This is a genomic window from Janthinobacterium sp. SUN206, from assembly GCF_030587305.1.
Taxonomy (GTDB): Bacteria; Pseudomonadota; Gammaproteobacteria; order Burkholderiales; family Burkholderiaceae_D; genus Janthinobacterium; species Janthinobacterium kumbetense.
This window is the reverse complement of sequence record NZ_JAPWIB010000001.1, coordinates 1,648,409-1,706,079: the sequence shown is the minus strand read 5'-3', so window position 1 is coordinate 1,706,079 and position 57,671 is coordinate 1,648,409. Positions and strand designations below refer to the sequence as shown.

The window sequence follows — 57,671 nt, the reverse complement described above, 5'->3', positions numbered from 1 at the left end:
CATGCCGGCGGCCAGATAGCGTTGCCGGTCATGTTCGCTGGCGTTGGCCGTCAGCGCGAGGATGGGGATGTGCGCGTCGGGAATGGGGAATTCGGCGTTGCCGCCGTCGCGGATCAGGCGCGCCGCCTGTTCGCCATCCATCAGCGGCATGCGGCCATCCATCAGCACGCAATCGTAGGCGCCCGCACCCAGCGCGCGCAGCGCCTGCTCGCCGTTTTCCACGATGGTGACCTCATGCCCCATGCTTTCGAGCAGGGTGCCGATGATGATCTGGTTGGTGCGCACGTCTTCGGCACACAGGATGCGCAGGCGGCAGGCGTGGCGCGCGTGGCGTGCCGGCCGGCGCGCGTCGGCCGCCGGCGCGCTGCCTGGCGTCAGCGGCAAGGTGAAATGGAAGCGCGAGCCGATGCCGATGCGGCTTTCCACGCCGATCGTGCCGTTCATCAGTTCGACCAGCTCCTTGCAGATGGCCAGGCCAAGGCCCGTGCCGCCGTAGCGCCGCGTGGTGGAGTGGTCGGCCTGCTCGAATTTCTGGAACAGGCGCGGCAAGGTGTCCGCGTCGATGCCGGGGCCCGTGTCGCTGATGATGAATTCGATCTCGCTGCGGCCGTCGCGGCGCGGCGGCGTGCGGGCGCGCCGCACTTCCAGCAGCACTTCGCCATTCGCCGTGAATTTCAGCGCATTGCCCAGCAGGTTGATGAGGATTTGCCGCAGGCGCGTGGGGTCGGCGCGCACGTAGCGCGGCAAGTCCAGCGCCAGTTCGCGGCGCAGCAGCAGGCTCTTGGCGTCGGCCTGGCCCTGCACGATGCCGGCCGCGTCGCCGATCAGCGCCAGCAAGTCGAAGTCCACGGTTTCCAGGGTCAGCTTGCCCGCGTCGATCTTCGAGAAATCGAGGATGTCATTGAGAATGGTCAACAGCGACACGCCATTGTGCAGGCCTATGCGCAGGTATTCCTGCGTGCGGCCTTTGACGGACTGGTCGCGCAGGGCGAATTTCAGCATGCCGATCACGCCGGCCAGCGGCGTGCGGATGTCGTGGCTCATGGCGGACAGAAAATCGATGCGGTGGCGGCTGACCACTTCCGCGTGTTCCTTGGCTTTCAGCAGGGCGTCGTTGCTGAGGGTGAGCGCCAGGGTGCGCTCCTGCACGCGCTGTTCCAGGTTGTTGCGCAGCAGGCGGATCTGGTCGGCCAGGGCAAAGGCCAGCAGCAAGCCGTCGAGCGTGCCGCCGAGCAGGGTCACCAGCTGGGCGTTGGCCACCATGGCCGGCATCAGGCCCAGGTTGGCCGGCAGGATCAGGAAGCCGGGCAGCATCAGGGCGACGAAGGCCAGCACGAAGAAGCGCGCCGGCTGGTAGCCGCGGCACCAGACGACGATGCCGCAGACGAGCGCCAGCAGCATCCAGATGCTGATGACGATGGTGGCCAGCGTGTGCGCATACGACAGGGCGAAGAAGCAGCTGGGCAGCAGCAGCAGGGGCAGCACCAGGTTGACCTTGCTGATGCGGTGCAGCAGGGGCGAGTAGTCGCGCAGGCGCAGGAAATGCGTGTAGAACAGGGTGCTGAAGACGGGCAGCAGGAAAAACGGCACGTAATGCAGCTGCAGCAGGCGCCAGTCGAACAGGTCGGCAAAGACGTGGAAGGTCATGGCCCAGGCCAGACCATAGGTCAGCACGTACAGCGCGTAATAGGCCGAGGCTTTTTCCAGGGTGATGGAAAAGATGAAGAAATTGAACAGGCCCAGCGCCAGCAGGGCGCCGATCGACGCCACCATCAGGAAGTTTTCCTTGCCCACCAGCTTGCGGTAATCCTGCTGCGTCTGCACGCCGAACAGCGGCGCGCGCGCGTAGTAGGGGCTGGAAAAGCGGATCAGGATGTCATACGTGGCGCCCGGCGCCAGTTGCACGTTCCTGCCGTAGTGCAACAAATATTCGTGCGGACGCTGGTAGCCCGTCAGCAAGGTCTGCGGCGCCGTCTGCGGCCCGGGGCCATACACGTACACGTCGACCAGGTCGATCAGGGTGTCGTTCGGGTCGATGACCCAGGCCGTTTCGCCGCTGTCGTTGCGCACCTGCGCGTGCAGCCAGTAGGCGCCGCCGAACAGGTCGACCTGGCTGGCCGGGCGCTGGTGCGCCAGCCAGGCGGGCAGGGCGGCCGCATCGGCGGGCGCGGCGTCATTTCCGGCGAGAAACAGTTGCCCACCGTTGCCCAGGTGCTGGATGCCTTGCTTGCTCAGGGGCAAGGGCGCCGCCTGCGCCCCACCCGCCAGGCCCAGCAGGCCGATCAGCAGGCCGAACAGGAGCGGCCAGCCGCATAGCCAGGCGCAGACGCGGGAGCTGGAAGCGCGGTGGCGGGAAAGGGGCGGGTGGGCTGGCATCGATGGGTTTGGTGATGGTCGCGCGGGAAGCGGCGGCAACGCCGTTTGCTGTGGAGTGCCCATTTTAATCGACTCTTGCTGGCATACGGGCAATTTCATGTCCTGCCGGCATGACGCCCGCTCCGGTATCATGGCGCCTTTGCCCGCGAGATATTCATGCTCAGTCCCGACCAGTTCCTGGCCTTCCTGGCCGCCGCCGTCCTCATTACCGCCAGTCCCGGCCCCGACAACCTGATGGTGCTGGGCGTGGGCATGTCGCGCGGGCGCCGCCAGGGCATGGCGTTCGGCCTGGGCTGCGCCCTTGGCTGCCTCACGCACACCGTGCTGGCGACCATCGGCGTATCGGCCCTGCTGGCCGCCTCGCCCACGGCCTTTGCCGTGCTGAAAGTGGCCGGCGGGCTATACCTGGTGTGGCTGGGCATCGGCGCCTTGCGCAGCCGCGGCGGCGCCAAGGTCGATGGCGCGGCGGCCTTGCCGGACGAATCGCTGCTGCGCCTGTTCGGCAAGGGTTTGTTTGCCAACAGTATCAATCCGAAAGTCGTGCTGTTTTTCCTCTCGTTCCTGCCGCAGTTCATCGTCGCGGGCCAGGGCAATGCCAGCTGGCAAACGGCGCAGCTGGGCCTCGTCTTCACGGCACAGGCTTGTGTGCTGTTCGGCCTGCTCGGCTATTTTTCCGGCGCCGTGGGACACTGGCTGAACCGCCGCCCGCGCGCCGGCCTGTGGCTCGACCGCGTGGCCGGCACCATCTTCATCGGCCTGGGCTTGCGCCTGATCTTGGCGCGCTGAGTTCTTGCCTGGCGGTAATGCGAAACGCCAGTTCCATCTGATCCTGCACGGCCATGGCGCCGCCCAGGACGGCGAAGGGCACGATGCCGAAGTCGCTCTGTTTCAAGAGCAGGCTGCCGCTGGCCTGCAGCTGGCGGCTATCGGCCGTTTCCTCAATCCGCACCGGCAGCTGCAGCGTGCGCGTCACGCCATGCAGGGTGATGTCGGCCTCGAGCACTTCCTTGTCGCCCGTGCGGCGCGCCTCGATGTTCACCCACGGATAGCGTTCCGCCTCGAGCACGCGCACCAGCATGTTGTGGCGCGTGCCCGCGATGGCGTCGGCCGACGGCGTCGTCGTCAAGCCGGCCGCCTGGCGCAGGCCGGCTTCATCCACACTCATCTCGTCGAGCCGGAAGCGGAAGTGCGCGCGTCCCGGCGCGGGCGCCACCACGCCCTGCAGGCTGCGGCTGGCCACCACGTGGTCATGCCCGAGCCGCGCCAGCGCGCCGCCGCGGCGCACGGTGATGGTCAGCAGGGATTCCTGCGGGGCGATGTGCAGGATGCGCACGCCCGGCTGTTGCCAGGGCGGCGCCTGCATGGCCGGCACCGCTGCCGGCGCGGCCGGGAGCGAGGCGGCGGGCGGCGGGGTGAACGGGCTGCAGGCCGCAAGCAAGGCGCAGGCGCAGGCCAGCAGCAGGCGGCGATAGGCGTGGGGCATCAATGAGGACTCCTGGCAAAGGGATGGCGGTGGCGCAGGGCGCGATGGGGCGATAGTAAGCGATCCGGGCACCGGTGCGATAGCCGCGACGCATGCGCCCCCGTTTTGCAAGACCAATTCCTTCAGTCGCATGCCAGCTCTTGCAGGGAAATGGACGTAAATGCAATGGAATTGGTATTAACAGCAGGCGCCAGAAAATGAATGTGCGGCAGTGCAAAATCGAATGGCGGAATTGCCGCGCATGCCGGGAAAAGGCATATTCGAATTAATGCTGTTAATTAGCATTAATAGTTTCTTTTGAAAAACAAACTACGCGTTTGATAGTTTCGCATGATTATGTAAATGATAATTTAAATATAATGTCGAGCTAATCAGTATGCGGTAAAAATAGAATGTCGGCGTGTCTACACGATGAATTCGATGAATGTGTTGTGAAATATCAACGAGATAATTTAATTTCATTGTTGGAAACAAAAAAACCACTGTTGTCGTACGCTTGAAGTGTTACTTGTTCATATAATCATGACAAATAAATGTCATTTTTATATTTGTCTGCATCTTGCAGCGGTACATTTCTTAGCGAACAACATGATCAAAACACACCAGGAAACGGCAGGCCGTTCCGGCCGCCACGCAGCTTTTTCGTCCGCCGGGCGCTATCTGGGGATGCTGGCCGCGCTTGTCGGCCGCGCCCGCCTGCCTCATTTTTCCAAGTGTCATGTTGCGCCGCTGGCGCTCGCTTCCCTGCTGCTGGGCGCCGCCGCGCCCGCCGCCGCACAGGTGTTATGGGAGGATTACCGCGGCATCGAGCGGGTGCCGGCCAATCCGCCCGCGCCCAATTACAACAACGGCTTCAACGCGGGCAGCACGGGCCGGCTCGCCAGTCTGGCGGCGCTGGCCGCCAATCCCGCCGCCAACGCGGCGCGCACGGGGACGTCGGCGCAGCTGGACTGGGCCAATGGCACGACCGCCAATCCCGGGCAGCTATGCAACTTCGATACGCAGCAAACGTCGGCCGCCTGCCGGGCCTGGATCATGGGCCGCGTGATGTACACGCTGGTGGTATTTCCCCAGGCGGGCAATTACAAATTCAGCGTCGCGCACGATGACGATGTGAAGGTGGATTTCTCGACCCAATATTCGACCAATTACCGCAATACCGTGTACAACGTGGCCGTGGGCAGCGTGGCCGAATATTCGAATAATGAAACGGATTTCCAGAATTTGGCCGGCAATTTCAATAGCGCCACGCCCGGCGGCTGTTATCTGGCCCGCGTCCTGTGGAATAACGTGGGCGGTATCAATTATTTGCACATGCGCTGGACGCGTCCTGACAATGTGACGGAAATTATTCCTGCTGCGCAATTGCGCGATCCCGGCCTGGCCAGTTCCTATGCCGACTGTACCAATAGCAAGACGGACCTGGCCGTCAGCAAGGTGGGCCCGGCGCAGTTTTCCGTCGGCAAGCCCCTGAGCTACACCATGAAGGTGTGGAACCGCGGCCCGGCCCTCAGCACGGGCGCCACCTTCAGCGACGTGCTGCCGGCCAGCCTGAGCAACGTCAGCTGGACCTGCGCCGCCAGCGGCAGCGCTTCCTGCGGCACGAAAACCTCGGGTGCGGGCAGCAACAACGTGAGCATTACCATGGGCAACCTGCCCGTGAATGGCGCCGTCAGCGACCCTGCCGCGGGTGCCTACCTGACGGTGACGATCACGGCCACGCCGGGCGACGCCGCCAGCATCGTGAATACGGCCAATGTGACCGTTTCGCCCAACGAAACGGATAGCGATCTGAGCAACAACAGCAGCAGCACCACGGCCACGGTCAGGACGAATACCTTGACGGTGCTCAAGGTGCTGGCGCCGGTCGGCGACAGCGGCCTGTTCATCATGAATGCCAATGGCACGGCAGGCGTGCAGGGCGGCAACGGCGCCACGGCCAGCGCCGTGGTGCGCGTGGGCAACCTCGTCACGTTTGCGGAAACCGGGGGCACGGCCACCGTGCTGGCCCAGTACCAGAGCAGCTACAGTTGCGTGCGCACGGATACGGCGGCCGTCATTTCCAGCGGCGCGGCCAACGCGGGCAATTTCACCATGCCCGAGGCGCCCGTCACGTGTACCATCAGCAACCGCCGCCTGCAGGCGGACATGCAAGCCGTCACGACGGTGCCGGCCGGTCCCTACAATGCCGGTTCGCCCGTGACGGTGACGGGCGTGTGCACGAACAACGGCCCCGACAGCGCGGCCGCGCCCACCTGTGTGATGAGCGGCTTGCCCGCCGGCGCCACGGCCAGCTGCAGCGCGCCCGTGTCGCCGTTCATTCCCGGCTCGCGCATCAATTGCAGTTCCACCTTCAACCTGCCCGCCAGCGGCAGCCTGACGATCACCACCACGGCCGGCGCGAGCACGCTGGACCCCATCCCCGCGAACAACGTCGACAGCGACAGCCTGGGCATCGTCAGCCCGCTCGTGCGCGTGCAAAAAAGCGTCGACAAGACCAGCGCCTTCATCGGCGACACGGTGCAGTGGACCTTGACGGCGAACAATACCGGCACGGGCGCCACCACGGCCATCCTGACCCTGAGCGATACCTTGCCAGCCAACCTGGCCGGCATCGTCGTCACGCCCACGGCGCCCGCCACCTGCGCGCCGCTGGCCGGCAATACGCTCAGCTGCAGCGTGCCGGCCGGCCTGGCGCCGGGCGCCAGCGCCGTGGTCAGCCTCACTGGCGTGCCGACGGCGGCCGGCAATTTCATCAACAGCGTGGCGCCGTCCGGCGGCAATGGCGCCAGCTGCGCCACGGCGGGCGCCTGCCAGACCACCACCGTGGTCAGCAAGGCGCTGGTGGACGTCACCACCACCCTGAACGGCTTTCCCGGCTCGACGAATGCGGGCGATGCCATCAGCGGCACGGTCACCTACCGCAACATGGGACCGGGCGCGGCGGAAAACGTCACATACACGCTGCAATTGCTGCCTGGCTTGACGGGCGTGTCCGTCGGCGGCGTGACGGGCGTGTACAACGCGGGCACGGGTTTCATCGTCCTGTCGGGCCTGCCGCCGAACCTGGCGGCCGGGCAGGGCGTCACCTTCAATCTCAGCTATACGCAGCCACCCACGAACAGTTCGTTTGTCACCAGCGTGATCGGCACCTCTTCGGTCGAAGTGGCCAACGATTTGCCGAATACGGCCACCGTGATGGTGCCGGGGCCGAACGTGCGCGTCACCAAGGTGGCCGACAAGCTGACGGCCAACGTGGGCGAAAACATCACGTGGACGATTACGGCCAGCAATACGGGCAATATCGCCAACCAGGGCGTCGTGAGCCTGGCCGATCTGCTGCCGCCCAACCTGGTGGTGACGAACGTGGTGGCGGCACCCGGGGTGACCTGCCCGCCGCTGGCGGCCTGGGTGGCGTCGAGCACCCAGACGTGCACCATCGCCGCCGGCCAGCTGCCGGCCCTGAACGGCAGCCGCAGCGTCACCATCACGGCGCATGCGACGGCGGGCGGCAGCCTGGCCAACCGCATCATGCCGGCCGGCCCCGATAATCCATCCTGCGCCACGGCGGAGAATTGCCGTACGGTCACTGCGATCACCAGCCCCAAGGTGGCGGTGACGAAAACCGTCGACCACGCCAGCATCAATATCGGCGCCAGCCTGACCTGGAGCGTCACGGCGACCAATAGCGGCGATGGCGCGAGTACCGCGGCCATCACGCTGACCGATACCTTGCCGGCCAACCTGACGGGCGTGAACGTGGCGCTGGTCGGCAGCGCCACCTGCGCCGCGCCGGTGGGCAATACCCTCACGTGCACGGTGCCGGCCGGCCTGGCCGCGAATGGCGGCGTGGCCGGTTTCACCGTCACGGCCCAGCCTGCTGCAGCGGGCACCTACAACAACAGCGTCGTGCCGTCCGGCGCCGACAACCCGGCCTGCGCCACGCCTGCCGCCTGCGCCACCACCAGCACGGTGACCAGCCCCAGCGTGGCCGTGACGAAAGGCGTCGACAGGACCACCGTCAACCTCGGCGACACCATCACCTGGACCCTGAAAGCCATCAACAGCGGCAGCGGCCCCACGAATGGCCCGATCACCCTGACCGACACCTTGCCCGCCAACGTGGGCGCGCTGCAGATACTGCCCGTGGCGCCCGCCAGTTGCGGCGTGCCCGCCGGCACCACGCTGACGTGCACGGTGCCGCCAGGCCTGGCCAGCGGCATGCAGGCAACGGTGACCATCAAGGCCGTGGCGAATGCGGCCGGCACGGTGGCCAACAGCCTCGTGCCGGGCGGCGTCGACAATCCAGCCTGCGCCACGCCGGGTGATTGCCAGACCACCACCACCGTTACCAGGCCGAACGTGGCCGTGAAGAAAACCGTCGACAAGGCCAGCATCAACGTGGGCGACACGCTCACGTGGACCTTGACGGTGAGCAATAGCGGCACGGGCGCCAGCACGGGCGCCGTCACCTTGGCCGACACCTTGCCGGCCGGCCTGGCGAACGTCGTCGTCAGCCCGCAGGCGCCCGCTACCTGCGCGCCCGTGGCGGGCCAGAACCTCGCATGCAGCGTGCCGGCCGGCCTGGCTCCCGGCGCCTCGGCGAAAATCGTCGTCAGCGCCACGGTCACCGTGGCTGGCGCCGCCGTCAACAGCGTGCTGCCATCGGGTCCCGACACTCCCGCCTGCGTGCTGCCCGGCGATTGCGGCACCACCACCACGGTGGTCAAGCTGCTGGTCGACGTCACCACCACCCTGAACAATTTCCCACCGAATACCCTGGCGGGCGACATGATTTCCGGCACCGTCACCTACGCCAACGTGGGACCGGGCCCGGCCGAAGGCGTCACGTACACCCTGCAACTGACGCCCGGTTTGAGCAATGTCACCCTGACGGGCGCCGTTGGCAGCTACAATCCCGCCACGGGCGTCGTCACCCTCAGCGGCTTGCCCGTGGGCCTGGCGAATGGCCAGAGCACCAGTTTCAACGTCAGCTACACGCAGCCGGCCGACAACCTGTCGATGGTGACGTCGAGCATCGCCACCACCTCGGTGGAAGTGGCGAACCACTTGCCGAACACGGCCACGGCAACCGTGCCCGGCCCCATCATTCGCGTGACGAAACTGGCCGACAAGACGACGGCCAACGTGGGCGAGACGATCACCTGGACCATCACGGCCACGAATACGGGCAGCCTGGCCAACCTGGGCGTGCTGACCCTGACCGACATCCTGCCCGCCAACGTGGCGGTGCTGTCCGTCACGCCGGGCGCGGGCGTCAGCTGTCCGCCGCTGGCCAGCTGGCTGGCCAACAGCGCGCAAGCGTGTACCGTCGCGCCAGGCCAGCTGGCCGCCGTGAATGGCAGCCGCAGCATCACCATCACGGCCAGGGGCACGGCCGGAGGCAGCCTGGGCAATAAAGTGCTGCCGAGCGGGCCAGACAATCCTGCCTGCGCCCAGGCCGCTTCGTGCCAGACGACCACCACCATCCTCAGCCCGCAAGTGGCCGTGCGTAAAACCGTCGACAAGAGCAATATCAACGTGGGCGAGGCGCTGACGTGGACGATCGCCGTGGCCAATACGGGCACGGGCGCGACCATGGGCATCGTCACCCTGACGGACACCTTGCCGGCCAACCTGACCCTGTGGCAAGTGTTGCCCGCGTCGCCCGCCACGTGCGCGGTGCCGAGCGGCAACCAGCTCGTGTGTTCCATTCCCGCCGGCATGGCGGCGGGCGCCACGCTCAATATCGTCGTCAAGGGCGTGGCCAATGCGGCCGGCGCCTATGTCAATACGGTGGTGCCGAGCGGTCTTGATAATCCCGTCTGCCCGCAGCCCGGCGATTGCAGCACCACCAGCACGGCCGTGAAACTGCTGGTCGACGTGACCACCACCCTGAACGGCTTTCCTGGCAGCACGCATGCGGGCGACACGATCGCGGGCACCGTCAATTTCAGCAATATCGGCCCCGGCCCGGCCGAAGGCGTGACGTACAGCCTGCAACTGGCGCCCGGCCTGGCCGGCGTCAGCATCGGCGGCGTGACGGGCAGCTACAACGGCGGCTCCGGCCTGGTGACCTTCAGCGGCGTGCCCGCCACCCTGGCGGCGGGGCAGGGCTTCAGCTTCCAGCTCAGCTACATCCAGCCTGCCAGCAACCTGTCGACCGTGGTCAGCCGCATCGCCACGACATCGGTGGAAGTGCCGAACGACCAGCCCAACGTGGCCACCGTCACCATGCCCGGTTCCATCATTCGCGTCAGCAAGACGGCCAACAAGGCCGTGGCGAATGTCGGCGAAGAAATTATATGGACGATTACGGCCAGCAACACGGGCAGCCTGGCCAACCAGGGCGCCGTGATCCTGACGGACTTGCTGCCAGCCAATATCGTCGTGACGAATGTGGCGCCCGACAGCGGCGTCACCTGTCCGCCGCTGGCCAGCTGGGTAGCCAACAGCAGCCAGAGCTGCAGCGTGGCCATCGGCCAGCTGGCGGCCGGCAACGGCCAGCGCCAGATCGTGCTGACCGGCAAGGCCAGCGCGGGCGGCAACCTGGCCAACCAGGTCATGCCGAGCGGTCCGGACAATCCAGCCTGTTTCCAGGCCAACAGCTGCCAGACGCAGACCACCATCACCAGCCCCAGCCTGGCGCTGAGCAAGAGCGTCGACAAGCTGGCCCTGAATATCGGCGACAGCCTGACGTGGACGGTCACCCTGGCCAATAGCGGCACGGGGGCCAGCACGGCCGTCGTCACCCTCACCGACACCCTGCCTGCCGGCCTGGCGAATATCGTCGTCACGCCCGCCGCGCCCGTCACCTGCGCGCCGCTGGCCGGCAATGTGCTCACGTGCAGCGTGCCGGCCGGCCTGGCCGCCGGCGGCAATGCCACGCTGCAAGTGACGGCGCGTGCCGCCGCCGCTGGCAGCCTGGTGAATGGCGTCAGCGCCAGCGGGACGGACAACCCCGTCTGCCTGCAGGCGGGCGATTGCAGCACCACCAGCACCGTCAGTTCGCCGCTGCTGCACGCCAGCAAGACGGTCGACAAGACGGCGGCCAACGTGGGCGATACCCTGACGTGGACCTTGACTTTGCGCAATACCGGCACGGGACCGAGCACGGCTATCGCCACCCTGGCCGATACCCTGCCTGCTGGCTTGGCGAACGTGCTGGTGACGCCGGTGGCGCCCGTCACCTGCGCCGCGCCGGCGGGCAATGTCGTCAACTGCAGCGTGCCGGCCGGCCTGGCCGCCGGCAGCGCCGCCACCGTCAAGCTGAGCGCCACGGCGACCCTGTCGGGCAGCCTCGTCAATGCGCTGCTGCCGGGCGGGCCGGACAATCCCGTCTGCGCCGTGCCCGGCGATTGCCAGACCACCACGGTGGTGTCGAAACTGCTGGTCGACGTGACCACCACCCTGAACGGCTTTCCCGCCAGCAGCAATGCGGGCGATGCCATCCGCGGCGTGGTGACGTTTGCCAACGTCGGGCCGGGCGTGGCGGAAACGGTGACTTACAGCCTGCAACTGGAAGCGGGCCTGGGCGGCGTTTCCGTTAGTCCCGTCAGCGGCGCGCCCGGCATCAGCGGCGTCTACAACAGCGCCACGGGCTTGTACGTGCTGAGCGGCTTGCCGGCCACCCTGATCGCGGGGCAGAGTGCCAGTTTCAACCTGTTCTACACCCAGCCGGCCAGCAACAGCTCGCGCATCACCAGCGTGGTGGGGACCAGTTCCACGGAAATCGTCAACGACTTGCCGAATACGGCGACGACGAACTTGCCCGGTCCCGTGATTCGCGCCAGCAAGACGGTCGACAAGGTGAACGCGGCCGTCGGTGATATCCTGACCTGGAGCATCACGGCCACGAACTCGGGCAACTTGCCGAATCAAAACGCCGTCGTCATCGCCGACGTGTTGCCCGCCAATATCGTCGTGCTCGGCGTGACGCCCGATGGGGGCGTGAGCTGTCCGCCGGCCGCCAGCTGGACGGCAGGCAGCGTGCAGTCATGCACGATTGCGGCAGGTCAATTGGCCGCCGGCAATGGCAGCCGCAAGGTCGTCATCACGGGACGCGGCACTGCGGGCGGCAGCCTGTCGAACCGCGTCGTGCCCAGCGGCGGCGACAATCCTGCCTGCGATACGGCCAGCGCCTGCCAGGCCACGACGACCCTCGTCGCGCCGCAAGTGACGGTGCGCAAGAGCGTCGACAAGGGCAATGTCAGCGTGGGCGACTTGCTGACCTGGACCATTACCGCCAGCAATGGCGGCACGGGCGCGACCAAGTCCGCCATCGTGCTGACCGACAACCTGCCAGCGGGCGTCAGCGGCGTGCAAGTGCTGTCCACGCAGCTGGCCACCTGCGCGCCCGTGGCGGGCAATATCGTCACGTGCAGCGTGACGGCCGGCCTGGCGCCGGGCGGACAGGCGCAAGTGGTGCTGCGCGCCACGGCCAGCGCGGCCGGCGTGCTGCAGAACACGGTGTTGCCTGGCGGCCCGGACAATCCTGTCTGCGCGCAGGCGGCGGACTGCACCACCACCACCACGGCCATCAAGCTGCTGGTCGACGTGACCACCACCCTGAACGGTTTCCCCGGCACCACCAGCGCCGGCGACCAGATCAACGGCATCGTCAGCTACAGCAACGTGGGTCCCGGCATGGCCGAGAACGTGACGTACAGCCTGAAACTGGCGCAAGGCCTGATGGGCGTGACCCTGAGCGGCGCGGCCGGCAGCTATGACGCCGTCAGCGGCATGCTGACGGTGACGGGCTTGCCCGCCAGCCTGGCGGCCAATGAAGTGCACAGCTTTGGCCTGTCGTATATCCAGCCGGCCAGCAATGTGTCGACCATCGTCAGCATCATCGCCACCAGCTCGACGGAAGTGCAGTACGACTTGCCGAACACGGCCACGGTGACCATGCCTGGTCCCGTGATTCGCGTCAGCAAGACGGCCAACGTCGGCAATGCCAACGTGGGCGACAGCATCATCTGGACCATTACGGCCATCAACAGCGGCGGCGTGGCCAACCTGGGCGTGGTGACCCTGGCGGACATCCTGCCGCCGAACCTGACGGTGCTGGCGGTCAACGCGGATGCGGGCGTGACGTGCCCGCCACTGGCGAACTGGGTGGCGAACAGCGTGCAAAGCTGCAACATTGCTGCTGGCCAATTGGCTATCGGCAATGGCACGCGCAGCGTGCGCGTGACGGCCACGGGCACGCTGGAAGGCGTGCTGTCGAACCGCGTCATGCCGAGCGGACCCGACAACCCGGCTTGCGCGCAGGCGAACAGCTGCGAATCGAGCGTCGTGCTGACGGGACCCAAGGTAGCGGTGCGGAAAAGCGTCAACCGCGCCAGCGCCAATGTGGGCGACACCGTCGTATGGACCATCACGGCCAGCAACACGGGAACCGGCCCCACGCGCGCCGTCATGACCCTGGTCGACACCTTGCCGGCCGGCCTGGCGAACGTGGTGCTCACGCCCGTGCGCGCCACTTGCGCGCCCGTGGCCGGCAATGTGCTCACGTGCAGCGTGCCTGCCGGCCTGATCGGCAATGGCGGCGAAGCCAGCGTGGAAGTGTCGGCGACCGTCACCCAGGCGGGCGCGGCGCTCAACCGCGTCGTGCCGTCCGGGCCCGATGCGCCGCTGTGCTTGTCTCCGGCCGATTGCCAGACCACCACCAACGTCACCAGCCCCAGCGTGATGGTGAAAAAAGTGGCGGACAAGGCCAATGCCAGCATCGGCGACACCGTCAGCTGGACCATCACGGCCACCAACAGCGGCAGCGGCGCCACCACGGCGGCCATCATCTTGACGGACGACCTGGCTGCCAGCCTGGCCGAGATCGTCGTCACGCCCGCCGCACCGACCACGTGCGCGCCGCTGGCGGCGAATAAACTCGTCTGCACGGTGCCGGCCGGCCTGGCGCCGAACGCCGTGGCCGCCGTCACGGTGAGCGCGAAAGTGGCGGCCAGCGGCACCCTGAGCAATACCATCGTGCCCGCCGGTCCCGACTTGCCGCGTTGCGCACAGGCATCCGATTGCACGGCTGTCACGGAAGTGGCGAATCCCGCCATCGGCGCGGCGCTGGGCGTGGGCAAGGTGACCCAGCTGTCGGCCAAGGTCTTCAACGTGCCATACACGGTGGTGGTCCGCAACGTGGGCAAGGGCGCGGCGCAAAACGTGCAGGCGCTCGACAGCCTGCGCGCCGCCTTCCCTGAACCGGTCGCGTGCCGCATCGTCGCGCCGCCTGCCGCGCCCGCCATTGGCGGCAGCCGGCAGCTGGCCGTCAATCCGGGCTTTACGGGCGGTTGCGGCGGCAGCGACTTGCGTTTGCTCAATGGTGATGCGGCCTTGGGCGAGGGCGAGTTGAGCGTCATTACTTTCACCGTGGAAATCACGGTGCAGGATACGACCTTGCCGCAGTACAACAACAGCGTGTTTGCCAGCGCACTGGGCGGCAATGTCGCCAACGGAGGCGGCGCCATCAGCGTGCCGCCCGCCCCGGCGGCAGGCGTGATCGCCGCCAACCCCACGTATACGCCGCCCGTGGGCAGCCTCGTGTTCGATGCGTCCAACAATGGCGGCAGCCATGCGGGCGCCGCGGCGACGGCGGCGGAGGTGGCCGCGCTGGCGGACAAGGTCGATCCCAACCGCAACGGCAATGCGTCGGATACCGTGGGCGGCGTCGCCTTCACGGGCGAAGACACGCCCACGCCCGTAGTGTTGCTGCGGCAAGTGGTCGATGTCATCAAGGCCGTGTCGGCGCAGCAGCAGGTGGATGCCAGCAAGTTCGAGATCAGCTACACGGTGCAGGCGGCCAACCGCTATCCTGCCGGTTACCCGACCTCGACCATGGTGCAGGTGGCGGAAAACCTGAAGGCCGTCTTCCCCACGGCCACCAGCGTCACCTTCAAGCCGGGCAGCCTGGCCGTCACGGCGCGGCCCGCCGGCGCCACGGCTTGCGCGGCGAATGCCGACTTCAACGGCGCCACCGTGTTTGGCTTGCTGAGCGGCCAGGGCGACTTGCAGCCGCAGGAAAGCTGCAACATCGTCTTCACGGTACTGGTCGACTTCGGCAGCGTGGCGGCGATTCCCACCGTGCCGCAATTGAACCAGGTATATGCGAGCACCATGCCGGGCACGGATGGGAGCGGGCGCAACATCGGCCACAGCTACAGCGGCGCGGGCGGGATCAGCACGCCGGTGGCGCCGGCCAGCGTGCTGGCCCTGGCCAGTTCGGCCGACACCTTGCTGCTGCCGGCTACGCCAGGCGCCACGCCGCCCAGCTTTACGCCCGTCGTGTTCAACACGAAGGACAAGCCGATGTTGTTGATAAGCAAGAGCGTCAACAAGACCCAGGCCGAGATCGGCGACAGCCTGCAATACACGATCGAGGTGAAGAACACGGGCCTGGCGACGGCGTTCGGCGTCAGCGTGCTCGATAAACTGCCGGCCGGCTTCCGCTACATCGACGGCACCACCACGCGCAACAATGTGCTGCAGCCCGATCCTTCCGGCAAGCCCGGTCCCCAGCTGAGCTTCAAGCTGGAATCGCTGGCCCCGAACGCCAGCGCCAGCTTCCGCTATCGCCTGCGCGTGGGCGTCGGTTCGCTGCAGGGCGACGGCATCAACCGGGCCCAGGCAACGACCACCAACGGCCCGCCCTCGAACGAGGCGCGCGCGAAAGTGAAAGTGACGGGCGGCGTATTCACGACGGATGCCTGCATCGCCGGCAAGGTGTTTGTGGACTGCAACAACAACCACGTGCAGGACGGCGAGGAACTGGGCATCCCGGGCGTGCGGCTGTACATGGAGGATGGCACGAACTTCACCACGGACGTGGAAGGCAAGTACAGCTATTGCGGCATCACGCCGAACAGCCACGTGATCAAGGTCGATGGTTCGACCCTGCCGCGCGCCAGCCGCATGATGGAAGCGTCGAACCGCAACCTGGGCGATCCGCACAGCCTGTTCCTCGATACCAAGAACGGCGAGCTGCTGCGCGCCGACTTCATCGAGGGTTCGTGCTCGAATCCCGTGCTCGAGCAAGTCAAGGCGCGCCGCGCGCAGGGCGAGGTGCGCAGCGTGGAAAGGGAGGGCGGTAAGGGAGGGGGCTTGAGTTTCAGCAGCCAGCCGGCCGCCGCGCCGGCCCAGGCAACGGACAGCGCCAACCAGCCTGTCGTCGCACCGCGCGTACCCGCCGCCGCGCCAGCCGCAGGAGGTAGCCATGCGCAATAAGCCTCTTCCACCTTACTTGCCGCTTGCCAATGCTGCTAAAGAGAAACAAGCCATGAAGAGAACTCTCCCCGCGCCCCGGCGCATGGCGGCCGCGCTGGCCCTGCTGGCCTTGCCGGCGGCCAGCCTGGCGCAACTGCCCTTGCCGGACCGTGCGGCAAGCTCCGTCGTGGCGGCGCCATCCTTCCTTGCCGGCAAGGTGGGCGCCACCGATTACGCCATCAACCGGGGCGTGGCGCGCATCGCCGTCGAGACGGACGTGAACGGCGTGCCGGCCGATGGCCAGAGTCCCGTCAAGGTGACGGTGAGCCTGTTTGACGAGCAGGGCCAGCCCCTGGCGGGCAAGGCCTTGCTGACCATCGAAGCCAGCGGCGGGCGTATCCTGCTGCCCGGCGCCCGCACCGATGAACTGGGCCCGGAACGGCGCGACGCCGACAAGGTCACGCCCGGCACGCAGCTGGCGGTGGAAAACGGCGTGGCGACGTTCGGCCTGCTGGCTCCCGCCACGCCGCAGGACGTGCTGCTGCGCGTGTCGGCCGGCAGCGTGGCGGCGCAGGGCACGATCAGTTTCTTGCCGGAATTGCGCGACATGCTGGCCGTGGGTTTGATCGACGGCATCATCAGCAAGCGCAGCCTGTCGAGCAGCGACATTGCGCCGTCGCGCTTCAATGACGGTTTCGAGCGCGACATCCAGCGCTGGAGCCGTGCTTTTAATAATGGCAAGGCCAACGTGGCAGGCCGCGCGGCGATGTTTTTGAAAGGAACCATCCGTGGCGACGCCTTGCTGACGGCCGCCTACGATTCGGACAAGGATACGCGTGCGCGCCTCTTGCGCGATGTCAATCCGGAAGAGTTTTATCCCGTGTACGGTGACAGTTCCGTGCGCAATTTCGACGCCCGCTCCAGCGACCGTTTATATGTGCGCATCGACCGGCAAAAAAGCTATGTGCTGTACGGCGACTTTGCCACGGGGGACGGCTTCAGCCAGATGACGGGCGGCGGCGCCGTGGCGAACTTGCAGCAGAGAAAACTGGGCCAGTACAACCGCACGGCCACGGGCGGCCGCGGCCACTATGAACAGGATGGCATCGTCGCGAATGCGTTTGCCATCAACGATAGCCTGAAGCAGGTGGTCGAGGAATACCGGGCGAACGGCACGTCGGGGCCGTTCGCCGTGCGCAACAACAACGCCATCGAAAACTCGGAAAAGATCGAGATCGTCGTGCGCGACAAGAACCAGAACGGCAATATCGTGCAAGTGACGCAGTTGCGCCGCTTCGAGGATTACAGCTTCGAGCCGTTCAGCGGGCGCATCCTGTTCAAGCAGGCGATCCCCGCGCTGACACCGAATGGCGACCCGCAATCGATACGCATCAGCTATGAGGTGGACCAGGGCGGCGAGAAATTCTGGACCGTGGGCGTGGATGGGCAAGTGCAGCTGGGCAAGATGGTGTCGCTCGGCGGCTCGGCCGTGGAAGACAGGAATCCCTTGTCGCCGTACAAATTGCATAGCGTCAACGCGGGCTTGCGCCTCGGCGAGCACAGCCTGCTGGTGGTCGAGGTGGCGCGCACCACGTCCACCAGCTACAGCGCGGGCGGCAGCATCTACACGACGCCGTCGGGCCAGGCGGGCGAGTTGCGCGATGAAGTCAGCGGCAATGCGGCGCGGATCGAGTTGCAGCACAAGGATGAGAAGCTGGAAGCGAAAGCCTTCTGGAGCCGTTCCGACCAGGATTTCAATAACACGGCGGCCGGCATCACGGGCGGGCGGGGCGAGGCGGGGCTGAAAGCGGGCTACAAGCTCAGTCCCGCCGTCACCGTGTATGGCGAGGCCATCCGCAGCGACGAGCGCAGCACGGATGCGCGCCGCGATGCACAGCGCCTGGGCGTGGCGTGGAATGCCAGCGAACGCTGGCTGCTCGACGTGTCCATCCAGCACATGAAGGAGAGCGGCGGCATGCCGTCGACGGCCGGCATCGCGCCGAATACGTCGCCGCTGGGCACGGGCTTGAATCCCACGGGCGGCTTCTTCGGCAACGGCACGGCGAACACGGCCATCGACCCCGTCACGGGCGGCAGCATCACCACGTTTGCGCCCATCAATCCCGGCGTGGGCGCGGGCGCGACGGTGCCGCTGGACGCCACCACCGTGCGCCTGGGCGCGCAATACAAGGCCACGGACCGCTGGACCCTGAATGGCGACGTGGAAAAAAGCATAGCCGACGCGGACCAGCACCGCTACGGCCTGGGCGCGCAATACCAGCTGGCCGAACGCAGCCGGCTGTATGCGCGCTATGAAAACCAGACGGGGCTGGCGTCCGCGTATTCGCTCAATCCGGCCGACCGCAGCACCAGCTTTGTCGCCGGCGCCGATACGGGCTACATGCCGGGCGGCACCGTGTTCGGCGAGTACCGCATGCGCGACGCCATGGATTACAGCCTCATCAACCAGCGCGACTTGCAGCTGGCGTCCGGCTTGCGCAACACGTGGAACCTGGGCGAAGGGCTGGCGGCGAACACGAATGTGGAATACCTGAAAGTCATGAACGGCCAGCAACAGCAAGCCGTGGCCGTGGCGGCAGGCTTCGACTATGCCGTCAATCCCCTGTGGCGCGGCTCCGTCAAGCTCGAGTACCGGCGCCTGTTCGACAGCGACATCGCGCCGGGCAACCAGCGCCAGGATCAATGGCTCAATACCATCGCCTGGGCGCGCAAGCTGAGCCGCGACTGGACTTTGCTTGCACGCAACTACCTGCTGTACACGCGCAACAACGACGACGCCAGCGGCGCGCCCGTGGGCAATGTGCTGCAGGACCGGGCGCAACTGGGCTTTGCGTGGCGTCCCGTCGACGACAATCGTTTCAACGGCCTGGCCCGCTATGAGTACAAGACGGTGCGCGACCAGTCGCAGATCGATGGCGACAATTACCGCGCGCATATCGTTTCCACGCACCTCGATTACCACCCCAGCCGTCCGTGGTGGTTCACGGGCAGGGTTGCCGCCAAGCACAATAACGACAGGAACCTGCCCGCCGGGCAAGAGAAATACACGGCGTGGCTGTTTTCCGGGCGCACCGTGTACGACATCAGCAAGAACTGGGACATCGGCGTGCTGGCGGCCGTGATGGGCAGCCCGCAAGGGGGCAGCCGCCAGTGGGCCAACGGCGTCGAAGTGGGCTATCTGCTGGCGCAAAACCTGTGGCTGTCGGCCGGCCACAACTGGTCGGGCTTTTCCGACCGCGACCTGACGGGCGCCGACTACACGGCCCGCGGCCCCTATTTGCGTCTGCGCTTCAAGTTCGATGAAAACTTGTTCAAAGGTAAAGACGCCACCATCAACCGCACCCTGGCCCGGCCATGAAAGCTACCATGACTCCTTCACTGATACCGACGATGACACCGACGATGACACCGATGATGACCACGACGATGAAACTGCTGCCGCTCGCCGGCCTGCTGGCCATGGGCCTGGCCCGGGCGGCCACGCCGACCCTGCCGGCGGCGCCGCTGGCCATGCCCCAGCTGCGCATCAGCGACCAGGCCGTTTCTGCCGACCAGCAGGCGTACCGGCTGCTGCAGGAGCGCATCAAGAAGCTCAACGACGGCGGCGTGCGCGTGGGCGACTATTACCTGTCCAAGGCGCAATGCTGGCTCGACGTATCGTTCCACGAATACACGCGCAACGACCGCTCGGCCTTTCCCCTGCAGGCGCTGCAGGAATCGGCGAAGATTGTTGCCGCGCTGGAAGACGGCAGCACGCCCAATCCCGGCGATGCGACGCCGCTGGTGAACGACGCCACGCGCTTGCGCGACGACCTGTGGGCCGGCTTCGGCAAGTTGCGCGCCTCGCCGGGCTTCGCCTGCGCCGCGCAAAAGGTGGCGTGCGGCGAAGTGGAGCTGGCGCATGCGGGCAATGAATACAAGCAGCAGGGCTGGCGCCACGCGAACCCGTACGTGCAACTGGCCGAGGATGCGCAGGCGGCCGCCCAGTCCGCCGCGGCATCCTGTCCTGCCGACCAGCCGAAGCGGGTAACGCCGCCGGACATCTTGCCGCCGCGCATCGAGCATGAGCGCATCACCCTGGACATGGACGCCCTGTTCCGCTTCGACAAGGCGGGCGCGGCCGACGTGCTGCCGCAGGGCATCGAGAAGATCCGCGACCTGGCGGCGCGCCTGAAGCAGGGCTATGTGCAGATCGATACGCTGTCCGTGACGGGGCATACTGACCGCCTGGGCTCGGACAGCTATAACCAGGCCTTGTCCGAGCGGCGCGCCTTGACGGTGAAACAGTTGTTGCGCGAACAGGGCATCGCCAATGTCATCAGCGCGTATGGCAAGGGCAAGGCGGAACCCGTCGCCGCTTGCGAGAAGGTGGCGCCGGGCGCGGCCCTGATCGCCTGTCTGCAGCCGAACCGCCGCGTGGAGATCGAGTTGACGGGCATCAAGAGTTCCGCAAAGGAGGGCGGCGCACCTTAGCGCTACGTCATAAGGCGGTCATATGCCGCTGTTATGATGCTTTTGTTGGCACACAGCATGCGGTGCGCAAATCACTACGTTCCGGGAGCGATAGGATGCAGGCATGACTCAACAGCTTAGCCGGTGAGCTCAACCATCGGCACCAGACAGGCCGGCGCAGCGTGAAATTGCTGCGATGGCAAGGCATGCAGGGTGAAAGCGGGAAAATGAAGGGGCTTTAATGAAGTCCTAAGCCTGACTTAGTGAAGGGCTGGCATAGTGGATACATGGCGCACGGAAACCCCGGGCGCAAGGTTGCCGGACACCTCAATGACCGGCACGATTTCCACTTTTTCATGTGTTTTCCGTTTTATCCCTGCGCTCTGAAACAGCGTTTCAACCGGCTGCCGCGACTTGCGAAGCCGGTTTTTTTTGCCCGGATTTTCGTGCAGGGCCGGAAAATGCCCGGCGCCGCCATACTGCGGCGCCGGGCGCGGGCGCTTAACCCGTTTGCTTGGCCAGCCATGCGTCGACAGCCGGCAGGCGCTCGGTACGCACCTTGATACGGTACTTGATGCCGGCCACGGAACTGTCGGCGTCGCCGCGCGCGCTGGCCGGCAGGTTGGCCTGCGCATACGCTTCCAGCTTGGCGATCATTTCCGGCTGCGCCGAGCCGGCGGCCAGGCGGGGGAAGTAGCGGCTGCGCGAACTGGCGTCGATGCGCGCATTGACTTGCTCCAGGTGGGCCAGCGCGAAGTCGAACGCCAGTTCCGGATGCCTGCGCGACACGCGCGAAATCATGGCCGGGCTGTTGGTCACGCCAGGTTCATCCGTCAGCGCCAGCGCCAGCGCGCGCTGCGCCAGGGCCGCGTCGTCGGTCGAGGCCAGCAAGTCGTACAGCTGGTTCTTGACCAGCGGCGTCTTTTCCTGCTGCGCCCTGGCGTGCAGCTGTTCCCAGGTGGCGGCGTCCGCATGCTGGGCCACGACACCCAGGATGGTGCGGCGCAGCGGCGCGGGCATGGCGGACGGATCCTGTTCGCTGGCCGCGTAGCGGCGGCGCGCTTCCGCGATCACGCCGGGCTCGCCCATGTCGCCGAGGATGGCAATCAGGCGGCCGCGCAGGGTCGCCACGCTCGATGCTTCTCCCGCGCGCGCTTCCCAGCCCGTCTGCGCCATCATCGGCGCCAGGCGCGCCATGGCAAAGCGGCCGAAAGCCTGCTGGCGCGCCGTGTCGCCCGCATACTGTTCATACAGGCCGTTCAGCGCGCCGGCCACGCGGCCCAGCACTTGCGGGTCGGCCGACAGCGGCGTGGCCTTCACCAGTTCCAGGAAAGCGGCCGGGTCTTGCAAGCCCGCCATGCCCAGCGACTGGCTGTCCGCCAGCAAGCCCAGCTGGTCGATCGGCGCCAGGCGCGCGAAGCTGCCCGCCAGCGCGTGCGTGCCGGCCGGCGCATACAGGGTGCGGTAGTAGCCGCTCTGGCCCGCGTTCACCAGCAGGGCGCCGCAACCGGGCACGTTCAGGGTGGCCTTGCCATTCTTGACCAGCACGCGGGCCAGCTTGCCGTTGCCGACCGTCGACGCGATGACGGGCACTTTCCACGACAGCGGTTTCTTGTCCGGCTGGTCCTTGGAAAATTCCGTCTGCGTCAGGGTCACGCGCGTATTGCCCTTCCTGCACACGGCGTCGCCCACGGTGATCATGGGCACGCCCGGCTGCAGGGTGAAATCATGGGCGATGGCGCTGACAGGCTTGCCCGCGGCCGCGTCGACTTCGCGCCACAGGTCGTCGGATACCGTATTGCCATACGCATGCTTGCGCATGTAGCTGCGCACGGCCGTGCGCCACGTGTCGGCGCCCACGTACGCTTCGAGCATGCTGATCACGGCCTTGCCCTTTTGATAGGTGATGCCGTCGAAGGCCTGGCTGGCCTGTTCCACGGTGGCGATGCGCTGCACCACCGGATGCGTGGTGCGCAGCGCATCCTGGCTCATGGCCGATTCGCGCCCGCCCACCTTGGACAGGGTCGTGTTCCATTCCGGGTGCAAACGCTCCGTGGTGCGGCTTTCCATCCACGAGGCAAAGCCTTCGTTGAGCCACAGGTCGTCCCACCAGCGCATGGTGACCAGGTCGCCGAACCACTGGTGCGCCATTTCATGCGACAGGGTGGTGTAGATGTTTTCCTTGTCCGACTGGGTCGAGATGGCCGGGTCGAGCAGCAAGCCATATTCGAAGGTGAACACGGCACCCCAGTTTTCCATGGCGCCGAAGAACTGGCTGCGGCCCGGCGCGGCGATGTTGTCGAGCTTGGGCAGCGGGTAGCGCACGCCGAAATAATCGTTGTATTCGCGCAGCAGGGCGGCCGACTCGTCGAGCGCGAAGCGGCTTTGCGCCAGCGCGCCCTTCTTCGTGATGACGCCCAGTTCCGTGCCGTCGGCCATCTTTGTCGCCCGCTCGAAGTCGCCCAGGCCGAAGAACAGCAAATACGTCGACATGCGCGGCGTGGTGGCGAAATATACGTGCTTCATGCCATTGCCCAGCTCTTCGCTGCTGGCGATCGGCATGTTGCCGACGGCCATCTGGCTGCTCGGGACGACCACGTCCAGCGCGAAGGTGGCCTTGTAGTCCGGTTCATCCCACGACGGCAGCATGCTGCGCGCGTCCGAATTCTCGAACTGCGTGTACAGCGCGCGCTGGCGTCCTTGCGGCGTGTCGTAGTCGAGCGAGAACAGTCCCGTGGCCTGCGTGCCGATCTTGCCGGTGTAGTCGATGCGCAACAGGTACTCACCCTTGGCCAGCGGCTCGGCGAAATGCACGGTGGCCGTCTGCTTGTCCGCGTCGATATCGATCTTGCGCGTCATCTGCTTGCTGCCGCCCGCGCCTTCGATGGCGGCGGCGGCAAACGCCAGGTTCAGGGCATTGAAAGTGATGCTGGCCGTCGGCGTGTCGACGGCCACCTTGATGGCGGCTGCGCCCTTGAAGGTGGAGGCGGCGGCGTCCGGCGTGATCGACAGGATGTAGTGCAGGGGCGTGACGCCGCGCGGCAGCTGCGTGGTGGTGCCAGGGGAGTGGCTGGCCGAGGCGTATTTGGCGGCGGGTGCGGCGTGGCCAGGGGTAAAGGCCGTGACGGCGGCCAGGGCCAGGACGGCGGCGGCCAGTTGGCTGCGGCGGAAACGCGGAGTCGGTGTGCGATGCATGGTATGCCCTTCGTTCATGGGTAAAACGCCGGCCGGCCGGGTAGGCTGCGAGCGTTGATGGCGGTTGGGGGACATCGCTGGAACTGGAAGCCAGCGTTCCCGTACAGCAATCTAAGTGGAAACGGGGGCAAAGTCAACGCGCCGGGAGCGCCGCACCATGGCGGTGCGCTGGTATGATGGGCGCCTGACCGCCTTGCCACAGGCCGGTGCCGCACCTGATTGTCAACCACCCTAACGAGACGAGACTTGCACATGAAACTGTATATCAGCCCCCGCACGCCGAATCCACGCCGCGTCACCATGTTCATCGCCGAAAAAGGCATCACCGGCATCGAGGAAGTGGCGCTCGACCTGATGGCGGGCCAGCACCGCGATCCCGCCTTCCTGGCGAAAAACCCGCTGGGCCGCGTGCCCGTGCTGGAATTGGCGGACGGACGCGTGCTGACCGAGACGCGCGCCATCTGCACCTACCTGGAAGGCTTGCAGCCGCAGCCGAACCTGATGGGCGAAGGTTTCGAAGAGCGCGCGTTCATCGAAATGGCCGACCGCCGCGTGGAACTGCATTTGTTCAGCGCCGCCGCCAACTGGGTGCGCCACGGCCATCCGGCCCTGGTGGCGCTGGAAAACCCGCAGTTTCCCGATTTCGCCACGGCGCAGGCGGGCAAGCTGCGCGAGACGGCGCAGTGGCTGGACCAGGTGCTGGCGCAGCAGCCGTACATCGCCGGCGAGCGCTTCACCATTGCCGACATCACGGCCTTCTGCGCGCTGGAGTTTGCGCGCGGCCTGATGAAGTACCGCCCCGGCGCGGAAGGCTTGCAGCACCTGCAGGCCTACCGCGACCGCATCGCCGAGCGCCCCAGCGCGCAGGCGAAGTAGGCCCATGAAAAAAACGCCTGCGCCGGAATCCGGTGCAGGCGTTCTGTCTTGCGGGGGCCGTCAGGCCGGGTTTATCGACTTCCTTACTTCAGCTGCTCCAGCAGGAAGGTGTAGGTCAGTGCCCACATCAGCGCCTGCTGGTCGTTATTGGCGGCGCCCGCATGGCCGCCTTCCGTGTTTTCCCAGTACAGCACGTCGTGGCCTTGCTCTTCCATCTTCGCCACCATCTTGCGCGCATGGCCGGGATGGACCCGGTCGTCGCGCGTCGAGGTGGTAAACAGCACGCGCGGATATTTCTTGTCCTTGAAGACGTTCTGGTACGGCGAGTACTTGCTGATGTACGCCCATTGTTCCGGCACGTCTGGGTCGCCGTACTCTCCCATCCACGAGGCGCCCGCCAGCATCTTGTTATAGCGGCGCATGTCGAGCAGCGGTACCTGGCTGACGACGGCGTTGAACAGGTCGGGACGCTGCACCAGCACGGCGCCCGTCAGCAGGCCGCCATTGCTGCCGCCCATGATGCCCAGGTGGCGCGGACTGGTGACCTTGCGCTGGATCAAATCCTGCGCCACCGAGATGAAATCGTCATACGCGCGCTGGCGGTTTTCCTTCAGCGCCGCCTGGTGCCAGCGGGGGCCGAATTCGCCGCCGCCGCGGATATTGGCCAGCACGTACACGCCGCCTTTTTCCAGCCACGCGATGCCCGTGGTGCCGCTGTAGCTCGGTTTCAGCGACACTTCGAAGCCGCCGTAGCCATACAGCACGGTGGGGTTGCTGCCGTCGAACTTCGTCTTCTTGCCCATGATGGCGAAATACGGCACCTTCGTGCCATCCTTCGACGTCGATTCGAACTGCTCCACCTTGTACGGCGCCGCGTCATAGTAGGCGGGCAGCGACTTGATCTTGGTCCGCTTGTCGCTTTGCGCCGTGGCCAGGTACAGGGTGGTGGGGTTGAGGAAGTCGGTCACCGTCAGGAAGTACTGGTCCGAGTCGACGGGATCGAGCGCGCTGACGGCCAGGGTGCCCAGCTTGGGCGCATCGACGGCGCGGCGCTGCCACTTGCCGTTCACGTGGCGCAGTTCCGTCAGGCGGTTCTTGACCTTGTCCAGGGTGGTGACGAGGATGGCCGATTTCGTCGCCGTGACATTGTCCAGCGACGACGTGGCCGTGGGCGCGTACAGCACTTCCAGCACCTGCTTGCCCTGCATGAAGGACTTGAAGTCGGTCGCCAGCAATGAGCCTTGCACATAGGTCTTGCCGTTGACTTTCCAGTCCGAACGCAGGGTGATGACCAGCTGGTCGCGCACCGTGAAGGCCGTCGCATCGTCCGGTTTCGGCACCTTCTTCAAGTCGGCGCCGTCGCGCAGGAACATTTCGCCGCTGTAGAAATCGATTTGCCGCTCGATGAACTGGTGTTCGTGGCCGGGCGTGAAATCCTTGTAGGCGCCCGCGCTCAGGTCGTCGGCTTTGGCTTCATACAGCGTTTGCGCCTGCGCCAGCGGCGTGCCGCGCTGCCACTGCTTGATGATGCGCGGGTAGCCGGAGCTGGTCATCGAGCCGGGGCCGAAATCCGTGGAGACGAACAGGGTGTCCTGGTCGATCCAGCTGGCGCTGCCCTTCGCTTCGGGCAGGGTGAAGCCGCCGTCGACGAAGGCGCGCCTGGCCACATCGTATTCGCGCACCACCTTGGCGTCGCCGCCGCCGCGCGACAGGGAAATGAGGCAGCGTTCGCCCTTTGGATACAGGCAGGAAGCGCCGCCCCAGACCCAGTTTTCACTCTCGCCGGCGGCCAGCTGGTCGAGGTCGATCACGGTTTCCCACGCGGGTTCGGCCTGCTGGTACTGCGCCAGCGTGGTGCGGCGCCAGATGCCGCGCACGTGCTGGGCATCGCGCCAGAAGTTGTAGTAATACTCGCCTTCCTTGCTGACGTAGGGAATGCGTTCCTTGGAATTGAGGATGGTTTTCAGGCGCGCCTGCAGGGCGGAAAATCCGGGCTGGGCTTCCAGTTCCTTGGTGGTGACGGCATTGTGCTGCTTGACCCAGGCCAGCGGCTTGTCGCCGAGGACGTCTTCCAGCCACAGGTGGGGATCGGTGTTGGCGGCGGCGGGCGCGGGGGCTTGTGCATGGGCAATGCCCGCTGCGGCCAGGCCGAGCAGCATGCTGCTGGCGAGAATGCGATATGACGACATGTAGGGTTCCTGGTTGGTCCGATGGAGGCCGCGTTGCAGGCAAAACGGCGCAGCCATGGTGCCATGGATTGCTGTGAGGAACCAGTGTCTATGGGCGACTACTTAAAAAATAGCATGCTTTTCCAATATTGTTTGCTGGAATGGACGCCGGCCGCAGAATCTGCGGCGTGTCGCGCCTTTCAGCATACGCCAGGCCCGATCAGCGAGGTCAAGGTGAGCCGCGTCGGTTCGACATCGCCGCCGTCGCAGTGATAGATCCACAATGCCTCTTTGTCGCGGCTGTCGATGAACAGGATGCGCGTATTTTCCTCGCCGATGGCCAGGCAAGCCGCCAGTTCGGCAAGGCTGAACGGTGCTGCCTGCTTCGACCCGATTCCCGCCGCTTGCGCCAGGGCCTGCGCAAAGCCGGTCAGTTGCCTGACTGCCAGGTAGCTGGTTCCATCCACATCGACGTCCTGGCACAGCGCGTCCAGGCTGTACAGCGTGAAGGGCTCTTCGTCCTTGAAAATCGCCACGCCGGGTAGTGACTTTGCGCTACGGAGGTGCGCGAGATAGGCCCGGGGCACGGTCACTTGTTCCCTGGCCAGCAATTTTTCCAGCTGCTTGCTGCTTTTCTTCGCGACTTTGGCGGCCCTGGGCGCAGCCGTCTCGCAAGCCTGGGCTATCCAGGCGACCGGATTGAACTGGAACATCCTTGCACATGCGGGGCAGTGCAGGAACATGAACGTCATTTTCTTGCCGATGGCCGTGTTTAAAAACGCAGCATCCGGGGCATCCATGGCGCTGCTGTCGAAGCGGCGCCCGCAGTCGCCGTCGTAGGGACACGTAATCTCGGTCATGGCGTAGCGTGTTTAGGCATTGAAGTCTTTCTCCATCCGTAAAGCGATTGCTTCTTTTTCTTCGGGAAAAGAGGCGCCGGGATTTTTCTTCCAATAGGCAAGGCCCTCGTTCAGTGCCCACAGGGCTTTTTCCTGCTGGCCCGCCATCAGATAAAAATCGCAGGCCCTGGCATGCGCGTCTTGCGCTTCGACCAGGCTCAGAGCGGCATTTTCCCAATTGGACAGGCGCTCAAGCCAGGGCAGGGCCAATGTGTGCAGATTATGCCGCAGGCAGTGCATGACTGTCGCACTCCGGGCCGGATCGACGAGCTGGTGATGCGCTTCGCCTTCCACGCTCGCGCATTGCCAGTGCGGAATATTCCAGTCCGCCACGGCGCCAACGATGGGATTGGCAGGTTCATGACCGTAGCGCGCCTTGTGCCACGAGGCGTAGGATCTGGACGAAACCTGATAGTGGCTCCAGAATGCCACGCAGACATGCTCTTCATTATGGCGGTTGGCCTGGAAATGGATGGTCTGGACGAATTCGTTCCGCGCGCGCTTGAAGGTCAGCTGGCCTGGCGAGAACTTGAAGCCCGCTGCGGTCAGCGGCTCCAGCAAGAACGCTTCAATATTGGCGATGATCAGCGCTTTTGGCTTCATTCCGTTTCCTGGCATTCGTCGGTTGCGCCGCCTTGCTGTCAACATGCTGTCCAAACGGCGCTGCCATGTTGCCATAGATCAGCGCCAGCGCACCTTGCGGCGGGCAATCGTGCGAGGGGAAAACCTGCCGCTATTTTTCCTGCACGCTTCCGGGGGCTGTGTGCTGGCCAGGCAGCCTGGCCACTACCTTGATCTCGAACTGGAAACCATACAGCCACGTCACGCCAACGGCCGTGACGGTGGGGTGGGGAGCTTCGCCCCAGTAACCGGCTTGCACGATATCCCAGATGCGCTGGAAGTTGGCCTGCGGGTCGACGATAAAGATGGTCACGTCCTGCACGTCGTCGAACGAGCAGCCGGCCGCTTGCAAGATGGCATTCAGGTTGTCGAAGGCGCGCCGGACCTGGGCTTCGAGCCCGGGTTCGGGCGAACCGTCTTCGCGGCTGCCGACCTGTCCCGACACGAACAGCAGGCCGTTGGCGCGCACGGCGGGCGAATAGCGGTTCTGCTCATACAGGGCTTGGCGGCCCGGAGGGAATACGACGTCGCGTTTCATCAGCTTTCCTTTGTCGATGCAGCGAAGTTGCTGCCTGGAGAACACTTTATCTGCTGCCAGCCTGCTGATAAAGCGGCCAGAATCGCCTGCACTGTTTGTATAATCCAAACAATCGGGTGGCGGAGGTGTGGATGGACAAGTTGGATACGATGCGGGCATTCGTGCGGGTGGTCGAGACGGGCAGTTTTACGCGGGCGGCCGCGACCTTGCATATGAGCCGCACGACGGTGACGCAGCTGGTGCAGCAGCTCGAGGCGCGGCTGCGCCTGAAGTTGCTGAACCGCACCACGCGCAAAGTCAATGTGACGGCCGATGGCGCCGCCTACTACGAGCGCATCGTGCAGGTGCTCGACACCCTGGAAGAAATCGAAACGAGCTTGCCGCATGCCGCTGCCTTGCCGCGGGGCCAGTTGCGCGTGGACGTGCCCAGTCCGCTCGCCGCTTTGCTGCTGGTGCCGGCGCTGCCCGGGTTTCATGCGCGGTATCCCGATATTGTGCTCGACATGGGCGCCAGCGACCGCATGGTCGACGTGATCGGCGACAATGTCGATTGCGTGATACGTGGCGGTGACATCACCGACCAGTCGCTGATGGCGCGCAAGCTGGCCGACTTGCCGCTGGGCGTGTATGCGGCGCCTGCCTACCTGCAATGGGTGGGCACGCCCTTGCATCCGCTGGACTTGCAGGACAGCGCGCACCGCATCGTGCGCTTTCGCTGGGGACGCAGCGGCAACGGCTTTCCGTACGTGATGCACCGCGAGGGCAAGAGCGTGAAGATCCACGGCCAGTACGTGCTGTCGATCGACGATGGCAACGCCTACCTGGCGGCCGGGGTGGCGGGGCTGGGCGTGCTGTGGCTGCCCGAGTATATGGCGCGGCCGCACGTGGCCAGGGGCGAGCTGCTGCCGCTGTTCCCCGCATGGACGGTCGACGCCATGCCGCTCCATCTCGCCTATCCGCCGAACCGCCATGTCAGCAAGAAACTGCGCGTCTTCATCGACTGGGTCGCCGAACTGATGGCCCGGCATTCCGCCCCCGCTGTCACCGTCACGGCAACTGATTGACCCACACGGGCGCCGACCAGACGATATTGCCGTCGTCCTGCGTCAGCCGCGCGTAATAGAAGTGGGGGCCGGGCGCCGGCGTGAGGGCGAACTCGGCCTGGTCCGATACCTGTGTGACGGAGCCATTGCTTCCCGGCACGCCGTGGAAGATGGCAACGGCGGCCGCTTGCCGCCCCGCGCTGTTGCTGAAGTTGATGGCCAGGTGCAAGGGACCGTGGTTGTCGAAGCGCTCGCCCATCAGCTTGCCGTTGGCCGTGAACAGCAGTTGCGCGTGCTTGTCCATGGTGGCAAACACGCGGCGCGCGCGCAGCGCTTCGAGGAAGCCGTCGCGTGACACGGGCGTGCCGGCGGCAGGACTGGCCACCAGCACGGCCGTACGGTTGCCGTAAGCGGCGCCCCAGTTGGCGCAGTGGTTGTCCTGGTTGCTGCTGAAGGCCACGTGGTAGCCGGCCGCCAGGGCCCGGTTGCAGGCCGCCTCGTAATTGCTGCGCCGCGTCTCCGTTTCCTCGTCGTTGGTGGAAAAAGCGGACGTGTTCATGACTTCGCACAACACCATGGCCGCGTCGCCATCCGGCGTGTAGCCCAGCGGCTGGCCATCGACGAGAAACTGGCCCGCATAGGCAGGGTGGTTGAACTGCCCGATCCAGCCCCGTTCGCGCATCAGCGCGTACAGGCCAGCGTAATCGCTTTTCGGCGTTTCCACGTCGGCCAGCAGCTCGCCCAGGGCATTCCTTTCCCAGCCCAGCAGCTGGTCGCTATTGAAGATGTTCAGGTGGCCACCCTTGTTGATGACGCCCCATTCCATGCCGTACAGGGCCAGGAAGCCGGGATGGGCGGCCGTATACGCGGCCGCTTCGGCCAGCCCCGTCTGGTACAAGGCTATCGCTTCGGCAGGGATGGCAGCGGCGTTGGTGCCATCGGAACCGTCATACATATGGTTGTGCTCGGATGTCAGCAGGGCGTCGAGTCCATGTTGCTGCGCATATTTGTAGGCATCGATGGGACCGAAGGGCGCCGTTTGCGGTTCCTGCGCGCCATGACAGGCATCGAGCGCCGCGCCGCCGTCGCTGTGGCGCGTCTGGCTGTGCAGGTTGGCGTAGACGATGCGGTACGCAAGCTGACCATCCAGGCTGGGCAGTTGCTGCAAGCCCGCCTGGAAGGCGGGTACCCTGGGCGGCGCGCCGGCCCCCCGCTGCACCTGGATGTGCCATTGCTGTTCCACCTGCGCTTCCTGCGGCGTGCCGGCATCGGCCACGGCCAGCAGGCGCAGTTCATATAAACCGTCCGGGACCGGCACGCGCCGTGCGCGCGCATCGGCGTCGGCGCGGCCATCCCAGGGCAGGGCGATGCTCTTGCCGCCGGCCCTTACCTGTTCCGTGCCCGACCAGTGCCGCAGCAAGGCGCCTTGCGGCCCCGGACCGGACAAGGTCAAGGTCCAGCTCACCGCATGCGCGCGCCCCTCGTCGGGATAGGCGAGGCGGACCAGAAAGGTGCGTGCCTGCGTTGTCCGTGCCCCGGGCGCGGCGCGGAAGGGCGCGACGACAGTGGCGTCGAGTTCGCTGTGCTCCTTCGGCTCTTGCGCGGCGACACTGTTGCTCCACGTTATGAGCAACACGCCAGCACACACGCAAGCGAGCCATGGCGGCCAAGGCGGCCGCCAGCGACGCAGTGTCTTGAGCATCGTGGCCTCCCGCAACTGCTTCAGATGGTAAGTTAGACAAGAGTTGCCACGTGCCGGTTCCCGCATGCACCAGCAAGTGGCGTGCTTGCACCGTGATTGGCCATGATCTGGCGCAAAGCCAGTGCAAATGGCGCCGCGTACCCCTGCAAAAGCTGGCACGGCGCTTGCTACACAAGAGATACGGATCAACGGCGATCCCCTGAATAAACGCACAACGGTCCAACGACGGACCACATGGACAACGGCGTCCGCCCAGGCTGATTTTTTTGATCGGCGGGGGCGGGCGCCGTTTTGTTTTATCAACGGGATACTTCGGGAACCATCATGGCCAGCCAAAAAGCAACGCGCATTGCGCTCTTCTCCCTCGCCACACCGCCCATGCGCGCATTCCACCTGACGTGGATGGCATTTTTCGTGTGTTTCTTCGCCTGGTTCGCCTGCGCACCCCTGATGCCTGTCATCAAGGGCGAGTTCGGCCTTTCCTTGGCGCAAGTGGCAAATATCAATATCGCGGCCGTCGCCATCACCATCCTCGTGCGCCTGATCGTGGGGCCCTTGTGCGACCGCTACGGCCCGCGCAAGACCTACACGGGCTTACTGCTGCTGGGCGCCATACCCGTGCTGGGCGTGGCCGCGTCGCAAAGCTATGAAAGCTTCCTGTTCTTCCGCCTGGGCATCGGCGCCGTCGGCGCCAGCTTTGTCATTACGCAATATCACACCTCCGTGATGTTTGCGCCCCGCGTGGTGGGCACGGCGAATGCGGCCGCCGCCGGCTGGGGCAATGCGGGCGGCGGCGCGGCGCAGGCATTGATGCCCTTGCTGCTGGGCGCTGTGCTGATGCTGGGCGTGTCCGAATCGATGGGCTGGCGCATCGCGCTGCTGGTGCCGGGCGTGCTGATGCTGGTGATGGCTGCCCTCTACTGGCGCTATACGCAGGATTGCCCGGAAGGTAATTACGCGGACTTGCGCGCCGCTGGCGTGGCTATCGAGGGTGGAAAGGCCGGACATGCTCCGGCCGGTGGCTGGGACAGCTTCAAGGCCGCCAGCGCCAACTACCGCGTGTGGCTGCTGTTCGTCACCTACGGCGCCTGCTTCGGCATCGAGATTTTCATCCACAACATCGCCGCCGTGTACTACGTCGACCATTTCGGCCTGTCCTTGAAATCGGCGGGACTGGCCGCCGGCAGCTTCGGCTTGCTGGCCCTGTTTGCCCGCGCGTTGGGCGGCTGGATGTCGGATAAATTGGCCCTGCGCGGCAATTTGAACAGCCGCGTGACCCTGCTGTTCATGCTGATGATCGGCGAAGGCGTGGGCTTGCTGTGGTTTGCCAAGGTCGACAGCGTCACGTATGCCGTCATCGCCATGCTGGTCTTCGGCCTGTTCACCCACATGGCGTGCGGCGCGACCTATGCGCTGGTGCCTTTTATCGACAGCCGCGCGCTGGGCGGCGTGGCCGGCATCATCGGCGCGGGCGGCAACGTGGGCGCCGTGGCGGCCGGTTTCCTGATGAAGGGCACGGGCGATATCCGCCAGACCTTGATCATCCTCAGCGCGCTGGTGGTGATCTCGGCCCTGTGCGCCATCGCCGTGCGCTTTACCCGCGAAGCGGCCGAACCGAACATGGCCGCGGCCTGAGGAGACAGCAATGAACCACCCCTTGAACATCGTCGTCCTTGGCCATGGCATGGTCGGGCATAAATTCCTCGAACGCCTGGCCCTGGAAAACGCGCCGCACCTGCACGTCACCGTGCTGTGCGAAGAACCGCGCCCCGCCTACGACAGGGTGCATCTGTCCGAATTTTTCAGCGGCAAATCGGCCGACGACCTCTCCTTGGTGGCGCCCGGCTTCTTCGACAAGGGCAACGTCGTGCTGAAGCTCAATGCGCGTGCCGTGTCCATCGACCGCGCGGCGAAAACCGTCACGGCCAGCACGGGCGAAGTCTTGATCTACGACAAACTCGTGTTTGCCACCGGCTCGACGCCGTTCGTGCCGCCGCTGCCGGGCAAGGAGCGCGACGGCTGCTTCGTCTACCGCACCATCGAAGACCTGGAAGCCATGCTGGCCTGGGGCGCCCAGTCCCGCACCGGCGTGGTGATCGGCGGCGGCCTGCTGGGCCTCGAATGCGCGAAGGCCTTGCGCGATCTGAAGCTGGACACCCACGTGGTGGAATTCGCGCCGCGCCTGATGGCCGTGCAGGTGGACGAGGGCGGCGCGCGCGTCCTGCGCCGCAAGATCGAGGAACTGGGCGTGACCGTGCACACGCAAAAAAATACCCTGGCCATCGTCGACGGCGAGGCGGCCACGCACCGCATGCAGTTCGCCGACGGCAGCCACCTGGAAGCGGACATGATCGTCTTCTCGGCCGGCATCCGCCCCCGCGACGAACTGGCGCGCGCCTGCGGCCTGGACGTGGGGCCACGCGGCGGCATCGCCATCGACGACAGCTGCGTCACCTCCGACCCGGACATCTACGCGATCGGCGAATGCGCGCTGTGGGGCGGTCTGGTGTTCGGCCTGGTGGCGCCCGGCTATGAAATGGCGCGCATCGCGGCGCGCCACGTGCTGCAGGAGGAAGAAGGAGAAGCGGGCGAAGCATCGTTCAAGGGCGCCGACATGAGCACCAAGCTCAAATTGATGGGCGTGGACGTCGCCAGCCTGGGCGACCCGCACGGCAATGCGCCGGGCAGCCGCTCCTACCAGTTCATGGACGAGCGCAAGCAGATCTACAAGAAAATCGTCGTTTCCGACTGCGGCAAGTACCTGCTGGGCGGCGTGATGGTGGGCGACGCCAGCGAATACGGCACCTTGCTGCAGATGATGCTCAACAAGATAGAGCTGCCGGCATCCCCCGAATTCCTGATCCTGCCGCAGGCGGACGGCCAGCAAAAGGTCGGCCTGGGCGTGGACGCCTTGCCCGAATCGGCGCAAATCTGCTCGTGCAACGACGTGTCGAAGGGCGCGCTGTGCGCGGCCGTCGCCGGGGGAGCCACCAGCATCGGCGCCTTGAAAAGCTGCACGAAAGCGGGGACGGCCTGCGGCGGCTGCGTGCCGCTCGTGACGCAGATCATGAAGGCGGAAATGCAGAAGCAGGGCCTGGCAGTCGACAACCACGTGTGCGAACACTTTGCGTACTCGCGCCAGGAATTGCACCACTTGGTGCGCGTGGGCAAGATCCGCAGCTTCGGCGCGCTCCTGGGCGCGCATGGCCAGGGTTTGGGGTGCGACGTGTGCAAGCCCGTGGCGGCGAATATCCTCGCCTCTTGCTGGAACGATTTCGTGCTCTCTCCTGTGCACGCCAGCTTGCAGGACAGTAACGATTATTTCCTTGGCAATATCCAGAAGGATGGCACGTATTCCGTCGTACCCCGCATGCCGGGCGGCGAAGTGACGGCCGACGGCTTGATCGCCGTGGGCATGGTGGCGAAAAAATACGGTCTCTACACGAAAATCACGGGCGGCCAGCGGGTCGACCTGTTCGGCGCGCGCGTCGACCAGTTGCCTGCCATCTGGGAAGAGCTGATCGCGGCCGGCTTCGAGTCGGGCCACGCCTACGGCAAATCCTTGCGCACGGTCAAATCGTGCGTCGGCTCCACCTGGTGCCGCTACGGCGTGGCCGACAGCGTGGGCTTTGCGATTCAGCTGGAAAACCGCTACAAGGGCTTGCGCACGCCGCACAAGATCAAGTTCGGCGTTTCCGGCTGCACGCGCGAATGCGCCGAGGCGCAAGGCAAGGATATCGGCCTGATCGCCACGGAAAAGGGCTGGAATCTGTACGTGTGCGGCAATGGCGGCATGAAACCGCGCCATGCGGAATTGCTGGCGTCCGATCTCGATGAAGCCACCCTGGTGCGCTACGTCGACCGCTTCCTGATGTTTTACGTGCGCACGGCCGACCGCCTGCAGCGCACCAGCGTGTGGCGCGACAACCTGGAAGGGGGCCTCGATTATCTGAAGTCCGTCGTCGTGGCCGACCGCCTGGGCATCGCCCACGAACTGGAGGCGGACATGCAGCACGTGGTCGACACCTATGCGTGCGAATGGAAAGCGGCCGTCACGGACCCCGCCGTGCGCCAGCGCTTCCGCCATTTCGTCAACAGCGAAAAGAACGATGAAAACGTGGTGTTTGTCGAAGAGCGGGGCCAGATCCGGCCCGCCACGCTTGACGAACGCCGCGGCACCGTGATCCCCATCCTTGCCGTGGAGGCTTGAGCCATGAATGCGATGAATGAACTTTCCGGCGCCACCGCCGACAACTGGGTGGCCATCTGCCCCTTGACCGACATCGTGCCCGACACGGGTGTGTGCGCCTTGCTCAATGGGCGCCACGTGGCCGTGTTCCGCGTCGGCGACGCCGCGCCGCGCGTGTACGCCATCGACAATATCGACCCGAACGCGGGCGCTTCCGTGCTGTCGCGGGGCCTCGTGGGCAGTATCGGCGAGCGCGTCGTCGTCGCCTCGCCCATCTACAAGCAGCATTTCGACCTGGCCAGCGGCGAGTGCATCGAAGCGCCGGAACACTCGGTCGCCGCCTGGCCGGCGCGCGTGTTTGCGGACATGGTGTGGGTGGCCCTGTGAATCCGCCAGTCAGGGCCACTGCGCGTCCCTCGCTGGTCGTCGTCGGCAACGGCATGGCCGGCATGCGCACGGTCGAGGAACTCTTGAAACTCGCGCCGGACCTGTACGACATCACCGTGTTCGGCGCCGAGCCGCACGGCAATTACAACCGCATCCTGCTGTCGCCCGTGCTGGCCGGCGAAAAAACGGTGGACGACATCATGCTGCATACGCGCGACTGGTATGCGCACAACGGCATCACCCTGCACGCGGGCGACCCCGTCATGCGCATCGACCGCCAGGCGCGCACGGTGCAGTCGCTGTCCGGCATCACGGTTGCCTATGACCGCCTGCTGCTGGCCACCGGTTCCACGCCCTTCATCGTGCCCGTGCCGGGCCACCAGCTGCCCGGCGTGATCGGTTTTCGCGATATCAGCGACGTCGACACCATGCTGCAGGCGGCGCGCACGCACCGCCACGCGGTGGTCATCGGCGGCGGCTTGCTGGGGCTGGAAGCGGCCAACGGCTTGCAGCGCCAGGGCATGGACGTCACGGTGGTGCACATGAGCGGCGCGTTGATGAACCAGCAGCTGGACGCACCTGCCTCGATGCTGCTGAAAACGGCGCTGGAAGCGCGCGGCCTGCGTTTCCTGATGCAGGCGCAAACATCCTCCATTCTGGGCAGCACCCGCGTGGAAGGCGTGCAGTTTGCGGACGGCAGCAGCATTCCCGCCGACCTGGTGGTGATGACGGCCGGCGTGCGCCCTAACATCGCGCTGGCGCAAGCGGCCGGCCTGCACTGCGAACGGGCCATCGTCGTCGACGACTGCCTGCAAAGCTATGACCCGCGCGTGTACGCCGTGGGTGAATGCGTGCAGCACCGGCGCGCCACCTTCGGCCTGGTGGCGCCCATCTGGGAGCAGGCGCGCGTGTGCGGCGCGCACCTGGCCGGCGCGGGCCACCGCCGCTACGTGCAGCAAGCCAGCGCCACCAAGTTGAAGGTGACGGGCATCGACCTGTATTCAGCCGGCGACATCATCGGCGGCGAAGGCAGCGAAGACCTGGTGCTGCGCGATCCGCGCCGCGGCGTCTACAAGCGCCTGGTGGTGCAGGGCAGCCGCCTGGCCGGCGCCGTGCTGTATGGCGACGTGCAGGACGGTCCCTGGTATTTCGACCTGATCCAGCAGCGCCGCGATATCAGCAAGCTGCGCGCCCATTTATTGTTTGGCCAGGCGCTGTGCGCCCAGGCCGCCTGACAGCGACCAACAGGATACTTTCATGATTAGCTGCACGCCCGTGAAAACCACTTGCCCGTACTGCGGCGTCGGCTGCGGCGTGGAAGCGACACGCCTGCCCGACGGCGCCATCCGCATCGCCGGCGACACGGCCCACCCGGCCAACCTGGGCCGCCTGTGCGTGAAAGGCTCGGCGCTGGGCGACACCCTGGACCTGGAGAACCGTTTGCTGCAGCCGCAGGTGCGCGTCGACGGCGTGCTGCGGCGCGCTTCCTGGGACGCCGCGCTGGACCAGGTGGCCGGCGGCCTGCGCGCCATCATCGCCGAGCACGGCCCCGACGCCGTGGCCCTGTATGTCTCGGGCCAGCTGCTGACGGAAGATTATTATGTGGCCAACAAATTCATGAAGGGCTATGTGGGCAGCGCGAATATCGACACCAATTCGCGCCTGTGCATGTCGTCGGCCGTGGCGGGCCACAAGCGCGCGTTCGGCGAGGATATCGTGCCGGGCTGCTATGACGACCTGGAACTGGCCGACATGGTGGTGCTGGTGGGCTCGAACACGGCCTGGTGCCACCCGATCCTGTTCCAGCGCATCGCCCGCATCCGCGAAACCCGGCCGCACATGAAACTGGTGGTGATCGACCCGCGCCGCACGGCCACCTGCGAGCTGGCCGATTTGCACCTGCCCGTGAAACCGGGCACCGACGTGTGGCTGTTCAACGGCTTGCTGTGCTATCTGGCGCGGGAAGGCGCGATCGACGACGCTTTCGTCACGCAGCACAGTGCGGGTCTCGACGACGCGCTGGCGGCCGCCCACGTGGATTGCGGCGACCCCTTGCAGGTGGCGGCCATGTGCAAGGTCGACCCGCACGCCTTGCTGGCGTTTTACCAGGCGTTTGCCGCCACGCGCAAGGTCGTCACCGCGTTTTCCCAGGGCGTGAACCAGTCATCGAGCGGCACGGACAAGGTCAACAGCATCATCAACTGCCATCTGGCGACGGGACGCATCGGCCAGCCCGGCATGGGGCCGTTTTCCCTCACGGGCCAGCCGAACGCCATGGGCGGGCGCGAAGTGGGCGGCCTGGCCAACATGCTGGCCGCGCACCTCGACCTCGACAAGGAGGCGCACCGTGAGGCAGTGCAAACCTTCTGGGACTCGCCGCGCATGGCCAGCAAGCCTGGCCTGAAGGCCGTGGAACTGTTCCACGCGATCGAGGCGGGCAAGGTGAAAGCCGTGTGGATCATCGCCACCAATCCGCTGGTCAGCATGCCGGACGCGGACCAGGTGCGCCGCGCGCTGGCCAAGTGCGAACTGGTGGTGGTGTCGGACATCAGCGCCGGCTCGGACACGAATATCCATGCCGACGTGCTGCTGCCAGCCCTTGGCTGGGGCGAAAAGGATGGCACGGTGACCAATTCCGAGCGCCGCATCTCGCGCCAGCGGGCGTTTCTGCCGGCGCCCGGCGAAGCGCGCGCCGACTGGGACGTGCTGTGCGACGTGGCGCGGCGCATGGGCCATGCCGGCTTCGATTTCGCGTCGCCGCAGGCCATTTTCGACGAACACGCGCGCCTGTCCGCCTTCCGCAACGAGGGGGAATTGGCGCGCCTGTTCAATCTGTCGCACCTGACGGCGCTGAGCGCCGCGCAATACGACGCGCTGGCGCCGCAGCAGTGGCCGCAGGGCCAGGCGCGCCTGTTCGGCGACGGCCGCTTCGCGCATGCGGACGGGCGCGCGCGCTTCATTCCCACGGCGCCGCGCGCGCCGCGCAACATGCCCGACGAAGACTATCCGCTGATCCTGAACACGGGCCGGGTGCGCGACCAGTGGCATACGATGACGCGCACGGGCAAGGCGGCGAAACTGTCGGGGCACGTCGCCGAGGCCTTCATCGACCTCCACCCGCAGGATGCGCTGCTGTACAGCGTGCGCGAAGGCGAGCTGGCGCGCATTTCCAGCGCCTGGGGCGCGATGGTGGCGCGCGTCGTGCATGGCGGCGGCATCGCGCGCGGCCAGGTCTTCGTGCCCATCCACTGGAGCGACGCGAATGCGTCCGACGCGCGCGTGGGCGCCGTCGTCAACCCCGTCGTCGACCCCGTCTCGGGCGAACCGGAATTCAAGCACACGCCCGTGCGCATCGAGCAATTCCGCGTGCACTGGCATGCGTTTGTCCTGAGCCGCACGCCCTTGAACCTGGACGGCGTGGCGCACTGGACGCGCATCCAGGGCGAGCAATTCCTGCGCTACGAACTGGCCGGCCGCCAGCGCATCGACGACCTGGGCGCCTGGGCGCGCGCGCTGCTGGGCGTCACGGACGATGACGCCGACTGGCTCGATTACGCGGACGCCAGCGCGGGCGTGTACCGCGCCGTGCACCTGGACGAGGGGCGCATCGCGCAATGCGTGTATGTCTCGCCGCGGCCCGACCTGCCGTCGCGCAGCTGGCTGGCTGGCCTGTTTGCGCACGCGCAGCTCGATGCGGCCGACCGCGCCGGCGTGCTGCTGGGCCAGCCCATCGGCAAGGGCATGGACGCCGGCCCCACCGTGTGTTCGTGCTTTGGCGTGGGGCGCAACACCATATGCGCGGCCATCGTGGAACAGAAGCTGACGACGACGGCGCAGGTGACGGCCTGCGTCAAGGCGGGCGGCAATTGCGGCTCCTGCGTACCGGAGATACGACAGTTGCTGCTTGAGGCGCGCAGCGCGGCCTGAAAATCTGTCCTTTCCGGCACGGCTTTGTTATATTGCCAGCTCTATAACAGAGAGGCAGTGCGATGACAGAAGTGCAACACCCGACGGTCTGGCTGACGGGCTTGAGCGGCGCCGGCAAGACCAGTATCGCCCTGTCGCTGGCGCAGGCGCTGAAGGCGCAGGGCCGCGCCGTGGCCTTGCTCGACGGCGACCAGCTGCGCCATGGCTTGAACCGCGACCTGGGTTTTACGCCCGAAGACCGGCATGAAAACATCCGCCGCGTGGCCGAAGTGGCGCGCCTGATGAACGGCGCGGGCTTGACCGTCATCGCCGCCTTCATTTCCCCCAGCCGCGCCGACCGGGCCATGGCCGCCGCCATCGTCGGCACGGCGCATTTCATCGAAGTCCACGTCAGCACCCCGCTGGCCGTGTGCGAGGCGCGCGACGTCAAGGGCCTGTACGCGAAGGCGCGCGCGGGGCAGATCGCCGAATTCACGGGCGTGTCCGCTCCCTACGAAGCGCCGCTGGCGGCCGCGCTGACCCTCGACACGGGCGCCCTGGCGCTGGAAGAGTCGGTCGGGCGTCTGTGCCGGTATTTGCAGCAGCTGCCGTGACGACCTGGCGCAAATGGCTGCGCCGGCACTTGCCCGCCAGCCTGAAGGCGCGCATGAGCGTGGTCGTCTTCCTGCTCGTGCTGGGCGCGGTCGCCTCGCTGGCGCTGGCCACCCTGGCCGTGGCCGAGCGCGGCATGCGCGACGTGACGGGGCGCCAGCAGTACGTATCGCTGTCCAGCGCCGCCGTCTTCATCGATGAAGAACTCGACGCGAAGCGCAATGTGCTGCGCGCGATGGCGGACAGCCTGGCGGCCGGCGGCGCGCACGACGGCGCCAGCCTGCAGCGCTTCCTGGCCGCGCAAACGGTGCTGAGCAAGGAGTTCTATTCGGCCGGCGTGGTCGGCATCGACGGCGTTGTCCTGGCCAGCGTGAGTCCCTTCAAGCCGCAGGCGGGGTTGAACGTCAAGGGCCGTCCTTACTTCGAACAGACGCTGGCGACGCGGCGCTCGGTGATTTCCGCGCCGCTCAACGGCAGCATTTCCGGCATGCCCATCGTCGTGGTGACCCAGCCCGTGTTCGACGCGCAGGGCGGCGTGCGCTATGTGCTGGCGGCCAGCGTGAACCTGCGCCAGCCCGATTTCCTGGGGCGCCTGGGCGCGCTCAAGCCGGGTCCGGGCGGCTACCTGTACATCATGACCAGCGCAGGCGTGATCGTCGAGCATCCCGACAAGTCGCGCATCATGCAGCATATCGAAGCGCATGGCCCCATCAGCGTACCGACGCGGCGCGCCATGCAGGGTTTCGAGGGCTGGCTGACGGGCACCACCTCGCAAGGCGTCGATGCCCTGTTTGCCTACCACCGCATCGCCTCGACGGACTGGATACTGGCCTCCGTCTATCCCATGAGCGACGCGTTCGCGCCGCTGCACGCCATCCGCAGCAAGATCCTGCTGGCCGCCGTGCTGCTGGCAGCGCTGGCGGGCCTGGCCGGCTGGCGCGTGGTGCTGCGCCTGTTGCAGCCTTTGGCGCGCCTGCGCCACCAGGTGCATGAGATCCGCCGTCATCGCCTGGGCATCGATGTGCTGCAAATCGAGCGGCGCGACGAGATCGGCGACTTGAGCCGCGACTTTTACTCGCTGGTGGCCGAGCGCGAAATCGCCGAGGCGCAGACGCGCGGCAGCGAGCGGCGCCTGAAACTGCTGACGGACCACGTGCCCGTGGTGATCGTGTATATCGACCGCGAGCACCGCTACCAGTTCATCAACGCCACGTTTGAAAAATGGTTCGGCAGGTCGCAGCGGGAAAGCCTGATGCAGTCGATCCGCGACGTGCTCGGCGAAGAGGCGTATCAATTGCGCGAAGCCTACCTGCGGCGCGCTTTCGCGGGCGAGGAGGTCGAGTATGAATTTACCATCGGCGGCGAAGGGGAGGCCGGCCCGCGCGCCTTCCAGACCAGTTACGTGCCGGACGTGGGCGAGAGCGGCGCGGTGGAAGGCGTGTATGGCCTGATCCACGAAATCACCAAGACCAAGGCGGTGCACACGGCGCTGCAGTCTGCCGCCGCCACCGATACCCTGACGGGCATCGCCAACCGGCGCCGCTTCGACGAACAGCTGGCGCAAAGCATGCAGCGCACGCGGGCCGCGCGCGCGCCGATGGCGCTGGCCTATCTCGATATCGACCGTTTCAAGGCCATCAACGACAGCCTGGGACACAAGGCGGGTGACGAGGTGCTGAAGGAATTCGCCGCGCGCCTGGTGCGCAGCGTGCGCGCCAGCGATCTGGTGGCGCGCCTGGCCGGCGATGAATTCGTGATCATACTCGACGGCGTGAACGGCGCGGCCGAAGTGCGCCAGGTCGGCGCCAAGATCCTCGACGCCATCCGCCAGCCCTTCGCGCTGGCCAGCGGCCCCCTGCCGGTGACGACCAGCATCGGCATCGCCATCTTCCGCGAAGGCGCGCTGACGCCGGCGCAGTTGCTGGACCTGGCCGACCAGGCCCTGTATGTCGCCAAGGGGCAGGGCCGCGATGGCGTGGCGCTGCTCGAGGCGGCGCCGTAGGTTTTACTTACAGGGTGGCAGTCCAGTGGTCGAGCTGCTGCGTGGTGGCCGTCACGCCGCCGCAGACGATGACGAGCACCTTGCGGTAGGGCGCCAGTTCCGGCGCCTTGCCGTAGACGGCCGCCAGTGCCGCGCCGCAGGCCGGCTCCACCACCAGGCGCTGGTCGGTGATGAAGCGCTGGCAGGCGTCGACGGCGGCCCGGTCCGACACCACCACGCTGTGCAGCAGGCGCGTCTGGCTGATGGCAAACGCCTGCGCGCAGACCTGGCGCGCGGCCAGCGACGTGGCGATGCTGCTCACGGCCGGCAGGGCCACGTGGTCGCGCGCGGCCACGGCCGCCGCCAGCGAGGCCGCGCCTTGCGTTTCCACGGCCACCAGGGCCACGTCATCCCAGCCATTGCGCTGCAAGCCTTCGGCCACGCCGGCCAGCAAGCCGCCGCCGCCCACCGACAGCACCACGGCGTCCGGCTTCAGGCGCGCGCGCGCCACTTCATCGATCATGCCCGCGTGACCCTGCCACAGCAGCGGGTCGTCGAACGGATGCAAAAAGGCGTCTTGCGGCGTGAGCATCGACTGCGCCAGCGCGTTCGCTTCCTGCCACGCGGCGCCGTGCACGATGACTTCGGCGCCTTCCTGCGCGATCAGGGCCCTGGCCCGTTCGCTGGTCGTTTCCGGCACGACGACGATGACGGGGATGCCCAGCTGGCGTCCCGCATAGGCGACGGCGATGCCGGCATTGCCGCCGGAAGAGGAGATGAAACGGCTGGCGCCGCGCCGCGCGTATTCTTCGCAGGCCAGGCCGATGCCGCGGATCTTGAAGGAGCCGGGCGGCTGCAAGGCTTCGAGCTTGAGCCAGATGGCGCGTTCGCTGTGCAGGCTCAGGGCGCGCGAGTTGAGCAAGGGAGTTTCGATGTGCAGGGCCATGCGGGTTCCTGGTAAACGGTCAGGCCAGCATCATAGCCGAAGCGCCCGCGCCACCGCGTCACCCTTGCTGATACATGACTGCTGCTAGTTCAGCGGGGCGTTCTTGAGCTGGTGCGTGCGCGCCACTTCCTTCATCGCTTCGAGCAGGTCGTCGCGCAGCTGGCGCGGCAGCTTGCCGAAGAATTCCTCGTCGTTCTGGTCGGCCATCCCGGCCAGCACGGGCACCAGCGCCTCGCCTTCCGTGGTCAGTTCGATTGAATGCTGGCGGCGGTCGGCCAGCAGGATCGACTTGCTGACCATGCCCTTGCTTTCCAGGCGGTCGATCAGTTTCGATACGGCGCCCTTGCTCATGCCGGACACTTGCGCCAGCACCGTGGGCGAGGTGCAGCCCAGGCGGAACATTTCGCGCAGCACCACCCATTCGGAGACCGTCACGCCATTGGCCTCGGCTTTTTTCTGGAAGCTGTGGGAAACGTGGTTGGAGACGAAACGCAGCCAGTAACCGAGATGGGCTTCCAGCTCGCTGACGGGGACGCTGTTCGGGTGGGCGGCTTGCGGCATGGCGGCCGTTTCAAAATTATGGCTCATTTCTTTTCCTTCACTGGGCGGCGTTGCCGGCATGGTTAAGGCCTTCACGCTTGCTGTCGAGTGGTTTGTTTGGGAACAATCATCGTGCTTGAGGTATTTCTAACACTGTTTTCACAGGAAATCACTTACCGGCAAAGAGTTTTTCCTTTTTTCTTGCTCTGGATAGATAAAAAACAATATCAAGCGAATAATCGTATTGCCAGAGAGGAAGATTAAAAAAATAACTCATGTTGCATCAATGGTAACAGGATTTTTGCCGAATTGATAAATATTTCATATCATTCCGTGTGCTTGCCCACATACGACGTATTGCCCACGCGACAGTGCGAGGTTTTGATGCAGAAATGCGGCCCGCTCAGGCCAGCACCACCTTCACGCCCGCTTCGCGCAGTACTTCGGCAAAGCGGGGCGGCGGCGGCGCATCCGTAAACAGGATATCGACTTGCGCCAGGTCGGCCAGCCGCACCAGCGCCTTGCGGCCGAATTTGTGCTGGTCGGCCACCAGCCACACTTCGCGCGACTGCTCGATGATGGCTTGCGCCACCTTCACTTCGCGCGCGTCGAAGTCGCGCAGGCTGCCATCCTCGTCGATGCTGGAAATGCCGATGATGCCGATGTCGACCTTGAACTGGCGGATGAAGTCGATGGTGGCTTCGCCCACGATGCCGCGGTCGCGCCCGCGCACCACGCCGCCGGCCACGATGACTTCGCAGGCGGCGTTGTCGGCCAGGATGGCGGCCACGTTCAGGTTGTTCGTCACTACGTGCAAGCCCGTGTGCCGTCCCAGCGCGCGCGCCACTTCCTCGGTCGTCGTGCCGATATTGATCAGGAGTGAGCAGCCGTGCGGCACTTGCGCGGCGACGGCGGCGGCGATGCGCCGCTTGGCCTCGCTGTTGAACACTTGCCGCTGGCTGTAATCGATGTTTTCCACGGACGAGGGCAAGCCGACCCCGCCGTGGTAGCGGGCCAGCAGGCGCGCTTCTTCCATCTGCTTGACGTCGCGGCGCACGGTTTGCGGCGTCACGCCCAACTGCTGGGCCAGCTCTTCGACGGACATGGTGACCTTCTGGCGCACCACTTCGAGCAGGCGGCGCTGGCGGGGATTCAAAATCATGGGCTTGTCTCTTTAAAAATCAAAAACGAACAGAAACGAACAAATAGTGATGAAAATATGTTGCTATGAGTTCGCATTCTGGCGTATCTTATTCATATTGCATGCGTATTACTAGATGGTGATCTTAACGACAGTCGCCGGCGATGCCTAGTCTTTCCTCGCCGCCCTTTCCCCGACAGACACGGAGTCCCGATGGCCGCAGCACAGCAAGGTGTGGAGACAGCGATGGCATACGACGTGCTGGTGGTGGGCGGCGGCATCAATGGCGCCGGCATCGCGCGCGACGCGGCCGGACGGGGCTTGTCGGTGCTGCTGTGCGAAAAGGACGACCTGGCCGCGCACACCTCGTCCGCGTCCACCAAACTGATACACGGCGGCCTGCGCTACCTCGAATACTATGAATTCGGCCTCGTGCGCAAGGCGCTGATCGAGCGCGAAGTGCTGCTGCGCTCGGCGCCGCACATCATGTGGCCGCTGCGCTTCGTCATGCCGCACGCCAAGGGCCAGCGCCCGGCCTGGCTGATACGCGCCGGCCTGTTCCTTTACGACATGCTGGCGAAGCGGGAAATCCTGCCGGCCTCCAGCGGCATCGACCTGACCCGCCACGCGACCGGCACACCGTTAAAACCCGAGTTCAAGCGGGGCTTTGTGTATTCCGACGGCTGGGTCGACGATGCGCGCCTGGTGGTCCTGAACGCCATCGACGCGGCGGACAAGGGCGCGCAGGTGCTGACGCAGACGCGCTGCATGGCCCTGTCACGCGACGGTGCGGGCGGGGACGCTGCCTGGCTGGCCACCTTGCAGCACGCCAGCGGGCGGCAGAGCACGGTGCGCGCGCGCAGCATCGTCAACGCGGCCGGGCCGTGGACGGCCGAGTTCCTGCAACAGGCCGCGCCCGGTGGGCAGGGCCGGCATTTGCGCCTGATCAAGGGTAGCCATATCGTCGTCAAGCGCCTGTTCGAGCATGATCATGCCTACATCTTCCAGCATCCGGACGGGCGCATCGTGTTTGCCATTCCGTATGAGCACGATTTCACCCTGATCGGCACTACTGACCTCGACTATCACGGCGACACGGGCAAGGTGGAAATCGATGACGAGGAAATTCGTTACTTGTGCGAGCTTTCCAGTTACTATTTCAGCAAGTCAATCTCGCCGGCCGACGTGGTCTGGACGTATGCGGGCGTGCGCCCGCTGGTGGAAGACGCGGCGGCCGACGCCAAGGCCGTCACGCGCGATTACCGCTTCGAGCTGGACCAGGAAGGTGCGCCGCTGCTCAGTGTTTTCGGCGGCAAGATCACCACCTTCCGCAAGCTGGCCGAGGAAGCCATGGACATGCTGGCGCCCTTGCTGGGCAATACGCTGCCGGCCTGGACAGCCAGCGCCTGCCTGCCCGGCGGCGACGTGTTCGGCATCACGCCGCAGAACCGGTCCGTGCGCGAGTTCGGCCAGTTCGTGCAAGGCTTGCAGCGCGAGTACGCGTGGCTGCCGGCGGCGCTGGTGGCGCGCTATGCACGCGCCTACGGCACGCGCATCCACGTGCTGCTCGCCGGGCGCAGGGATGTGGCGGCCATGGGCGAGGAAATCGCCGCCGGCCTGTACGCGGCGGAAGTCGATTATCTGCGGCGCCACGAATGGGCCGTCAGCGCGGCCGACATCCTGTGGCGGCGCTCCAAGCTGGGCCTGCACCTGCCGCGCGCGACGGCGGACACGCTCGATGCCTGGCTGTTGCAGCACCCTTTGCCGTAAGCAGCACACGTTGGCGACCGCGCCCCGCAGAGGGTGCGGCGAAGAACAAGAAACCATCACTGGAGGAGAAGCGCGTGCAACTGGTACTGGACAAGATCAGCAGGAAGCAGGGGGCTGACGACTTTTTATATCCGATGTCGCTGGCCCTCGTGCCGGGCGCCATCAACGTCTTGCTGGGCACCACGCGTGCCGGCAAGACGACCCTGATGCGCGTGATGGCGGGCCTGGACAAGCCCAGCGGGGGCACGGTGACGGCCGATGGCGTCGACGTGACGGGCGTGCCCGTCAGCAAACGCAACCTGGCCATGGTGTACCAGCAATTCATCAACTATCCGGCCTTCACCGTCTACGACAATATCGCTTCGCCTTTGCGCTTGCGCAAGGAACCCGAGGAACAGATCCGCACGAAAGTGCTGGCGCTGGCCGAGCGCCTGCACATCACGCCGTATCTGCAGCGCACGCCCGGAGAATTGTCCGGCGGCCAGCAGCAGCGCACGGCGCTGGGGCGCGCGCTGATCAAGGATGCGTCCTTGCTGCTGCTCGACGAGCCGCTCGTCAACCTCGACTATAAATTGCGCGAGGAATTGCGCCGCGAATTGACGGAACTGTTTTCCGGCGGCAGCACGACGGTCGTGTACGCCACCACGGAACCGCTGGAAGCGCTGCAGCTGGGCGGCCACGTGGCCGTGCTGCACGAGGGCCGCCTGCTGCAGCAGGGACCGACCCTGGACGTGTTCAATGCCCCCAATTCCATCGACGTGGCGCGCACCTTCAGCGATCCGCCCATCAACCTGATCCCCGCGCGCGTGGATGCGCACGGCGTGGCGCAGGCGGCCGACGGCCTGGCCATCCACCTGAGCGGCGCGCAGCGCGCCCGCCTGGGCGACAGCACGGAGGTGATCCTCGGCGTGCGCGCGCACAGCCTGCATCTGTCGCCCCAGTCCGATGGCGACGTGCCCATCGCGGCGCAGGTGGACCTGGCGGAAATCAGCGGCTCGGAAACCTATGTGCATGCGCGCCGCGGCGAGCTGGCCCTGGTGGCGCAGCTGGGCGGCGTGCACAACCTGGAGATCGGCAGCGCCTGCACCGTGTATTGCCAGCCGCACGCCTTGCTGATCTTCGCGCAAGACGGCGGGCTGCTGTTTGCTCCAGAACAAGGAGGAGCTTGACATGGCGCGCATCGAACTGGTCGACCTGGCCCACGCCTACAAACCGAACCCCACGGCGCCAAGCGACTATGCGCTGCGGCCCATGAGCATGGAATGGCATGACGGCGGCGCGTATGCCTTGCTGGGGCCATCCGGCTGCGGCAAGACGACCTTGCTCAACATTATTTCCGGCCTCGTGAAGCCGTCGCATGGCAAGGTGCTGTTCGACGGCAAGGACGTCACGCAACTGCCGACCGAGGCGCGGAATATCGCGCAAGTGTTCCAGTTTCCCGTCATCTACGACACCATGACCGTGCACGACAACCTGGCGTTTCCGTTGCGTAATCGCGGCTGGAAAGAGATGGAAGTCAAAAAGCGCGTGCAGCAGGTGGCGCAGATGCTGGAATTGACGGGCGACTTGAAATTGCGCGCCAGCGGCTTGTCCGTGGACGCGAAGCAAAAGATTTCACTGGGCCGGGGCCTCGTGCGCCCGGACGTGGCTGCCGTGCTGTTCGACGAACCGCTGACGGTGATCGATCCGCATTTGAAATGGCTGCTGCGCCGAAAGTTGAAGGAAATCCACCACGAACTGAAATTGTCATTGATCTACGTCACGCACGACCAGGTGGAAGCGCTGACCTTTGCCGACCAGGTGGTCGTCATGACGCAGGGCGAAGTGGTGCAGACGGGTAGCGCGCAAGCGCTGTTCGAGGAACCGGAACACACGTTTGTCGGCTATTTCATCGGTAATCCGGGCATGAATTTGCTCGATTGCACCCTGGACGATGGCGGCGTGCGCGTGGCGGGGCAGGCGCTGGCCGTGTCCGCCGCCGCCCGCGCGGCGCTTTCCGGGGCGCAAGGGAAAATCACGGTGGGCGTGCGGCCCGAATTCGTCGAGTGCGTCAAGGCGTATCCGGGAGAAGAGGGGGGCGACCATTGCCTCGACGCCACGGTCACGGCCGTGCGCAACATGGGCACGCATTACCTGGCGGAATTCCAGCTGGGCGGCGCGACGGTGGCGGCCAAGCTGCGCGCCATCGACGCCGTGGCCGGGAATGCCGTGCGGCTGCGCTTCCCACCGCAACGTACCTTGTTCTATGTCAACGATAAGCGGGTGGCCTGATGATACATAACGGTAAAACCGATAACAACCGCCGCGCCTGGCTATTGATCTTGCCTGTGCTGCTGTGCGTGGCCTTTTCCGCCATCCTGCCGCTGATGACGGTGGTCAACTATTCCGTGCAGGATATTCTGAGTCCCACGCAAAAAGTGTTCGTGGGTACGGAGTGGTTCCGCATGGTCATGCTGGACGGCGACTTGCACAGCGCCTTGCTGCGCCAGCTGCTGTTTTCCGGCTCCGTGCTGGCGATCCAGATTCCGCTGGGCATCTTGATTGCCCTGTGCATGCCGGCCGATGGCTGGAAGGCGTCGCTGGCGCTGGTGCTGATCGCGCTGCCCTTGCTGATTCCCTGGAACGTGGTGGGCACCATCTGGCAAATCTTTGGCCGCGGCGACATCGGCCTGATGGGCTATAGCTTGAATCAATTGGGCTTAGCCTACAATTACAACGGCAACTCGCTCGACGCGTGGCTGACGGTGATGGTGATGGATATCTGGCACTGGACGCCGCTCGTCGTGCTGCTGTGCTATGCGGGCTTGCGCGCCATTCCCGACGCGTATTACCAGGCGGCGCGCATCGACGGCGCTTCGCGCCTGGCCGTGTTCCGCTACATCCAGCTGCCGAAACTGCGCAATGTGCTGATGATCGCCGTCTTGCTGCGCTTCATGGACAGTTTCATGATCTACACGGAGCCGTTCGTGCTGACGGGCGGCGGTCCCGGCAATGCCACCACCTTTTTGTCGCAATACCTGACGCAAAAGGCCGTGGGCCAGTTCGACCTGGGGCCGGCGTCCGCGTTTTCCCTGATCTATTTCCTCATCATCCTGCTGTTCTGCTTTGTGCTGTACACGTGGATGCAGCGCGTCGGCACGGGAGACCAGAAATGATGCACAAGAAAATGAGCAGCGCCATCCTGATCGTATTCCTGCTGGGCTCCTTGCTGCCCATCTACTGGATGCTCAATATGTCGCTCAAGACCAACGAGGAAATCGTCGGCGTGCTGAGCCTGTGGCCCCAGCAATTGACGTTCGCCAACTATCACACGATTTTTACGGACCGTTCCTGGTACAGCGGCTACATCAATTCCATGATTTACGTGGCCTTGAACATGGTGATGTCCGTCACGGTGGCCTTGCCGGCAGCGTATGCTTTCTCGCGCTACAACTTTGTCGGCGACAAGCATCTGTTCTTCTGGCTCTTGACCAACCGCATGACGCCGCCCGCCGTCTTCCTCGTGCCGTTCTTCCAGCTGTATTCGACGGTGGGCTTGATGGATACGCATCTGGCCGTGGCGCTGGCGCACATGGTCTTCAACGTGCCGCTGGCCGTGTGGATATTGGAAGGCTTCATGTCCGGCGTGCCGAAGGAAATCGACGAGACGGCGTATATCGACGGCTACAGCTTTCCCCGCTTCTTCATCCGCATCTTCTTGCCGATGATCAAGTCTGGCGTGGGCGTGACGGCCTTCTTTTGCTTCATGTTCAGCTGGGTGGAACTGTTATTGGCGCGCACCTTGACGTCCGTCAATGCCAAGCCGATTGCCGCCACCATGACGCGCACTGTGTCGGCGGCCGGCATGGACTGGGGCGTGCTGGCGGCGGCGGGCGTGCTGACCATCGTGCCCGGCGCGCTGGTGATCTGGTTCGTGCGGCATTACATAGCCAAGGGTTTCGCGATGGGGAGGGTGTGACATGGAAAATACCGATAGCACAGCCAGCCTGTTCGGCTGGATGGCCTGGACGCCGGAAGTGGCCATCTTCTTCATTTGCATCGGCTTGATGCTGGCCGGCATGACGGTGTGGCAAATCCGTTCGCCCAGCATCGAACGAAAAGGTTTCCTGCCGATGCCGACGACGCGCGGCGACCGTTTGTTCATCGGGCTGTTGACGGCTGCGTATGTCAATCTGGCGTGGGCGGGGTTCACGGAAATGCAGCAAGCCATCGGGGCTGGCATCAGTTTTGTAGTGTTGTTGGTGGTAATGCGTTGGGGATAAGTCGTAGATGAGAATACCGGCCCGCCACCGCAGGCCGGATGACAACTAAAAAGGAGATTCACGATGAAATTGAAGTTCACGGTCTTCGCGGCTGCGGCCATGCTCGTGTCGAATGCGGCCCTGGCGGACGCCAAGCAGGCGCAAACCTGGATCGACAAGGAATTCCAGCCATCCAGCCTGAGCAAGCAGCAACAGCTTGCTGAAATGAAATGGTTCATCGATGCGGCGGCCAAGCTGAAGGCCAAGGGCATCAAGGAAATTTCCGTGGTCTCGGAAACCATCGACACCCACGTCTACGAATCGAAGACCCTGGCCAAGGCCTTCGAGGAAATCACGGGCATCAAGGTGCGCCACGACATCATCCAGGAAGGCGACGTGGTGGAAAAGCTGCAAACGTCCATGCAGTCCGGCAAGAGCATCTATGACGGCTGGATTTCCGATTCCGACCTGATCGGCACCCACTACCGCTATGGCGCCGTGGAACCCTTGTCCGACTACATGGCCGCCAAGGGCAAGGAATTCACGAATCCCGGCCTGGACTTGAAAGATTTCATCGGCATCAGCTTTACGACGGCGCCCGACGGCAAGGTGTATCAATTGCCCGACCAGCAATTCGCCAACCTGTACTGGTTCCGCGCCGACTGGTTTGCCCGCAAGGATTTGCAAGCCAAGTTCAAGGCCAAGTATGGCTACGAGCTGGGCGTGCCGCAAAACTGGTCCGCGTATGAAGACATCGCCGATTTCTTCACGAATGACGTGAAGGAACTTGATGGCAAGAAAGTCTACGGCCACATGGATTACGGCAAGAAAGATCCTTCGCTGGGCTGGCGCTTCACGGATGCGTGGCTGTCGATGGCTGGCGCGGCCGACAAGGGCATTCCGAACGGCATGCCGGTCGACGAGTGGGGCATCAAGGTGGCGGCCGACAAGTGCACGCCGGTGGGCGCGTCGATGTCGCGCGGCGGCGCCACCAATTCGCCGGCGGCCGTGTTTGCGCTGACGAAATACATCGACTGGATGAAGAAATACGCGCCGCCGCAGGCGAACGGCATGAATTTTTCGGAATCGGGCCCCGTGCCGGCGCAGGGTGAAATCGCCCAGCAAATCTTCTGGTACACGGCGTTTACGGCCGGCATGACGAAACCGGGTTTGCCAGTGGTCAACAAGGACGGCACGCCGAAATGGCGCATGGCGCCGTCGCCGCACGGCCCGTACTGGAAAGAGGGCATGCAGAACGGTTACCAGGACGTCGGTTCCTGGTTCCTGTTCAAGTCCACGCCGGATGACCGCAAGGCGGCCGCCTGGCTGTACGCGCAATTCGTCACCTCGAAAACCGTGTCGCTGAAGAAATCCATCGTCGGCCTGACGTTTATTCGCGATTCCGACATCCGCCACGATTATTTTACAAAGCACGCGAACGAGTACGGCGGCTTGATCGAGTTTTACCGCAGCCCCGCCCGCGTGGCGTGGACGCCGACCGGCAACAACGTGCCCGACTATCCGAAGCTGGCGCAGTTGTGGTGGAAGAACGTGGCCACGGCGATTACGGCGGAAAAAACGCCGCAAGCCGCCATGGATAATCTGGCCGAGGAGATGGACCAGGTCATGGCGCGCTTGCAGCGGGCCGGCATGAAGGCGTGCGCACCCAAGCTCAATCCGAAGGTCGATCCGAATCAGTATCTGTCGGACCAGCATGCCCCATGGAAAAAGCTGGCAAATGAAAAGCCGAAGGGTGAAACGATTGCCTACGATAAATTATTGCAGGCTTGGAAAGAAGGCAAGGTAAGGTAGTCGTGTAAGCTTCTGCCGGGGCTGTCCCGAGGGCACGGAGCGAATCGGCTCCGTGCCTGTTTTTACCCGATTTTCGCACCACCAGACAATGACCAAATACATACTTGCTTTAGATCAGGGCACCACCAGTTCGCGCGCCATTTTGTTCGATCATGCGGGTCGGCCGCACGCCAGCGCGCAGCGCGAGTTTCGCCAGATTTTTCCCCAGCCGGGCTGGGTCGAGCATGATGCGAACGAAATCTGGGCGTCGCAAGAGGGCGTGCTGCAGCAGGTCTTGCGCGACAGCGGCGTGGCCGCTTCCGACGTGGCCGCCATTGGCGTGACCAACCAGCGCGAAACGACGGTGCTGTGGGAGCGCGCCACGGGCGAGCCCGTCGCCAATGCCATCGTCTGGCAAGACCGCAGAAATGCGGCTTACTGCGAGCAACTGGTCGAGCAGGGCAAGGCGGACTTGATCCAGCAAAAAACGGGTCTGGTGCTGGACGCCTATTTTTCCGCCACCAAACTCAAATGGCTGCTCGACAACGTTCCCGGCGCCCGCGCGCGCGCCGAGCGGGGAGAGCTGGCTTTCGGCACCGTCGACAGCTGGCTGATCTACAAAATGAGCGGCGCCCATTTGACGGACACGAGCAACGCGGCGCGCACCATGCTGTTCAATATCCACACCCTGCAGTGGGACACGGATCTGCTGGCGCTGCTGGACATTCCCGCCTCCCTGCTGCCCGACGTCGTGCCATCGAGCGGCGTGGCGGCGCACACGCATGCCAGCTTGCTGGGTATCTCCGTGCCGATTGCCGGCATCGCGGGCGACCAGCAGGCCGCCACTTTCGGCCAGGCCTGTTTGAAACCGGGCATGGCAAAGAATACCTACGGCACGGGTTGCTTCATGCTGATGAACGTGGGCAAGCGCCCCTTGCCATCGAAAAACCGGCTGTTGACGACGGTGGGCTGGAGCCTGGGCGCGGGCAGCGACCAGACCGATTATTTACTGGAAGGCAGCGCCTTTATCGCGGGCGCGGCCGTGCAATGGATGCGTGACGGCATCGGCATCATCCGCGACTCGTCCGAAGTGGAAGCCTTGGCCACCAGCGTGCCCGATTCGGGCGGCCTCGTCTTCGTGCCCGCGTTCGCGGGCCTGGGCGCGCCGTACTGGGACCCGTATGCGCGCGGCACCCTGATCGGCATCACGCGCGGCACGGGCAAGGCGCACATCGCGCGCGCGGCGCTCGAAGGCGTGGCGTACCAGAACGTGGATGTGCTGTCCGCCATGCAGGACGACGCGGGCATCGCGCTATCCGAGCTGCGCGTCGACGGCGGAGCGGCCCGCAACGACATGCTGATGCAGTTCCAGGCCGACATATTAAATGTGCCCGTGGTGCGCCCCGTGGTGACGGAAACAACGGCCCTGGGCGCCGCCTACCTGGCGGGCCTGGCCGTGGGTTTCTGGGACTCGCAGGAAGAAATCGCCGCCCAGTGGCAGGTGGGACGCCGTTTCGAGCCGGCCATGGCGGCCGACGAGCGCTTGACGCGCTTGCATAAATGGCAGCGCGCCGTGGAACGGTCGCGCGACTGGAGCGAGTGAAAACGCGTGCTCAGTGGCGCATGAAATACACGGCATAGCCCACGGTTTCGCGCGGCACGGAATACAGGTCGCGCAGCTCGAAGTAGGGCGCGTGCACCTGGCCGCTGACGACGATGCCGCTGCGCTCCAAAGCCAGGCGGAAGCGGGGCACGTGGAAGTATTGCGTGGACACCATGGCCGTGCTCCAGCCGTGCTCGCGCATTAGCGTTGCCGTATTGCGGGCCGTGGCCTCCGTGGTCCAGCCTTGATTATCCTCAAGGATGGCGTTGGACGGCACGCCGCGCGACTGCAGGTAGCGGGCCATCGATGCGGCCTCGTCAAAACCTTCCTTGCCCGTGGCCCCGCTGACGAGGATGCGCGGCGCCCGGTGTGCCTGGAATTGCTGGAGCGCCACGTCGAGCCTTGCCTGCAGGCGGGGGTTGGGCGTGCCGTCGGGCAAGATCGTATTGCCGGGCACGACGATCACGTCGGCGGGCGCCAGCTTGTCGTTGAGTCCGGCCAGCACCAGGGCGGCGGTGGCCAGCAGGAACACGCCAACAGCGCTTGAACCGAGCACAGTTATTTTTCGCATAGAGCATCATCAAGTAAGGAATGGACGCATGATACCCGTCCATTCCCGCCAGCGTCAGTTCGCCTGCGCCTTGCGCGCGCGCTGGTTCGACAGATAAATATTGTCCTTTTCCAGCGGCTTGCCTTCGCGCACGGCAGCGAGCCAGTCCTGCGTGCTGACGACGGCGGCGAAATTCGAGTGGAACACGGCGCTGAACACGCGGTGGATTTCCTCGGCGCTGGCCGTGCCGCCCGCGTTGCTATACGGCAGGGTGCCCGTGGCGTCCTGCAGGAACTCGACCTGCAAGCCGTCGTGCGCGGCGTGGAAGATCGTGGCGGCGTCGCAATTGTGCGTCATGTAGCCGACCACCGTCAGGGTGTCGATGCCGTGGCTGGCCAGCCAGGGCTGCAAGTCCGTGCCCGCGAAGGCGCTGCCCATGACCTTGTTGATGCGGTGGTCGGCGGTAAAGGCGGCCACTTGCGGATGCAGCTGCCAGCCGTCGCTGCCCTTGGCAAAGATGGGGGAGGCTTCCGGCGCATCGTGCTGGACGACGATCACGGGCACGCCGGCGGCGCGCGCGGCAGCCATGGCGGTGACGATGTTGGGCAGGGAAATATCGACGGACGGATATTCGATGGGCATGTCGCCCGTAAAGTATTCATTTTGCACGTCGATGACGAGCAGGGCGCGGTGTGGGGCGGTGGAAGCGTGGGTGGTCATGGTTACTCCTGGAACGGTTGAAAGAGGATGGACTTCCTCGATAGCGCCATTTTCAAGCCGCGCGCCGCAAATAAAAAGTGGCCCGAAGGCATATGTGCGATAAAATCGGGCCATGCCTACCGTTCCTGCGCCTTCCTCCCCCTTGAGCGTGGCCGTGATCGCCTTCGACGGCATGACGCCATTCCACTTGTCCGTGCCTTGCCTCGTGTTTGGCGCCCAGACGGACGAGGCCGACCTGCCGCCTTTCCACGTGCGCGTGTGCGCCGCCGATCCCGTGCCCTTGCGCACGGCGGCCGGCTTCGGCATCACGCCCGAGTTCGGCCTGGAAGGGCTGGATGGGGCCGATATCGTCATCATGCCGGCCTGGCACGACGATTGCCGCGATGCGCCGCCGCCCCTGGTCGCGGCGTTGCAGGCCGCCAGCCGGCGCGGCGCGCGCATGGTGGGGCTGTGCCTGGGTGCGTTTCCCCTGGCGCAGGCGGGTTTGTTGGATGGCAAGAGCGCAGCCACGCACTGGGGCATGGCGGAGCGGCTGGCGGCCCGCTATCCCATAGTCAGGGTAGACCGGGAAGTGCTGTACGTGGACGATGGCGGCGTGCTGACGTCGGCCGGCGTGGCGGCCGGCCTCGATTGCTGCCTGTATCTGCTGCGCCAGCTGGCGGGCGCCGAGGTGGCCAACCGGGTGGCGCGCCGGCTGCTGGTGGCGCCGCACCGCCAGGGCGGGCAGGCGCAATTCATCGAGCGCCCGCTGCCCGTGTCCGGCAGCGAAGGGCGCTTCGCCGAGGTGCTGGCTTGCGTGACGGCCAATCTGGGCATACCCCACAGCATCGATGCGCTGGCCGAACGGGCCGCCATGAGCCGGCGCAACTTTACGCGCCATTTCCGCCAGGCGACGGGCACGTCGTTCAAGCAGTGGCTGCTGAACCAGCGTCTTGCGCATGCGCAAGGCTTGCTGGAAAAGAGCGGGGCCTCGATCGACGTCGTGGCGCAGGAGGCCGGCTTCGGCACGGCCCTGTCCTTGCGCCAGCACTTTCGGGCGAACCTGCAGACGTCGCCTTCGGCGTACCGCAAGCTGTTCCGGCAGCAGCTAGGCCAGCTCGCTTGACCAGAGCAGCGCCGGGTCCCGGCTGCCTTGGGGCAGCAGCGCGCTGACGGCGATTTGCCGCGCAAGGAAGGCGGCCGGCTCGAAGGCATGGCGCTCCTGGAAGGAGACGGTTTCCGCGCTCATCAGTTCGGCATAGGTTTGCATCAGGGTCGCGGCGCAAACATGCTTGCCCTGCGCCAGGTAGGCATCGATGGCGGCCAGCAGCACGGGGTAATCCGCATTGTCCTTGCTGCCGCCAAAGTTGAACGACAGCTGTCCGCAGGCGCGCCAGATGGGGTCTCGTTCATTCTGCGGCACCGGCTGCGTGCGCAGCCATTGCAAGGCTTTCAAGGGCGGGCCGCCGAACGAGGGGGGCGAGATGATGGCCTGGATCGCCACCTTTACGGCGTCGTCGATTCTTCCCGCGCGCACATACTGGCCGTGCAGCAGCGCCAGCGCATCCGTATATTCGGGCAGGAGGGCCAGCGCCGCTTCCAGCAGCGCGATGGCCACGTCCGGGTTGCGCTGGGCGATATGCTCCTTGGCCGCCAGGAAGGCGGCGCGCGGCGAGGCGGGGTCGTCGGCCAAGGTGGGCGGCGCCACGTAGCCTACTTCGTCTTCGTCTT

Annotated in this window: 36 protein-coding genes (2 of these 36 running past the window's edge); 22 read left to right on the top strand and 14 right to left on the bottom strand. The window is 65.4% G+C overall.

Going from position 1 to position 57,671, the window contains the following annotated elements; all coding sequences use genetic code 11:
* Positions 1 to 2,376, bottom strand: the 5' portion of a protein-coding gene (locus tag O3300_RS07610; protein ID WP_305052619.1) for a hybrid sensor histidine kinase/response regulator. Its footprint begins 519 nt before the window's first position; 2,376 of the gene's 2,895 nt are visible here — the first part of the coding sequence; the start codon lies at positions 2,374 to 2,376; its stop codon lies beyond the left edge, outside the window.
* Between the two features lie 156 nt (positions 2,377 to 2,532).
* Between O3300_RS07610 and O3300_RS07605 the strand changes: the two genes are divergently transcribed.
* Positions 2,533 to 3,162: a LysE family translocator gene (locus tag O3300_RS07605; protein ID WP_305052618.1), complete on the top strand. Its 630-nt coding sequence runs from the start codon at positions 2,533 to 2,535 to the stop codon at positions 3,160 to 3,162.
* Here the strand turns inward: O3300_RS07605 and O3300_RS07600 are convergent.
* The gene (locus O3300_RS07600) at positions 3,125 to 3,859 is read right to left on the bottom strand and encodes a YceI family protein (protein WP_305052617.1); all 735 of its coding nucleotides are present in this window, start codon (positions 3,857 to 3,859) and stop codon (positions 3,125 to 3,127) included. The genes O3300_RS07605 and O3300_RS07600 overlap by 38 nt on opposite strands.
* Positions 3,860 to 4,447: 588 nt before the next feature.
* On the opposite strand from O3300_RS07600, the gene O3300_RS07595 reads away from it, so the two are divergent.
* From O3300_RS07595 to O3300_RS07585, 3 genes are read left to right on the top strand one after another with little or no spacing between them, the layout of a single operon-like run.
* Positions 4,448 to 16,090 (top strand): hypothetical protein, encoded by an 11,643-nt coding sequence (locus O3300_RS07595; RefSeq protein ID WP_305052616.1) that lies wholly within the window; start codon positions 4,448 to 4,450, stop codon positions 16,088 to 16,090.
* A 52-nt stretch (positions 16,091 to 16,142) separates the two neighbouring features.
* Positions 16,143 to 19,448, top strand: coding sequence for a hypothetical protein (locus O3300_RS07590; protein ID WP_305052615.1), 3,306 nt, complete (start codon positions 16,143 to 16,145; stop codon positions 19,446 to 19,448).
* A gap of 8 nt (positions 19,449 to 19,456) precedes the next feature.
* Positions 19,457 to 20,563: an OmpA family protein gene (locus O3300_RS07585; RefSeq protein WP_305052614.1), complete on the top strand. Its 1,107-nt coding sequence runs from the start codon at positions 19,457 to 19,459 to the stop codon at positions 20,561 to 20,563.
* A 480-nt stretch (positions 20,564 to 21,043) separates the two neighbouring features.
* Here the strand turns inward: O3300_RS07585 and O3300_RS07580 are convergent, their stop codons facing one another.
* A complete protein-coding gene (locus O3300_RS07580; RefSeq protein WP_305052613.1) occupies positions 21,044 to 23,737 on the bottom strand; it encodes a M1 family metallopeptidase in 2,694 nt (897 codons plus the stop codon).
* A 252-nt stretch (positions 23,738 to 23,989) separates the two neighbouring features.
* Here O3300_RS07580 and O3300_RS07575 point away from each other — a divergent pair, with 252 nt between their 5' ends.
* A complete protein-coding gene (locus O3300_RS07575; protein WP_099667313.1) occupies positions 23,990 to 24,613 on the top strand; it encodes a glutathione S-transferase family protein in 624 nt (207 codons plus the stop codon).
* 83 nt (positions 24,614 to 24,696) lie between these two features.
* On the opposite strand, the gene O3300_RS07570 is transcribed toward O3300_RS07575, so the two are convergent.
* From O3300_RS07570 to O3300_RS07555, 4 genes are all read right to left on the bottom strand, one after another.
* Positions 24,697 to 26,802 (bottom strand): prolyl oligopeptidase family protein, encoded by a 2,106-nt coding sequence (locus tag O3300_RS07570; protein WP_305052612.1) that lies wholly within the window; start codon positions 26,800 to 26,802, stop codon positions 24,697 to 24,699.
* 179 nt (positions 26,803 to 26,981) lie between these two features.
* On the bottom strand, positions 26,982 to 27,641 hold the full coding sequence (locus O3300_RS07565; RefSeq protein WP_305052611.1) for a hypothetical protein: 660 nt from the start codon (positions 27,639 to 27,641) through the stop codon (positions 26,982 to 26,984).
* A gap of 12 nt (positions 27,642 to 27,653) precedes the next feature.
* Positions 27,654 to 28,283, bottom strand: a complete 630-nt coding sequence (locus tag O3300_RS07560; RefSeq protein WP_305052610.1) for a DUF4304 domain-containing protein — start codon at positions 28,281 to 28,283, stop codon at positions 27,654 to 27,656.
* A 130-nt stretch (positions 28,284 to 28,413) separates the two neighbouring features.
* Positions 28,414 to 28,842: a RidA family protein gene (locus tag O3300_RS07555; protein WP_289904829.1), complete on the bottom strand. Its 429-nt coding sequence runs from the start codon at positions 28,840 to 28,842 to the stop codon at positions 28,414 to 28,416.
* A gap of 128 nt (positions 28,843 to 28,970) precedes the next feature.
* Here O3300_RS07555 and O3300_RS07550 point away from each other — a divergent pair, with 128 nt between their 5' ends.
* Entirely contained in the window at positions 28,971 to 29,903 is a 933-nt protein-coding gene (locus tag O3300_RS07550) for a LysR family transcriptional regulator (RefSeq protein ID WP_305052609.1), read from the top strand.
* Here the strand turns inward: O3300_RS07550 and O3300_RS07545 are convergent.
* Complete coding sequence (locus O3300_RS07545; protein ID WP_305052608.1) at positions 29,887 to 31,518, bottom strand: CehA/McbA family metallohydrolase; 1,632 nt, start codon at positions 31,516 to 31,518, stop codon at positions 29,887 to 29,889. The genes O3300_RS07550 and O3300_RS07545 overlap by 17 nt on opposite strands.
* A gap of 390 nt (positions 31,519 to 31,908) precedes the next feature.
* On the opposite strand from O3300_RS07545, the gene O3300_RS07540 reads away from it, so the two are divergent.
* From O3300_RS07540 to O3300_RS07510, 7 genes are all read left to right on the top strand, one after another.
* A complete protein-coding gene (locus tag O3300_RS07540) occupies positions 31,909 to 33,219 on the top strand; it encodes an MFS transporter (RefSeq protein ID WP_305052607.1) in 1,311 nt (436 codons plus the stop codon).
* A gap of 10 nt (positions 33,220 to 33,229) precedes the next feature.
* A complete protein-coding gene (nirB, locus tag O3300_RS07535; protein WP_305052606.1) occupies positions 33,230 to 35,794 on the top strand; it encodes a nitrite reductase large subunit NirB in 2,565 nt (854 codons plus the stop codon).
* A gap of 12 nt (positions 35,795 to 35,806) precedes the next feature.
* On the top strand, positions 35,807 to 36,160 hold the full coding sequence (gene nirD / locus O3300_RS07530) for a nitrite reductase small subunit NirD (protein ID WP_099667321.1): 354 nt from the start codon (positions 35,807 to 35,809) through the stop codon (positions 36,158 to 36,160).
* Positions 36,157 to 37,395 carry an NAD(P)/FAD-dependent oxidoreductase gene (locus tag O3300_RS07525; RefSeq protein WP_305052605.1) on the top strand — a complete coding sequence of 413 codons (1,239 nt, stop codon included), beginning with the start codon at positions 36,157 to 36,159 and terminating at the stop codon, positions 37,393 to 37,395. The genes nirD and O3300_RS07525 overlap by 4 nt, the downstream gene beginning before the upstream one ends.
* Positions 37,396 to 37,417: 22 nt before the next feature.
* Positions 37,418 to 40,087: a nitrate reductase gene (locus O3300_RS07520; RefSeq protein ID WP_305052604.1), complete on the top strand. Its 2,670-nt coding sequence runs from the start codon at positions 37,418 to 37,420 to the stop codon at positions 40,085 to 40,087.
* A 62-nt stretch (positions 40,088 to 40,149) separates the two neighbouring features.
* Positions 40,150 to 40,680 carry an adenylyl-sulfate kinase gene (cysC, locus tag O3300_RS07515; protein WP_305052603.1) on the top strand — a complete coding sequence of 177 codons (531 nt, stop codon included), beginning with the start codon at positions 40,150 to 40,152 and terminating at the stop codon, positions 40,678 to 40,680.
* Positions 40,677 to 42,680, top strand: a complete 2,004-nt coding sequence (locus tag O3300_RS07510) for a diguanylate cyclase domain-containing protein (RefSeq protein ID WP_305052602.1) — start codon at positions 40,677 to 40,679, stop codon at positions 42,678 to 42,680. Before cysC ends, O3300_RS07510 begins: the two co-directional genes overlap by 4 nt.
* Before the next feature lie 7 nt (positions 42,681 to 42,687).
* On the opposite strand, the gene O3300_RS07505 is transcribed toward O3300_RS07510, so the two are convergent.
* The 3 genes from O3300_RS07505 to O3300_RS07495 all read right to left on the bottom strand — a co-directional run bounded on the left by O3300_RS07505 (position 42,688) and on the right by O3300_RS07495 (position 45,307).
* Positions 42,688 to 43,605 (bottom strand): pyridoxal-phosphate dependent enzyme, encoded by a 918-nt coding sequence (locus O3300_RS07505; protein WP_305052601.1) that lies wholly within the window; start codon positions 43,603 to 43,605, stop codon positions 42,688 to 42,690.
* Between the two features lie 84 nt (positions 43,606 to 43,689).
* Entirely contained in the window at positions 43,690 to 44,193 is a 504-nt protein-coding gene (locus O3300_RS07500) for a MarR family winged helix-turn-helix transcriptional regulator (RefSeq protein WP_077406479.1), read from the bottom strand.
* A gap of 355 nt (positions 44,194 to 44,548) precedes the next feature.
* Positions 44,549 to 45,307 (bottom strand): DeoR/GlpR family DNA-binding transcription regulator, encoded by a 759-nt coding sequence (locus tag O3300_RS07495; protein WP_180278743.1) that lies wholly within the window; start codon positions 45,305 to 45,307, stop codon positions 44,549 to 44,551.
* Positions 45,308 to 45,532: 225 nt separating this feature from the next.
* On the opposite strand from O3300_RS07495, the gene glpD reads away from it, so the two are divergent.
* From glpD to glpK, 8 genes are all read left to right on the top strand, one after another.
* Entirely contained in the window at positions 45,533 to 47,056 is a 1,524-nt protein-coding gene (gene glpD / locus O3300_RS07490; RefSeq protein WP_305052600.1) for a glycerol-3-phosphate dehydrogenase, read from the top strand.
* Between the two features lie 74 nt (positions 47,057 to 47,130).
* On the top strand, positions 47,131 to 48,225 hold the full coding sequence (locus tag O3300_RS07485) for an ABC transporter ATP-binding protein (RefSeq protein ID WP_099667328.1): 1,095 nt from the start codon (positions 47,131 to 47,133) through the stop codon (positions 48,223 to 48,225).
* A 1-nt stretch (position 48,226) separates the two neighbouring features.
* A complete protein-coding gene (locus tag O3300_RS07480; protein ID WP_305052599.1) occupies positions 48,227 to 49,327 on the top strand; it encodes an ABC transporter ATP-binding protein in 1,101 nt (366 codons plus the stop codon).
* On the top strand, positions 49,327 to 50,211 hold the full coding sequence (locus O3300_RS07475) for a carbohydrate ABC transporter permease (protein ID WP_131686321.1): 885 nt from the start codon (positions 49,327 to 49,329) through the stop codon (positions 50,209 to 50,211). The genes O3300_RS07480 and O3300_RS07475 overlap by 1 nt, the downstream gene beginning before the upstream one ends.
* Complete coding sequence (locus O3300_RS07470; RefSeq protein ID WP_099667331.1) at positions 50,208 to 51,014, top strand: carbohydrate ABC transporter permease; 807 nt, start codon at positions 50,208 to 50,210, stop codon at positions 51,012 to 51,014. Before O3300_RS07475 ends, O3300_RS07470 begins: the two co-directional genes overlap by 4 nt.
* 1 nt (position 51,015) lies before the next feature.
* Positions 51,016 to 51,318: a DUF2160 domain-containing protein gene (locus O3300_RS07465; protein ID WP_369811512.1), complete on the top strand. Its 303-nt coding sequence runs from the start codon at positions 51,016 to 51,018 to the stop codon at positions 51,316 to 51,318.
* 63 nt (positions 51,319 to 51,381) lie between these two features.
* A complete protein-coding gene (locus O3300_RS07460) occupies positions 51,382 to 53,109 on the top strand; it encodes an ABC transporter substrate-binding protein (protein ID WP_034779106.1) in 1,728 nt (575 codons plus the stop codon).
* 88 nt (positions 53,110 to 53,197) lie between these two features.
* A complete protein-coding gene (gene glpK / locus O3300_RS07455; RefSeq protein ID WP_305052598.1) occupies positions 53,198 to 54,691 on the top strand; it encodes a glycerol kinase GlpK in 1,494 nt (497 codons plus the stop codon).
* A gap of 10 nt (positions 54,692 to 54,701) precedes the next feature.
* Here glpK and O3300_RS07450 read toward each other — a convergent pair whose 3' ends face one another.
* Together O3300_RS07450 and O3300_RS07445 are read right to left on the bottom strand one after the other, a co-directional pair.
* Entirely contained in the window at positions 54,702 to 55,262 is a 561-nt protein-coding gene (locus O3300_RS07450; RefSeq protein ID WP_305052597.1) for a YdcF family protein, read from the bottom strand.
* A 54-nt stretch (positions 55,263 to 55,316) separates the two neighbouring features.
* On the bottom strand, positions 55,317 to 55,961 hold the full coding sequence (locus tag O3300_RS07445; protein WP_305052596.1) for a cysteine hydrolase family protein: 645 nt from the start codon (positions 55,959 to 55,961) through the stop codon (positions 55,317 to 55,319).
* 112 nt (positions 55,962 to 56,073) lie between these two features.
* Between O3300_RS07445 and O3300_RS07440 the strand changes: the two genes are divergently transcribed.
* Entirely contained in the window at positions 56,074 to 57,066 is a 993-nt protein-coding gene (locus O3300_RS07440) for a GlxA family transcriptional regulator (protein ID WP_305052595.1), read from the top strand.
* On the opposite strand, the gene O3300_RS07435 is transcribed toward O3300_RS07440, so the two are convergent.
* A protein-coding gene (locus O3300_RS07435) for a tetratricopeptide repeat protein (protein ID WP_305052594.1) crosses the window boundary here: on the bottom strand, positions 57,049 to 57,671 show its 3' portion. 259 nt of this gene lie beyond the right edge of the window; only the last 623 of its 882 coding nucleotides appear in the window; its start codon lies beyond the right edge, outside the window; its stop codon occupies positions 57,049 to 57,051. The two genes, O3300_RS07440 and O3300_RS07435, sit on opposite strands and share 18 nt — an antisense overlap.

What these genes read in the sequence shown, in the direction of transcription:
- O3300_RS07600 (WP_305052617.1), bottom strand. Translation starts at nt 3,859, where the DNA reads ATGCCCCACGCCTATCGCCGCCTGCTGCTGGCCTGCGCCTGCGCCTTG.
- O3300_RS07595 (WP_305052616.1), top strand. Translation starts at nt 4,448, where the DNA reads ATGATCAAAACACACCAGGAAACGGCAGGCCGTTCCGGCCGCCACGCA.
- O3300_RS07500 (WP_077406479.1), bottom strand. Translation starts at nt 44,193, where the DNA reads ATGAGCCATAATTTTGAAACGGCCGCCATGCCGCAAGCCGCCCACCCG.
- O3300_RS07565 (WP_305052611.1), bottom strand. Translation starts at nt 27,641, where the DNA reads ATGACCGAGATTACGTGTCCCTACGACGGCGACTGCGGGCGCCGCTTC.
- O3300_RS07570 (WP_305052612.1), bottom strand. Translation starts at nt 26,802, where the DNA reads ATGTCGTCATATCGCATTCTCGCCAGCAGCATGCTGCTCGGCCTGGCC.
- O3300_RS07470 (WP_099667331.1), top strand. Translation starts at nt 50,208, where the DNA reads ATGATGCACAAGAAAATGAGCAGCGCCATCCTGATCGTATTCCTGCTG.
- O3300_RS07585 (WP_305052614.1), top strand. Translation starts at nt 19,457, where the DNA reads ATGACTCCTTCACTGATACCGACGATGACACCGACGATGACACCGATG.
- O3300_RS07540 (WP_305052607.1), top strand. Translation starts at nt 31,909, where the DNA reads ATGGCCAGCCAAAAAGCAACGCGCATTGCGCTCTTCTCCCTCGCCACA.
- O3300_RS07550 (WP_305052609.1), top strand. Translation starts at nt 28,971, where the DNA reads ATGGACAAGTTGGATACGATGCGGGCATTCGTGCGGGTGGTCGAGACG.
- nirB (WP_305052606.1), top strand. Translation starts at nt 33,230, where the DNA reads ATGAACCACCCCTTGAACATCGTCGTCCTTGGCCATGGCATGGTCGGG.
- O3300_RS07590 (WP_305052615.1), top strand. Translation starts at nt 16,143, where the DNA reads ATGAAGAGAACTCTCCCCGCGCCCCGGCGCATGGCGGCCGCGCTGGCC.
- O3300_RS07605 (WP_305052618.1), top strand. Translation starts at nt 2,533, where the DNA reads ATGCTCAGTCCCGACCAGTTCCTGGCCTTCCTGGCCGCCGCCGTCCTC.
- O3300_RS07480 (WP_305052599.1), top strand. Translation starts at nt 48,227, where the DNA reads ATGGCGCGCATCGAACTGGTCGACCTGGCCCACGCCTACAAACCGAAC.
- O3300_RS07445 (WP_305052596.1), bottom strand. Translation starts at nt 55,961, where the DNA reads ATGACCACCCACGCTTCCACCGCCCCACACCGCGCCCTGCTCGTCATC.
- O3300_RS07560 (WP_305052610.1), bottom strand. Translation starts at nt 28,283, where the DNA reads ATGAAGCCAAAAGCGCTGATCATCGCCAATATTGAAGCGTTCTTGCTG.
- O3300_RS07475 (WP_131686321.1), top strand. Translation starts at nt 49,327, where the DNA reads ATGATACATAACGGTAAAACCGATAACAACCGCCGCGCCTGGCTATTG.
- O3300_RS07575 (WP_099667313.1), top strand. Translation starts at nt 23,990, where the DNA reads ATGAAACTGTATATCAGCCCCCGCACGCCGAATCCACGCCGCGTCACC.
- nirD (WP_099667321.1), top strand. Translation starts at nt 35,807, where the DNA reads ATGAATGAACTTTCCGGCGCCACCGCCGACAACTGGGTGGCCATCTGC.
- O3300_RS07520 (WP_305052604.1), top strand. Translation starts at nt 37,418, where the DNA reads ATGATTAGCTGCACGCCCGTGAAAACCACTTGCCCGTACTGCGGCGTC.
- O3300_RS07580 (WP_305052613.1), bottom strand. Translation starts at nt 23,737, where the DNA reads ATGCATCGCACACCGACTCCGCGTTTCCGCCGCAGCCAACTGGCCGCC.
- O3300_RS07450 (WP_305052597.1), bottom strand. Translation starts at nt 55,262, where the DNA reads ATGCGAAAAATAACTGTGCTCGGTTCAAGCGCTGTTGGCGTGTTCCTG.
- O3300_RS07505 (WP_305052601.1), bottom strand. Translation starts at nt 43,605, where the DNA reads ATGGCCCTGCACATCGAAACTCCCTTGCTCAACTCGCGCGCCCTGAGC.
- glpD (WP_305052600.1), top strand. Translation starts at nt 45,533, where the DNA reads ATGGCATACGACGTGCTGGTGGTGGGCGGCGGCATCAATGGCGCCGGC.
- O3300_RS07460 (WP_034779106.1), top strand. Translation starts at nt 51,382, where the DNA reads ATGAAATTGAAGTTCACGGTCTTCGCGGCTGCGGCCATGCTCGTGTCG.
- O3300_RS07465 (WP_369811512.1), top strand. Translation starts at nt 51,016, where the DNA reads ATGGAAAATACCGATAGCACAGCCAGCCTGTTCGGCTGGATGGCCTGG.
- O3300_RS07440 (WP_305052595.1), top strand. Translation starts at nt 56,074, where the DNA reads ATGCCTACCGTTCCTGCGCCTTCCTCCCCCTTGAGCGTGGCCGTGATC.
- glpK (WP_305052598.1), top strand. Translation starts at nt 53,198, where the DNA reads ATGACCAAATACATACTTGCTTTAGATCAGGGCACCACCAGTTCGCGC.
- O3300_RS07495 (WP_180278743.1), bottom strand. Translation starts at nt 45,307, where the DNA reads ATGATTTTGAATCCCCGCCAGCGCCGCCTGCTCGAAGTGGTGCGCCAG.
- cysC (WP_305052603.1), top strand. Translation starts at nt 40,150, where the DNA reads ATGACAGAAGTGCAACACCCGACGGTCTGGCTGACGGGCTTGAGCGGC.